Genomic DNA, 55,636 nt, shown 5'->3' with positions numbered 1-55,636 from the left:
ACTGGATCGCGGACTACCTCGCCGGCATCGAGACCCACCCCGTGCTGTCCCAGGTGAAGCCGGGCGAGATCCGGCAGGCCCTGCCTGCGTCGCCGCCCGAGCGCGGGGAGCCGTTCGAGAGCGTGCTGTCGGACCTGGGACGCATCCTGCTGCCCGGCATCACGCACTGGCAGCATCCGAGCTTCTTCGCCTACTTCCCCTCCAACGCCAGCGGCCCGGCCATCCTGGGCGACCTGCTGTCCAGCGGGCTGGGCGTGCAGGGCATGCTGTGGGTGACCAGCCCCGCGTGCACGGAGCTGGAGACGGTGGTGGTCGACTGGCTGGCCGAGCTGATCGGGCTGCCGGAGCGCTTCCGCACGGACGCGGCGGGCGGCGGCGTCATCCAGGACTCCGCGTCGAGCGCGTGCCTGGTCGCGCTGCTGGCGGCGCTGCACCGGGCGAGCGGCGGCCGGGTCGCGGCCGAGGGGATCGACCGGCGCTACACGGTGTACGTGACGTCGCAGACGCACTCGTCCCTGGAGAAGGCGGCCCGGATCGCCGGGCTGGGCGCGGCCGGCGTGCGGGTCGTGGACGTGGATCCGCGCACGCTGGCCATGGACCCGTCGCACCTGCGCCGGCTGCTGGCCGAGGACGTGGCCGCGGACGCCGTCCCCGCGATGGTGTGCGCCACCGTCGGCACCACCTCCACCACCGCCGTCGACCCGGTGCCCGCCATCGGGCAGGCGTGCCGGGAGCACGGCGTCTGGCTGCACGTGGACGCCGCCTACGCCGGGGTCGCGGCGATCTGCCCCGAGCTGCGGTGGCTGAACGACGGCGTGGCCGAGTACGCGGACTCGTACGCGACCAACCCGCACAAGTGGCTGCTGACCACCTTCGACTGCGGCGTGCTCTGGACCGCCGACCGGGCCCCGCTGGTGGGCGCGCTGTCGATCCTGCCCGAGTACCTGAGGAACGCCGCCACCTCCTCCGGCTCGGTCGTCGACTACCGGGACTGGCAGGTGCCGCTGGGCCGCCGGTTCAGGGCGCTGAAGCTGTGGTCGGTGATCCGCTGGTACGGCGCCGAGGGGCTGCGGGAGCACATCCGCAAGGGCGTGGCACTGGCGGCGGAGCTGGCGGAGCAGGTGGGCACGGACCCGGGGTTCGAGCTGCACGAGCAGCACCCGCTCGGTTTGGTGTGCTTCCGCCCGCTGTGGCCCGGCCTGGACGCGGCCGCGGCGGACCGGGCCACGCTGCGGCTGATGGAGCTGCTGAACGCGAGCGGGTCGATGTACCTGACGCACACGAAGATCGCCGACCGGGTGGTGCTGCGGCTGGCCGTCGGGGCGGCGGCGACCGAGCGGCGGCACGTGGAGCAGGCGTGGGCGCAGATCCGCTGGGAACGCCAGGCCCTGGCCGCCACCCTCCCCTGACGGCTAGTGCCCGTAGCGTTCGACCAGCTCGGCGCCGATCCTGGCCAGCTCGGCGCGTACCTCGTCGGGCTCCTCCACCTCCACGCGCGCGCCCCATCCGGCGAGTTGCTCGGCGATCGTCAGCGCCATCGGCGCGGCCACGCGCGCCCGCACCCGCCCGTCCGCCGCCTCCCCCAGGCTCTCGCAGTGGCGGCCGAAGTGGTCGCGCAGGATGGGCAGCAGCCGGGCGGGGATGAGCACGGTCGCGGAGACGGTGGAGCGGCGCCGCTCCATCTCCTCGACGACGCCCGCCCAGGCCCGCGACAGCTCGAACCCGTCCGGCCGCTCGAACTCCTCCTCGGTCACCTCGGCCGCGGCGATCCGGTCCACGCGGAACGTGCGCTGCCCGCGCTCGGTGCCCGCCAGCAGGTACCAGACGTCGTCCTTGTCCACGAGCCCCCAGGGGTCGACCAGGCGTTCGGTGCGTTCGCGGTCGCGGCGGCCCTCGTACACGAGCCTGACCCGGCGGCGGCGCACGGTGGCGCGCTGCAGGACGCGCACCAGCTCGGGCCGCTCCTTGTCCGGCTCGCCCCAGCGAGCGGGGTCCACGACCACCGCGCCCGCGGCGGCCTCGGCCTCGTCCCTGAACGTCTGGGGGAGCGCCCGCAGCAGCTTGCGCAGCGCGGACCTGAGCTCGGGCGCGTCCGGCGCGGACGGGCCGGCGAGCAGGAAGAGCGCCTGGGCCTCGTGCGCGGTGAGCCCCGTCAGGTCGGTACGGGCGCCGCCCAGCAGCGACCAGCCGCCGCCCCGGCCCGGCTGGGGGTAGACGGGGATGCCCGCGGCGGACAGCGCTTCGAGGTCGCGCCGCGCGGTGGCCACCGACACCTCCAGCCTCTCGGCCAGCTCGGCGGCGGTCACCCGGCCGCGCGCCTGCATGAGCAGCAGCGCGGCCACCAGTCGATCGGCTCGCATGACCGCCATTCTCCGCGCTGAAGTGCTCATCCGATGAGCACTTACGGCATGGAAAGGCAGGGTCAGTCGTTCTCGCCCTCCACGCGCCGCCCGAACGCCGACAACCCCTGCTCGTGGTGCTCGACCAGCCCCATCCGGCGGTAGAAGGCGTGGTTGGCGGGCCCGTCGGGGGTGGACTCGTGATCGGTCGTCAGCACGAAGTAGCGGCAGTGCGCGTAGCGCTCCATGAGCTGCTCCAGCAGCCGCCGCCCGATGCCCTGCCCCTGGAACTCCTTGTCGACCAGCAGCTCCTGAACGTAGCAGACGACCTCGTCGTCGGACACCGTGCGCGCCAGGCCGACCAGCCGCCCGTCGTCGGTCCTGGCCGCGAGCACGAGGTGCGAGTTCGCCAGCGCCCGGCACACCTTGGCGATGTCGCGGGTCCAGACGGTCCAGCCGACGGAGTCGTACAGGTGGAAGATTTCTGCCTCGTCGAACGAGGTCTCCGCTGCGATGATCACCACGCGGACGACTCTAAGGGGTGGAGCTATGGGGATTCGAACCCCAGACCTCCTCCATGCCATGGAGGCGCGCTACCAACTGCGCTATAGCCCCTTGCGATCAACAAGTGTAACGGAGTTCCGCACCGCTCGTGTCACGCCGCGGGTTTCGTGGTACGTCTTAGGTTTTATGCCGACATTTGAGGATCATCGAAGCCTGCTGGTCGCCGTCGCCTATCGGATCCTGGGCAGCGTGGCCGACGCCGAGGACGTGGTGCAGGAGGCGTGGCTGCGCTGGTCCGGGGTCGACGAGTCGGCCGTGGAGGATCCGAAGGCGTACCTGATCACGGTGACGACGCGGCTGGCGATCGACCGGCTGCGGTGGGCGAAGTCGCGGCGCGAGTCGTACGTGGGGCCGTGGCTGCCGGAGCCGATCAGTACCGCGCCGGACGTGGCCGAGCACGCCGAGCTGGCCGACTCCGTGGAGATGGCGATGCTGGTGGTGCTGGAGACGTTGTCGCCGCTGGAGCGGGCGGTGTTCGTGCTGCGGGAGGCGTTCGACCTGCCGTTCGCGGAGATCGCGGAGATCACCGGGCGCACCGAGGCGGCCACCCGGCAGCTCGCGCGGCGGGCCAGGGAGCACGTGCGGGACAAGCGGCCACGCTTCGACGTGGACCAGGGCGAGCGCCGGCGCATCACCGAGCGGTTCCTGGGCGCCTCCACCGGCGGCGACCTCGACGCGCTGATCGAGCTCTTCTCCGACCAGGTGACGATCGTCAGCGACGGCGGCGGCAAGGCCAGGGCGGCGCTGCGGGTCATCACCGGCGCCGAGAACGTCGGGCGTTACCTGCAGTCGATCCGCACACCGGCGAACATCGCGAAGTTCATGGTCTCGATCGGCATGGCGGAGGTCGAGGGCATGTCGTTCGCGCTGGCCACGCTGAACAACGCGCCCGCCATCGTGATCTCGGCGGGCGGCAGGGTGGTCAGCGTCCTGTCACTGCTGATCAGTGACGGGAAGATCGAGACCATCTACCTGATGGCCAACCCGGACAAGATCGGCCACCTCCAGCCCGCCTGAGCCTCAGCCGCCGCACTCCGTGTGCATGGTGAGCGTGGCGTCGTCGAGCGTCAGCGTCACCCGGACGCCGGCCAGGTCGCCCGTGCGGCTCACGTGCGTGCCGCCGCACGGGATGGTGGCCTCGCCCTCCGGCAGCGAGCAGTGCCACGTGCGGCGGGCCGTCAGCTCGGGGCCCGGCACCTCCACCCGGACGGGCGCGTCTGCGGCCACCCAGGCGGCCAGCCGGTCGTTGACCTCCAGCGCGACCTTCTCCGGGTCGAGGCCGTCGGCGGTGAAGCCCTTCTTGCGCAGCGACTTGCCGAGGCGGTAGACGTCCACGCTGCCGTGCGGGGTGATGCGCGAGGAGGTGATGGCGGCCTGGTCGAAGTCGGGGCGGCCGAGCGAGTCGGGCCGGGTCTCCTTGCGCCAGTGGCCGGCCAGGGCGGCGTTGAGCGCGAGCGCGGCCAGGTGGCAGGCGGTGTGACCGGCGGACAGCGCCGCGCGGTAGGCGGCGTCCACCTCCAGGTCCACCTCGGCCCCCACGGGCAGCGGGGTGTCGGTCACGTGGACGACCAGCCAGCCCCAGCCCTCGTCACCGCGGCGGACCGGGATGCCGGCGCCGAGCAGGATCTCGCCCTCCGGCGAGCGGGCGCCGGTCACGCAGTCGGCGACCGGCAGGCCGCCGATCGTGCCGCGGTCGGCCGGCTGGTCGGGCCAGGTGTGGTCGAGGGGGTGGAACGGGGTCTCGGAGACGACGAGGCCGTGCCGCTCCCCCACCGGCACGGCCTCGACGATCGTGGAGCGGCCGCGGGTGCGGCCGCCGGGGAAGGTGACGAGGGTGGAGTTCACCCCGCCATTCTCTCGTCCTCCAGGTAGCGCTCGCGGCCGGCGTACAGGCCGGTCAGGAGCTGGGCGACGAGCACCACGAAGATCAGCGTGTACGGCACCGCCCACCCGCCGGTGGCCTCGTGCAGCACGCCGACCAGCAGCGGGCCCGCGCCCGAGATGAGGTAGCCGGCGCTCTGCCCGAAGGCGGACAGCGCGGCCGTGGTCTCCGGCGTGCGGGTGCGCAGCGCCAGCATCATCAGCGCCAGCGGGAACGAGCCCATCCCGACCGCGATGAACACGACCCAGACCATCGCCGTCGAGGGGGGCGCGAACCACAGCCCGAGGAACCCGATCACGTAGAAGGCGACGAGCCCGACGACGGTGGGCCGCTGGTCGCGGAAGCGGGAGGCGATCATCGGCACCGCGATGGAGACGGGGATGTTCAGCGCGGTGAACACGCCGAGGATCAGCCCGGCTTCCGAGGTGCTGTAGCCGCTGTCGGTGAGGATGGTGGCGAGCCAGCCGAACATGATGTACGCGATCATCGACTGGGTGCCGAAGTAGATCGCGATCATCCAGGCCAGCTTGCTCTTCAGCAGGCCGCGCAGGCCCGCGTCCCGGCTGCCCGTGTCCCGCTCCGGCTCACTGCGCAGCAGCGCAAGCCACGGAATGGCGGCGACAGCGGCCAGGGCCGCCCACACGCCGAGCGCGATGTGCCAGTTCCCCGACGCGCGCTCGATCGGCACGGTCGCGGCGGCGGCCAGCATGGTGCCGGCGGCCAGGGCCGTGGTGTAGACGGTGGTCATGATCCCGGTGCGGGCCGGGAAGTGGCGCTTGATCAGCGTCGGGATCAGCACGTTGCCGACGGCGCCGCCGGACAGCGCGACCGCGCTGCTCAGCAGGAACACGGGGGCGGAGCCGACCAGCGACCTGACCAGCAAGCCGGCGCCCAGGGTGACCAAGGCGAGCAGCAGCAGCCGGTGCTCCCCGATCCGCCTGGCCAGCGTCGGGGTGATCGCGCCGACGCTGGCGAAGGCCAGCACGGGCAGGGTGGTCAGCAGCCCGGTGCCGACGCTCGACATGCCGAGGCCGGCGGCGAGCTGGTCGAGCAGGGGGCCGACGCTGGTGACGCCGGTGCGCAGGTTGAGTGCGGCGAGGACGATTCCCAGCACGAGGAGCCAGGCCAATGGGGTGGTTCTGCCTCGGGACTCTTGGGCGAGCACGCTCATGAAGGGAAGGTCCTCCATTCATCAAATCATGGGACGAATGCCACCTTAACAGGACCGAAATAGGTATTTATTCCTGGCGGTACAAGGTCAGAGCATGACAAAACCCCCGGAGCCGGGCTCCGGGGGTCTCGCAGACGGGTCCCGCCAGTCGGCGGACGGGGCTCGTCGGTGCAGGTCAGAGGACGGGGCGGGGCGGCTGCCCCGGACCCCCTGGCGTGCCGGGCGTCCCAGGAGTGCCCGGAGGAACCGGCCCGGGAGGCGGCAGCGTGCCGCCCGGCGTCGCGCCGCCGCCGCCGGCCGGCGGGTAGTCGCCCCCCACCGTGCCCGGAGGCACGTTCCCGGCACTGTCGCCGTAGGTGGAGCCGTGCTCGTGCTCGCGCTGGTGCGGCCCCGGCACGTCGCCCCGCCAGCCGCCGGTCTCGCCGCCGCGCGACTCGACGAACGTCTTGAAGCGCTTGACGTCACCGGTCACGCGCATGCGTACGAGCTGCAGCCAGTCGCCCGCCGTCTCGAGGAAGCCCTCGGGGTCGTACTCCATCTGGAGCGTCACCCGGGTCGTGTCGTCGTCGATCCGGTGGAAGGTCACCACGCCGGACTGGCGCGGCTTGTCCAGCGTGCGCCAGGCGATGCGCTCGTCGGGATGCTGCTCGGTGATCTCCGCCTCGAACTCGCGCCTGACGCCGGCGATCTCCGCCACCCAGGCCGTCCGCGTGTCACTGAGCTGCTTGACCGACTCCACGCCTTCCATGAACTCGGGGAAGCTCTCGAACTGCGTCCATTGGTTGTAGGCCACCCTGATGGGGACCCTGACGTCTTCGGAATGTTCGATCGTGCTCATGGGGTCTGCCACTGCCCCGGCAGGCCGGACGTTAACGCCTGCGGCGCAGCCAGAACAGGCCCACGAGCGGCAGCACGAGGGGGATGAACAGGTAACCCTTGCCGTAGACGGACCACACGGTCTCGTCGGGGAAGGCGGCCTGGTCGAGCAGGCTGAGGGTGCCGACGACCAGCACGCCGGCCAGCTCGATGCCGAGCGCCACCAGCGCGAGGCGGCGCGCGCCCCGCCAGAGCGCGACCGTGAGCAGGATGTAGACCGCCGCCGCGAACGCCGACAACGAGTACGCCAGCGGCGCCTCACCGAACCTGGTGGCGATCTGCACGGCCGCCCGCGACCCCGCGGCCAGCGAGAACAATCCGTAGACCGCGATCAGGGCCCGGCCGGGCCCGGTGCCGATGGAGGTGGTCACGCCACGCCCTGCCAGATCTGCAGGAGCCTGGCCGTCATCACCGCGATCGCGAACCCGGCCACGGTCAGGATCGCCGGGCCCCACCTGCTCCGCTCGGCCAGCGCCAGGAACACGCCCGCGGGCGGGATCAGCACCTCGCCGCCGACGTAGCCGAACAGCGTGACCTTGTCGTCAGGCCCTGCGCCCCCGGCCACCCCCGCGACCACGAACCCCGCCTGCACCAGCACGGCCACCTCCAGCAGGGCGAACCCCACCAGCAGCACCATGCCCATCGGCCGGTCGCGGATCGCGACGATCAGGCTCATCAGCATCAGCAGCAACGAGCCGGAGATGACGATCGTGGAGACGGTGGTGTTCATCGGGGGTAAGGCTATCGCCCGGGAGCGCCGCCCCCGAGAGAGCCCTCCATCCCGTCCAGCACCCAGTTGAGGCCGCGCTCGAAGGTGTCGCCGGCGCCCTGCACGCCCTGCTCGATCATCGGCGCCAGCCGGGGGAACGCGCCGCCCTCGATCAGCTCCTTGATGTACGGCTCCGCCAGCGCGGCCCGCTCGGTGTCGTCGAACCCCTGCTCCCTGGGCACCCGGCGCTCCAGGGCCTCCCTGACCACGAACCCGGTCATGTAGTCGTTGAACACCGCCAGGAACCGCCAGGCCGTCAGCCGGTCGATGCCGAGCCCGTCGAAGGCGGCCAGCTTCTGCTCGACGTGCCGCAGCGCGTTGGGCCCGACGGGCACCCGCTGGCCGACCAGGTCGACCCGCCACGGGTGCCGCCGCACCAGCTCGCGCTCGCGCCGGGCGAGCAGCAGCAGCGCCTCCCGCCAGTCGGCGGGCAGCGGCTCCTCGACGACCGCCTCGGCGGCGATCTCGTCGGCCATCAGCGCGAGCAGGTCCTCCTTGCGCTCGATGTAGGAGTACAGCGTCATCGCGCGGGCGCCCAGCTCGGTGGCCACGCGCCGGATCGAGACCGCGTCGAGCCCTTCGGCGTCGGCCACGGCGATGGCCGCGGCCACGATCGCCTCCCGGCTGAGCACGGGGCGGCGGGGCGGCTGGGGTCTCGACCAGATCGATGTCACGCCACCATTTTAGACAGTGTACGAAAGTGTTACGGTGTACGACATGCGATACGCCGTACGAAACTCCTCCTGGACCACCGGCCTGGTCGTCCTGCTCGGCGTCGTCATGACGATGCTCGACACCACGATCGTCAACGTCGCGCTCGGCACCCTCGCCCGCGACTTCCCCACCTCGCTCGCCGGCATCCAGTGGGCGGCCACCGGATACCTGCTGGCCATGTCCATGACGGTGCCGGTCACCGGCTGGGCCGTGGGCCGGTTCGGCGTCAGGAGCGTCTGGCTCGTCTCGCTCGTGCTGTTCGTCGCCGGCTCCGCGCTCTGCGCCGCCGCCTGGTCGCTGGGCAGCCTGGTCGTCTTCCGCGTCGTGCAGGGGCTGGGCGGGGGCCTGCTCCAGCCCGTCGGGCAGATGATGCTGGCCCAGGCGGCGGGCAAGGAGCGGATGGGCCGGGCGATGAGCCTGATCTCGGTGCCCGCCATGCTGGTGCCCGTGCTCGGGCCGCCCCTCGGCGGCCTGATCGTGCAGGGCCCCGGGTGGCGGTGGCTGTTCCTGGTCAACGTGCCCGTCTGCGCCGTGGCCCTGCTCGCCGCGCTCCTCCTGCTGCCCCACGAGGCCGGTGCGGGGCGGAGCGAGCGGCTGGACGTGCTCGGCCTGGCCCTGCTCTCCCCCGGCCTGGTCGCCGTGGTCCACGGGCTGTCCGAGGTCGGCGACGGGGCCTCGCCCCTGCACCCCGCGCTGTGGATCGGCGCGGCCCTGATCGCCGCCTTCGCCGTCCGGGCGCTGCGCGGCACGTCGCTGGTGGACCTGCGGCTGTTCGGCGACCGCACGTTCGCCGCCGCGGTGCTCGCCCTGGCCTGCTACTCGGCCGCGATGCTCGGCTTCACCGTGCTCGTCCCGCTCTACAGCCAGCTCGCCGCGGGCGGCTCCGCGCTGGACGCGGGGCTGCTGCTCGCGCCGATGGGCGTCGGCGCGGCCATCACGATGCCGCTGGCCGGCAAGCTCACCGACAGCAGGGGGCCGCGCGGCGTCGGAGCGGTGGGCGTGCTGCTGGTGGCGGCCAGTATCGCCGCGTTCACGCTGGCCGGCGGGGGGTTCGTGCCGATGTTCACGCTCGGGCTCGGCCACGGGCTCGTCGCCACCTCCGTGATGACGGCGGCGTACAAGACGCTGGCGCCCGCCGCCATCCCGGCGGCGACCACGCTGAGCACGATCACGCTGCGCGTCGCCGCGCCGTTCGGGGTCGCGCTCACGGCCGTGCTGCTGCAGGTGTTCACCAGGGCCGGCGCGGCGCACCCGTTCGCGAGCACGTTCTGGGTGGCGGTCGCGCTGGCCGCGGTCACGCTGCTGCCGATCGCGCTCATAGGATCGGGTACGTGGAGAAGATCCTCGTCAGCGCCTGCCTGATGGGCCGCAAGGTGCGCTACGACGGCGGCGCGAAGACCAGCTCCGACGCGTGGCTCGCCGGGTGGCGCGAGGAGGGGCGGCTGGTGCCGTTCTGCCCCGAGGTGTCGGGCGGGCTGCCCGTGCCGAGACCCGCCGCCGAGATCGAGGGCGGCGCGGGCGGGGCCGCGGTCCTGGCCGGCGCCGCCCGCGTGCTGGCGAGCGACGGGTCCGACGTGACCGCCGAGTTCCTGGCCGGCGCGCGGCAGGCGCTGGCCGTGGCGCGCACGCACGGCATCCGCCTGGCGGTGCTCAAGGAGGGCAGCCCCTCGTGCGGCGCGCTCGCCGTCTACGACGGCACCTTCCAGGGGCACAAGGTGCCCGGCCAGGGCGTCACCACGGCGCTGCTGGAGCGGAGCGGCATCCGGGTCTTCAGCGAGGAGCAGGTGCCCGAGGCCGCCGGCTACCTGCGCACCCTGGAGGCGTAGAAGGCGCCGCTCAGCCCGGCCGCCAGCATGATCGCCATGATGCTGTGATACCAGGTGAGCAGCGTGTTCCCGTCCTCCGGGCCGAGGGCCAGCGCGAAGATCCCGAGCAGCACGCCGCCCAGCGCCGCCGCGTGCGTGTAGAGCAGGCCGTCCCAGGCCCACGACCGCCGGGCCAGCGCGCCGTACCCGCCGCCGACCAGCACCAAGCAGCACAGCGTCTCCACGATCGCGGCCGGCACGATCACCGGCTGCCGCAGCGGCCCCAGCCCGACGCCGGCGTGCAGCAGCGCGAACGTGACGAAGACCAGCGCGTACAGCAGCGACAGCGCGCCCAGCGACCTTCGGAGTGCGTCCATGGCTCCACGCTGCCACGCGGCCGGGCGCGCGGAATCGGCTCTGAGTAGTCGCCTCGCCTACGCCTGGAGGCGTAGGCGGCCTCTAGTACTCCCAGGTGTCGGTACGCCGCTCGTGGCCGATGCAGAACACGCCCGTGCCGTGCCCGTCCCTGGCCAGGTCCACCCGGATCCAGCCGTCGGCGCGGGCGATCGTGGCGGTGTAGCCGCCCGCCGGGGTGGCCGAGACCAGGCGGCAGCCCTCGGGGCCGAGCGTGAACGCCACCTCGCCGCCCTTCACCTTCATCACCTTGAGGGAAGGAGCGGGGGCGGGCGTCTTGGATCTCACCGGCGGCTTCGTCGCGGGTGTCCTCGCCGGGGTCGGCTTCGGCGTGGCCGGCGGTCTTGTCCGCGCGCCGGCCGCGATCGTCTGCGCCAGGAACGGCTCCACGTCCACGTCGTCCACGAACTCCTCGCGCAGCACCCCGCGCACGCCGAACCACGAGACCGACACCGCGACCACGGTGGCGCCGCACCAGATCGCCGCGTATCTCAGGGCTCGCCGCATGAGAGGCATTATGTACGGTGGGGCCCCATGGCGACGGTCCTCGTAGTCGAAGACGACGAATTCGTCAGATCGGCGATCATCCACGAGCTGGGCCGGCGGCAGCACGCCGTCCGCAGCGCCGGCTGCGCCCTCGACGCGCTCAGGGAGATCGCGCAGTCCCCTCCCGACGCCGTCATCCTCGACCTCGGCCTGCCCGACCTCGACGGCTCGGAGGCGCTGCGCATGGTGCGCGGCATCTCCGACGTGCCGGTGATCGTGGCCACCGCCCGCGACGACGAGGCCGAGATCGTCCGGCTGCTGCGCGCCGGCGCCGACGACTACCTGGTCAAGCCGTTCTCGGGCGACCACCTGAGCGCCCGGCTGGACGCGGTGCTGCGCCGCGCCAGGTCCGCGCCCGCGCCCCGCACGATCGCGGTCGGCGGCCTGGTCGTGGACGTGGACCGGCGCGAGGCCGCGCTCGACGGCGGGCCGCTCGCGCTGACCAGGCGCGAGTTCGACCTGCTCGCCTACCTCGCCGCCCGCGCCGACCGGGTGGTGACCCGCAAGGAGCTGCTGGCCGAGGTGTGGCGGCTGGCCTACGGCGACGACCAGACGATCGACGTGCACCTGTCGTGGCTGCGCCGCAAGCTCGGCGAGAGCGCCGCCCGGCCCCGCTACCTGCACACCGTACGCGGCGTCGGGTTCATGTTGTCGGCGCCCCGGTGAGAGGCCGCCGATGAGGAGGACCCTCGCGGCGCTGATGGTCGCCGTCACCTCCATGGTCGCGCTGGCCTTCCTGGTGCCGCTGGCGCTGATCGTCAGGGAGACCGCGCAGAGCAGGGCCGTCGCGGGCGCCGAGCGGCAGGCGTCGGCGCTGGTGCCGGTGCTGGCCCTGACGACCAGGAGCGACGACCTCGGGCACGCGATGGCGCGGACCGAGGCGGGGCGGCGGGGCCTGCTGGCCGTGCACGTCCAGGGCGGCGCCACGGTCGGCACACCGCGCGCGCCCGCCGCGCAGGTGGCCGGGGCCGCCGCCCGCACCAGGGCGAGCACGGTCGAGCTGGACGGCGGGTACGTGCTGCTGCGCCCCGTCGCGCTGGACGGCGACCGGGGCGCGGTGATCGAGGTGTTCGTGCCCGCCGACGACCTCAACCGAGGCGTGCTCACCTCGTGGGCGGTGCTGACGGGCGTGGCCGTGGTGCTCGTGCTCGGCTCGGTGCTGGTCGGCGACCGGCTCGGGGCCCGCGTCGTACGAGCGGCGCGCCGCCTCGGCACGGCCGCCGGCGCGCTGGGCTCCGGCGACCTCAGCGAGCGCATCCACCCCGACGGGCCGCCCGAGCTGCAGGCTGCCGCCAACGCGTTCAACACCATGGCCAACCGGGTCACGCAGCTCCTCGCGGCCGAGCGGGAGCTGGCCGCCGACCTCTCGCACCGGCTGCGCACACCGCTGACCGCGCTCAAGCTCAGCCTCGACCAGCTCGGCCCGGAGGCGGAGCCGAGCCGGCAAGCGCTGGCCCGGCTCGAGACCGAGGTCACCACGGTCATCTCGGCGGCCCGGCGCCCCTCCAGGACGGCCCGGTCGTGCGACGCTGCGGAGGTGCTGCGTGAGCGGCTGGCGTTCTGGTCGGCGCTGGCCGAGGACCAGAGGCGGCCGTGGCGGCTCGTCGGGGCCACGCTGCCGGTGCGGGCGCCCGTACCGGCGGGGGAGCTGACGGCGGTGGTGGACGCGCTGCTCGGGAACGTGTTCCGGCACACGCCGGAGGGGACGGCGTTCAGCGTCACGCTGCACGAGGGCCGCGACGTGGTCGGCATCCTGGTGGCCGACGCGGGGCCCGGCATCCCCGACCCGGAGGCGGCGCTGGAGCGGGGTGCCAGCGGCAGCGGGTCCACCGGGCTGGGGCTGGACATCGCGCGGCGGCTGGCGGAGTCGACCGGCGGGTCGTTGCGGCTGGACCGTTCGTCGCTGGGCGGGGCCCAGGTGCAGGTGTGGCTGCGTTCCGAAAAGCCGTCCGCACCGCGCGGTGGCGACGTCCGCACCGCGCCCTGACGACGTCCGCGCCGCGCCCTGACGACGTTCGCGCCGCGCTCTGACGACGTCCGCGCCGCGCTTTGAAGAGCTGTCTAAGCCAGCCTTAAAGGACACTTAAGCCCCATATTTCGGCTTTTCCGGTGCTCCAAGGTGTTCTGCATGCAGATCAACCGCAAGGCGCTCGTCGCCACCACCCTGGCCGCCCCCACGCTGCTCCTGCTCGCCGTCGCCCCCGGCACCGCCTCCGCCCACGGCACCATGAGCAACCCGCCCAGCCGCACGATGGTCTGCTACAGCGAGGGCCCGGAGAGCCCCAAGTCGGCCGCGTGCAAGCAGGCCGTCGCGATCGGCGGCACCCAGCCCCTGTACGACTGGAACGAGGTCAACATCGCCGACGCCGCCGGCCGGCACCGCCAGATCATCCCCGACGGGAAGCTGTGCAGCGCCGGCCGCGACAAGTACCGGGGCTTCGACCAGGCCCGCGCCGACTGGCCGGCGACCACGATGACCGCGGGCGCCACCCACACCTTCAAGTACCGGGCGACCGCCCCGCACAAGGGCTCCTTCGAGCTCTACCTCACCAAGGACGGCTACGACCCGGCCAAGCCGCTGAAGTGGTCGGACCTGGAGTCCACGCCGTTCCACACCGTCACGAACCCGGCCGTGACCGACGGCTTCTACACGATGACCGCCAAGCTCCCGTCCCGGCAGGGCCGCCACCTCATCTACGCGATCTGGCAGCGCAGCGACAGCCCGGAGGCGTTCTACTCCTGCTCGGACGTGGTCTTCGGGCAGAGCAACCCGGCACCGGCCCCGACCCCCACCGGCACACCCACGGCCACCCCGAAGCCCACCCCGACCCCGACGGGCGGCGCCGCACCGACCGGCATCAACGCGGGCGTAGGAGTCTCCCCCGCCACGGGCTCGCGCGTGAAGGTGACGGCCGTGTGCGGCGCCTCCCGGGTGCGCGACATCACCTCCGCCGCCTTCAGCCCCGCCCGCAACCGCCCCGCCGCGCCCGCCGCCACCTGGTCGCCGACCCTGAAGCCGGCCAGGCCCGGCACGTACGCCGTGACCGTGCGCTGCGAGAACGGCGACGTCGCGAGGACCACCCTGACCGCCGGCTGATCGGGAAATCTCGCCTGTCCCTTTCCTGGAAACTTTCCCGGCCGCTCGCGAGTCGTACCGATGGGACGCGCTGGAAGACGGGGGATCGCTGGGGAGCGATGTCCCGTAGCGCGCCAAGGGGGCCCGATTTTCATCGGATACGGGGAAGGGACACGGCAATGCCTGTCGACCTGAACAACGAACGACCCCTGGCCTGGGACTCGGCCACGCTCGACGCGGACACCGTGGCGATGCTCGACAACCTCCAGCCGAACATCCTGCGGGCTCACGTGCGTGAGCACCTGTCCGTGCTGTTCGTCCGGTTCAACGACGTGGCCGCGGGCAGGGCGTTCCTGCGCTGGGTCGCGACGACGAAGATGAAGTCGGCACGCGAGCACCTGCGGGAGGTACGGGACTTCGCGGCCGGCCGCCGCCGCGGAACCCCGTACGTGGGGCTCGGCATCAGCAAGGCCGGCTACCGCGACCTCGGCCACTCGGTGCAGGACGTGCGCAAGTTCGGCGACCCGGTCTTCCGCGACGGCATGAAGCGGCGCATCGCCGAGGTGAACGACCCGCCCGTGGAGGCGTGGGAGCGCGTCTACCAGCGCGAGATCCACGCGGTGATCCTCATCGGCGACGCCGAGGCGGAGCCGGTGGCGCGGCTGCGCGAGGAGATCCTGGGTGAGCTGCCGGAAAGCGCCCGGCTGCTCGGCGAGGAGCGCGGGCAGGGCATGCGCAACCCGGCCGGCGAAGGCATCGAGCACTTCGGCTACGTGGACGGCCGCAGCCAGCCGCTGTTCCTGGCCGACGAGGTCGGCAGGGAGCCGAAGGAGCACTGGGACCCGGCGTTCCCGCTGAGCAACGTCCTGGTGCCGGACCCGTTCGCGCCGGATCCGTCCCGCCACCACGGCAGCTACCTGGTGTTCAGGAAGCTGGAGCAGAACGTGCGGGCGTTCAAGGAGATCGAGCGGGACCTCGCCGACGCGCTGGGGCTGAGCGGGGTGGACCGGGAGCGGGCGGGCGCCATGCTCGTCGGCCGGTTCAAGGACGGCACGCCCCTGACGCTCAAGCCCAAGCCGGGCGGCGGCACCGTGGTCAACGACTTCACCTTCGACGGCGACGACGGCTCGAAGTGCCCGTTCTCGGGGCACGTCAGGAAGACGAACCCGCGCTCGTTCGGACGCAACGTGATCATGGCGAGGCGCGGCCAGACCTACGGCGAGCGCACCGACGACCCGTGGGACGACTCACCGCCGGAAAACCGGCCGAGCGGCGAGGTCGGGCTGCTGTTCATGGCGTTCAACGGCAGCCTGCTCGACCAGTTCCAGTTCACCCAGCAGAGCTGGGCCGACAATCCGGACTTCGAGGTCGAGGGCACCGGTCACGACCCCGTCATCGGGCAGGGCAACCGCGACATCAAGGTGACCTTCCCCAAGGCGTGGGGCAAGCCGGACAAGTCCGCTCCTCAGGCCCAGGTGGCTCAGACGGTCACCATGAAGGGCGGCGAGTACTTCTTCGCCCCCTCCCTGGCCTACCTGCGTAACCTGTAGCACCGCCCGACGCCCGCGCGGCCGGGGCGGCGCTCCCCCGGCCGCGCGGGCATGGGCAGAAGGATGTACACCGGGTTCGGTCCGCCGGAGGAGGCGGCCACCTGGCCTTACTCGCGATGATGTCCGGCATGACCATCGCGCTGCTGCTCGCCCTGGCGGGCCTGGCGGTGCTCGACAGCACGAGCTTCGGCACCCTCGGCATCCCCGTCTACCTCATGCTCAGCCTCGACCGCTCCCGCAACGCGCGGCTGCTGGTCTACCTCGCCACCGTGACGGTCTTCTACTTCCTGGTGGGCGTGGCGCTGATGCTCGGGCTGTCCACCGCGATGAACGCCTTCGGCGACGTGCTCGACAGCACGGCCGCCTACGTCGTACAGCTCGTCCTCGGCGTCGGGCTGTTCGCGCTGAGCTGGCGCTTCGACCCCAAGTGGCGGGCCAAGCGGGGCCTGCCCGAGCGCACCTTCGAGCCCCGCGCCGGCGGGCCGCGCACGATGGTGCTGGTGGGGCTGACCGCCGGGGTGCTCGAAGTGGCCACGATGGTGCCGTACCTGGCCGCGATCGGCATGATGACGACCTCCGAGCTCGCGGCGGCCCAGTGGGTGCCGCTGCTCGGTGCGTACGTGCTGATCATGATCCTGCCGACGCTGGCGCTCATGGGCCTGCGCGCGGTCGCGGGCTCATGGCTGGAGCCGAAGCTGGAGCGGCTGCGGGCGTGGCTGGCCAAGCACTCGTCGTCGATGCTGAGCTGGGGCCTGGCCATCGTCGGGTTCCTGCTGGCCCGGGACGCGGCCGCCTACCTGTTCTTCTCGCCCTCCCCCTGACAGGGCGCGGTCACGGGACGCCTCTAGGATCAGATCTCCGGGGGGAGATCCGATATGTTGCGCGCGTTCCTGCGTACCGAGGCCGGCAGCACCAGCGTGCTGCTCGTCGCCACCGCGCTGGCCCTGATCTGGGCGAACTCGCCGTGGGGCGGCACCTACGAGGCGTTCTGGCACACCTCGATGGGCATCTCCTTCGGCGGCGCCGAGTTCTCCCTCGACCTGCGCCACTGGGTCAACGACGGCCTCATGACCGTCTTCTTCTTCCTCATCGGCCTGGAGGTCTCCTACGAGGTGCGGCTCGGGCAGCTGCGCGACCGGCGCCTCATCGCCGTGCCCGCCGTGGCCGCGTTCGGCGGCATGCTCGTGCCCGCCGGCGTCTACCTGCTGCTCAACTACGGCGGCCCCGGCGCCGGCGGCTGGGGCGTGCCGATCGCCACCGACACCGCCTTCGTGCTGGGCCTGCTCGCCGTGGTCGGAGCGCGCTGCCCCGACCCGCTGCGCGCGTTCCTGCTGACGCTGGCCATCGTCGACGACGTCCTCGCGATCATCATCATCGCGATCTTCTACACCGACGAGCTGTCCGTGACCGCGCTGATCACCGCCGCGGTGCTGCTGGCCGCCATCATGACGCTGCGGTGGCTGAAGATCTGGCGGGCGCCGGCGTACATCGTGCTGGGGTTCGCGCTGTGGGTGGCCACGCTGGAGAGCGGCATCCACCCCACGCTGATCGGCATCGCGCTCGGGGTCCTCGTCTTCGTGTACGCGCCCACCGACCACAAGCTGCTGCTCGCCGGGGAGGCCGTCCAGGAGTTCACCAGCGAGCCCAGCGCCCGCGCCGCCCGCGAGGCCGCGCTGCGCGTCCAGCGGGCCGTCTCGGTCAACGAGCGCCTGCAGCTGCGGCTGCACCCGTGGAGCAGCTACGTCATCGTGCCCGTCTTCGCCCTGGCCAACGCCGGCGTCCAGCTCGACGGCGAGACCCTGCGCGCCGCCGTCACCTCACCCGTCGCCATCGGCGTGGCGCTGGGGCTGCTGCTCGGCAAGTTCGCCGGGATCTCGCTCGGCACCTGGCTGCCGCTGCGCCTCGGCTGGGGCGTCCTGCCGGGCAACCTCGTGTGGGGGCAGCTCCTGGGCGGGGCCGCCGTGTCGGGCATCGGGTTCACCGTCGCGCTGTTCATCGTGGACCTCGCGTTCGCCGGCTCCGACCTGCACGCCCCGGCCAAGATCGGCATTCTCGCGGGCTCGCTGCTGTCCGCCGGCATGGGCTGGCTGATCTTCCGTCTCGCCTGGGACCGCGGCGGCGTCTGCGCCCCGCCCGAGGCCGAGCCCGCCGAGGACCTGCCCACCACGCTCGCCGTCCCCGTCGGCCCCGGCGACCACGTGCGCGGCCCCGCCGACGCGCGCGTCACCCTCGTCGAGTACGGCGACTTCGAATGCCCCTACTGCGGCCGCCTCCACCCCATCCTCGAAGAGGTCCTCAGGAAGAACCCCGACGTGCGGCTCGTCTTCCGCCACTTCCCGCTGCGCACCCTGCACCCGCGCGCCAACGCCGCCGCCATCGTCGCCGAGGCCGCCGCCGACCGCGGCAGGTTCTGGGAGATGCACGACATCCTGTACGACAACCAGCGCTTCCTCACCGACGCCGACCTCGAGCACTACGCCGCCGAGCTGGACGTCGACCCCTGGTCGGATGTCTCCCGCCACGCCGCCCGCATCGCCGTCGACGAGACCTCCGGCCGCGACAGCGGCGTGCGCGGCACCCCGACCCTGTTCGTGAACGGCGTGCGGTACGAAGGCGGCCACGATCTCGATTCGATCACGCGCGCGGTGGAAGAAAGCCGGGAGTCCGCGTAACGTCGTCAAGTCGCTCAACGACCCCCTTGGAGCTGATTGATGCTTTCCACCGTCTTCAACGCCTTCAACCTGATCCTGACGCTCGTCGTGCTGCTGGGCGGTGTCGCGCTCATGGCGATGCGCAGGAAGGAGCACGGGCGCGCGTCCGTGGTGGGCATGGCGGGCTGCATCGTGCTGCTGGTGGGCGGCGTGGTCAGCACCGTCTTCTCCTTCCTCACGCCCAGCCTGGTCGACTCGATGGGGTACGGCGGTTACCAGACGGTCGCCTTCATCCTCGGCGCGATCTCCATGCTCATGCAGGCGATCGGGACCGGGCTGCTGATCGCGGCGGTCGTCATGCCCAGGAAGCCGCAGCCCCAGCAGGGGGCGCCTGGGGCGTGGCAGCAGGGCTGGCAGCCCCAGGGCCAGCCCGAATGGCAGCCGGGACAGCACCAGCCCGGCCCCCAGCCCGGACAGCCCGAATGGCAGCCTGGGCCCCAGCCGGGCCAGCCGGGCTGGCAGCCTGGCCCGCAGCAGCAGCCGCCCGGCTGGCAGACGCCCCCGCAGCCGCCCTTCGGCCCCGGCCAGAGCTGAACCCGTCCCTTCATGAGCGGCGCAGGTAGTCCTCCCAGGTGATCTTCGCCGGCCGAGCCTCCGTGGTGAGCAGCCCGGCGCGGGCGGCGCGGCCCATCCCGCCGGGCAGCCGCAGGCGCAGCACCGGCCGCCGCAAGCCCCGGGCCCGCAGCCAGCTCGTCGCGGCCTCGGCCATCGTCAGCGACTCGGGCCCGCCGTACTCCTCCACCTCACCGCCGGGCCCCCGCCCGACCAGCGCGACGAGATGCCCGGCCAGGTCCCGCACGTCCACCGGCTGCACCATGACACCGGGATCGGCGACGACCACGCCCACCCTGGCCATCCCTTTGAGCGCCAGCTCCACGAACTCGTGGAACTGCGTGGCCCGGACGATCGTCCACGGCACACCGCCGCCCCGGACAAGCCCCTCCGCTTGCAGCTTGGTCCGGAAATATCCCCACGGCACCCGATCCACCCCGACGATCGACACGTAGATCAGGTGCCGCACCCCCGCCTCCCGAGCCGCCGCGAGCAGCGCCGACGTGCCGTCGAGCTCCACCCGCCGCGTGTACCGGCCCTTGTAGGGCGCCGAGGCGAGATGCACGATCACCTCAGCCCCCGCCACGGCCTGCGCCACGCCCGCGCCGCTGGTGAGGTCCGCGACCACCCACCGCACGCCGCCGCCGGCCGGCCGCGCCGTCCGGCTGCTGGCCCGCACCTCGTACCCCGCCTCGACCAGCTTCTCCAGGACGACACGGCCGAGGCGCCCGCTGCCACCCGTCACAAGTACTGCTGTCATGACACCTGGACGGGGTAGCACGGCCAAGTGTGACAATGTTGACGTACCCGACCCAGCGCAGCGCGCCCGAGGGGACCATGACGCCAGAGCAGCCCGGCCCGCAGCAGCCCGACCCCAACCAGACGATCCGGCACCGCTACCCCCACCCCGGGCAGCCGGACGACCAGGGGCCTCCCGACGCCCCCAGCACGCGCCGCCTCCCCTACACCCCCGACATGCTCCCCGACGTGCCCCTCTACGAGACCAAGCCGCCGAGATCGGGCTGGTGGTGGGTGATCGTGGTGGGCGGCCTGGTGCTGCTCCTCGCCGCCGTGGCCGTGGCCGCGATCCTGTGGGTACGCTCCGCCGCCGCCGACTCCGGCACGGGAGCGCTGCGGCCGGCGGCGGTCATCCTCGCCTGAGATCCGCCGACACGGGCGCCGGGGCGCTGCCGCCATCGACGGTCACGCCCGGCTGAGATCCATCGTCCAGTTCGTCTCCCAGGTGCGGCCGCCGTCGTCCGAGAACGCCTGCTCCCAGCGGGCGGCATCGGCGCCGGCGACCGTCCAGACGAACCGGCAGCGCACCCGCCGCCCCTCGTGGCGCTCCTCACCGTAGAAGACACCCCTGTCCCCCTCGAACGCGCCCACCATGGGCGAGGTGTCCAGCACACCCCTGGCACTGCTGGCCCAGTAGATGGACCACTGCCGGGTCCCCGGGTCGTACACCCGCAACGTCAGTCCGCTGAACCCCTTCGTCGGGAACTCGATCTCGTCGAAGCTGGCCGCCCCGCCGAAGTGCCGGGTGGCGACGGACCTGCCGGGGAACTCGTCCCAGTCGTCGCTGCCGGACAGGGGGCTGATGAGGCGCCGGTTGGCCACGTTCCAATGACCCGCGAGGAAGTCGAAGTCGTTCATGTCGGGAAACGTACGGCAGGGTCACTGACAGGTAGTGTCAGCGAATATGCGCGCCTCCCGCCTGGTCTCCATCCTGCTGCTCCTCCAGACGCGCGGCCGGATGACCGCGCAGGAGCTGGCCGAGCGGCTGGAGGTGTCCGTACGCACGATCTACCGCGACGTCGAGTCCCTGCACTCCGCCGGCATCCCCCTGTACGGCGACGCGGGCCCCAAAGGCGGCTACCGGCTCCTCGACGGCTACCGCACCCGCCTCACCGGCCTGACGGCGGACGAGGCGGAATCCCTCTTCCTGGCCGGCCTGCCCGGACCGGCGGCCGAGCTCGGGCTCGGCACGGTCGTGGCGGCGGCACAGCTCAAGCTGATGGCCGCCCTCCCCGTCGAGCTGCGCGACCGCGCCGGCCGCATCCAGGAACGCTTCCTGCTCGACGCCCCCACCTGGTACCGCGACCCCGACCCCACGACCTACCTGCCCGCCGTGGCCGACGCCGTCTGGAACGAGCGGCGCATCCAGATCAGGTACCGGCGATGGAAGGAGCCGCAGGAGGTGGTGCGGCGGCTGGAGCCGTACGGGCTGGTCGTCAAGGCCGGCCGCTGGTACCTCGTGGCCCGCCCGTCGAACGACCCGGACCCCGCGCCCCCCAGCACGGAGACCGCCCCAGCCGCCACCCACGCCGTCACGTCGGACGAGACCTCCACCTCCCTGGGCCGCCCACCCCACCACCAGGACATCCGCACCTACCGCGTCTCGCAGATCCTCGACCTGCAGCCCCTCCCAGAAGGCTTCACCCGCCCTGACGGTTTCGACCTGGCCGCGTACTGGGCGGACCACCTGGCCGCGTTCGAGGCGAGGCTGCGATGGGGCGAGGCCGTGGTGCGGCTGTCACCGCGCGGCGTGGAGCGGCTGCCCGACCTCATGACGCCCGGGGTGGTGGCGGCGGCCAGGGAGAGCGCCCTGCCGCCCGACGAGGAGGGCTGGACGCGCGTGACGGTCCCGATCGAGTCGATCGAGCACGCGGTCGGGGAGTTCCTGCGACTGGGAACGGACGCCGAGGTGCTGTCTCCTGCGGCACTGCGTACGCGGCTGGCGGAGACCGTGAACGCCCTCGCCCAGCGTTACCGCACGCCCTGAAGGGGATATTTCACAATAAGACACCCCTCTGCCCCGAGGATGCGCGCGCGATGGACCTCCACGAGCGCCTGCTGATCCAGGTCAGCGTCAGGGACGTCTACGACGCCACGACCCTGGCCGGACACCCCCGCTCCGGCCTGGTCTTCACCGGCCAGGCCGGCCACGACGCCATCCGCATGGTGCGCAGGGCAGGATACGACGGCCCGCTACTCGCCGACCGCCGCAGATACGCCGGCTCCGCCCGGGTGCGGGGCACGGCGCGACTCTCGGCGGACTGGATCGCCGACCAGGTGGAAGCGGGCGCCACGGCCCCTCTAACCGATTCCGGATATATCAGCAAAGGCGACCACAGAGCCCTGCACGCCATCCTCGACCAATCCCTCCACTGGGAGGGCGCCATCGCGGTGCTCCCCGTACACGCATGCTGGGTCACGAACGACCGCGCCACCCTGCTCCGCACGATCGCCGACTACGGATCACCGGTGGCACTGGTGATCGAGGACGGCCCCTCGCACCGCCCGCTCCCGTTCCCCCTGCTCTCGACCGGGATCGCCGCCCTGGGCGCGCTGGCGTACGGCGCGGACTGGGCCGCGATCGGCGTCCGCGAGGTCCTGCGCCACCTCTACCCAGAGCCGCACGAAGCTCAAGGCGGCTGGCGCCGAGGCGGCGCCCGCAGCGCCTTCGTCCCAGACCGGCTGGAATTCGTCCCGGTGGAACGCCTGGGAGACGGCACATGCCCCTGCTCCACCTGCCAAGGCCGCCCCCTCCGCCACCTCACCGAGTCCGATGAGCTCCACGTGAACACTCACAACGCCAAGGTGTTACACGCCCTCCACAACCGGTTGTTACGTTCCACCCACCGAGAACACTGGTGGCACTCCCTGACGGCCACCACCACCCAGCCCTTGACCGAGCCCTTGACCGAGCCCTTGACCGAGCACTGACGCTCCTACAACGCCCCACACCCACGAACCCAAGCCCATAACGCCACAGACGAGCAGCCCCACAAACCCCTCAGTACCGCCCACCACCCCCCGCCCGCACGCCAGCCACCGCCTCAGGTATCCCCTCCCACCTCGGACACCGCCACCCATCCCCTCGGACGCGCAACCCGTCCCCCTCGGACGCCACAACCCGCCCCTCGGACGCCGCAACCCGCCCCTCGGGCACCGGCTCCCGCTCGGGCACCGCTCACCGACGCCGCCCGCCATCCTCTCGGGCAGCCGCCCCCTCACGGCCTCGGGCACCGGCCTTGCACTTGGCCCTCTTCAGAAACCCCTGACGGCGGTGAGCCGCACCCGCATCGCGATGGGATAGTCCTGCTCGAAGTTCTCCAGCCCCCATCTCGCGATCCCATCCCGATATTTGCCTACATACCCAGGCACTCCGCCCGCCAGCAAATGCCCTTCGAGGATCTCCGCCTCCCCCTTGAAGACCACCACGTCCCCACCGGACTCATCGGTGTTGAAGTGCAGCGACACCTGCGGCCCGCGACGCAGATGGGCAAGACGGCGCGCGTTGGCCCGGTTGTAGATCAGCAGGCTGTCCCCGCCCTCCCAGAGGAACCACACCGGATTGGGCTGCGGCGTCCCATCGGGCCCGACCGTGGTCAACCAGATGACCCGCTCCTCCGCCAGCCGCTCACGCACGCGCTCACCGAACGCGCTGTCGGGAATCACTCCGGCCATCACCCCTCCGATCGCTCGCCGCCCCCCTTCCCTCCGCACCCACTCGAACACCCAGGAACCCCCGCGAACTCGCCCGCCCCCCACAGAACAGATCGGACGGCCACCCCACCGTCCACGGGACAACGCGCGCGGCCAACGAGACCACCCACACGACAGCGCCCGCAACCACCCCTTCGTCCACAGGACAACGTGCGCGGCCCACCACCATTCACAGGCCCACGTGCGCGGTCCGGCCGTCATCAACAGGACCACGCCCGCGACTACCCCGTCCTCCACAGAACCGCATTCGCCCTCGCGCGCATCAGCCGATCCAGAGCATCCTCATGTCCGCACCACACCGGACTGCCATCGCATCACGACCAAGGAGCCAGAGGATGCCCGGAGGCCCGCCCACACTCGGTTTCAGCCTGATCGTCTACGCCACGGTCGGCCTGGTGACCCTGATCACGCTCAAGCTGAGGAGGCGACGCAGGTGACCACCCAAGCCCGTCTCCCCACGGCACCCCCACCCGCCGTCCCGCCAAGCCCCCCGCACACTCACCCCAGCAGCTCACCCCGACCGCTACCGACCCCCACACGCACGAACGCCCCCACGCCCCCGCCCACAGCCCCACGCACGCCCACCCCGCCCCCAGCACCGACACCGGCACCGACACCGACACCGACACCGACACCGACACCGACACCGATGACAGAAACAACACCGCCGGGACCCACCACCGACGAACCCCTCACCATCACGGTCATCATCCCGGCCCACAACGAGGAACTCGGCCTCCCCGCCACCCTCCGCTCGATCAAGTCCCAATCCATCCCCCCAGACAAGATCATCGTCGTGGACGACGCCTCAACCGACCACACCAGCGACATAGCCGCCTCATACGGCGCGACAGTCCTCCGCCCACCCCGCAACCTCGGCAGCAAGGCCAAGGCGCAAAACCACGCCCTCCCCCACTGCGACACAGACCTGATCCTGGCCGTGGACGCCGACACAGTTCTGGCCCCCGACTACATCGAGCACCTCAGGCCCGCCTTCGACGACCCGTCCGTGCAGGTGGCGGCCGGCAACGTCCAGACCCGCTTCACCCGCACCCCCTGGGAACGCGGCAGATCCACCGAATACCTCTTCGGCTTCCACTGGCACCGCCCGATCCAGCAACTCGCGAACAGCCCCATGGTCTGCTCCGGCTGCTGCTCGATGTTCCGCCGTACGGCCCTGACGGAGTCCGGCGGCTTCCCGGAGCGCACGATCGTCGAGGACATGGACTTCACCTGGAGCCAGCAGGTGGCCGGCCGCCGCGCGGTCTACGTCTCCGACGCGGTGGCCTGGGCCGCCGACCCGGAAACCCTCACGTTCCTCCGCAAGCAGGTGTGGCGCTGGATGTCCGGCTTCATGCAGAACGTCCGCCTCCACCTGCCCCGCCTGCTCACCCGGAAGCCCATGCTCGCCACGTGGGTCATCATGGCCCTCCTGGAGATCCTGGTGGCCCCGCTGTGGTGGGTGACCCCGCTGCTCCTGACCACGACCTACGACGAGCCGATGCCCCGCACGGTGGCGTGGTGGGCAGGCGCGGAGCTGCTCCTGACCGTCCCCGCCCTCCTCTACGCGGCCAGGCGCCGCCGCCTCCCGGTGGGCCAGGTGCTGCTCAACCTCCCCTTCGTCTACCTGAACAAGGCGGTCAACCTCTACTACGCCTGGAAGGCCCTCCTGGTGGAGCTGATCCTCGTCCCCTTGCGCCTGTCAAAGGGCCTCGTCATCTACGAGAAGGGCCGTTAGCACCTCTGAGTAAGATCTCAATCACGGACAGTAGTCATAGGATGTGGTGCCGATCGAAGCGTTCATCCCATCCCGAAGGGACGTGCTCCGCCATGACCGCTCGCAGGACCACCGCCACCATCTCGTCGCTAGCCCTGGCCCTGACCGTCACCCTCGCCACCCCGGCCCTCGCGGCGCTGGGCACCTTCACCTACACCTATCCGACCCCGAACGGCACGAGCATCGCCGACCTGACCGATCCCCCCAGCAAAGCCTGCATCAACATTCCCGAAGTCGCCCGCATCGAGGACAGCGCCCACACCCCGATCAACCACACGAGCTCCACCGTCACGATGTTCACCGGCATCGACTGCACGGGCGACTACTACTCACTCCGCCCCGGCGGCCGGGCGAGCAGCCGCCTGCTGCTCAAGTCGGTCGTCTTCTCCTGACCCTCAACCCGCACGACCACCGAGGTGGGACACCGGCTCACCACACCCAACCCCCGAGCAGTGTCCCGCCCCGGCCCTTCCCCAGTGGAAGCCCCCCGACAGCGGACCCATAGCATGCCTCACACCATCGAAACACCACAGCACCGCCGGGCCCGAGCTCATCGCAACCAGCCCCGGCAAGACCAGCCGCCAGCCACCCGGCAAGACCGGCAGCTATCCACCCCGCAAGACCGGCAGCCAGCCACCCGGCAAACTGGCAGCCACCCATCCCGCAAGACCGGCAGCCACTCGCCGGAAATTGGCAGCCTCCCACCCTGGAAGATTGGCGAAAAGAGATGCCCGACCCCCGGTTGACCAGCGCTCGGCTCCTCTTCGTCCCGCTGTCGGTGACCGACGCCGAGGAGATGGTGCACGTCCTCAGCGCGAAGAGCCTCTATACCTTCATCGGCGGCGCCCCACCCACCCTGGACGAGTTACGCGACCGCTACACCCGCCAAGTCGTCGGGCGCTCCCCTGACGGAAGCCAGGAGTGGCGCAACTGGATCCTGCGCAAGAAGCCGGACTCCGAGGCGATCGGTTTCGTCCAGGCGACGATCACGGACGACGGCCGCCGTGCGGAGGTCGCCTGGGTGATCGGCAAGCAGTGGCAGGGCCAGGGCTACGCATCGGAAGCCGCCAAAACCCTGATCGCCTGGCTCCGCACCACCGGCGCCACGACGATCGAAGCCCACATCCACCCCGCCCACACCGCCTCCGCGAGGGTCGCCCGCAACGCCGGCCTCGAGCCCACCATCCAGTTCGACGACGGCGAGCAACTCTGGCAACTCGCCACCGAGGCACCCACCGACGCCCCCTGACGAACGCGCCCCGCCCGCCCGACTCGCTCCTGGCAGAGGCAGGCACCGCACCTGCCTTCCGGCCCCACCAACGCAAACGCCCCGATCCAGTCATCTGGATCGGGGCGGGATGTCCTGTGGAGCTATGGGGATTCGAACCCCAGACCTCCTCCATGCCATGGAGGCGCGCTACCAACTGCGCTATAGCCCCTGGTCACCGCTCCGAGTCCACCCGTTGCGGCGCTCCGAGAGCATATAGCCATCCGGCCTCATTCACCTAATCGCACTCCCCCGCCCCCGCCCCAGGCCGCCGAAGCCCCCAAGACGCAAGGCCCTCAGTAGCCAACGCCCCGCACCGTCGCAACGAGCCACGTCCCCACCTCAGGCTCACCAGCCACATGCCCGCACACGCAAGGAGCAGGGCCCGACCAGGCACATTCGACTCCCAGAACGCCCGGCCGGCACGACCGCCGTCCAACCCTCGGACCGCACCCCCGGCACCCACCACCCACAGGCAGGGCTCGCGAAACCTCGATCAGGCACCTGAAACGCGCTCGCCGAATGCCCACCCGGCACGGCCGTAGAGATCAGCCCTGAGGCCGCACGCCCGCCACCCACCACCTATGCGCAAGGCCCCCAAGCCCCGAACAGGCAACGTCCGCTCACCCAGCGCCCACCTGGCACGGCGGCAGCCCAGCCCTCGGACCGCACGTCCGTCATCCACCTCACGAGCGACGGCTCGAAGGCCAGGGGGCCGTCGATCCGTCGCAGTCGTACGCCCCCGACCCGTACGACCTCTTAAGCCTCAGCCTCGGGCTTGTCGTCGCTGTGGACCGGCTCCGGCAAGGTGCCGGCGTTGTGTTCGAGCAGCCGCCACCCCTTGCGCCCTTCCTGCAGCACCGACCAGGAGCAGTTGCCCAGCCCGCCCAGCGCCGGCCACAGCTGTTCGGGCAGCCCGAGCAGCTCGCAGATGCCGAGCCGCAGCGCCGCGCCGTGGGAGACGACGACCAGCAGCCCGTCGTCGTCGACCCGGGCCGCCCACCGGCGCATGGCGGTGGCGACCCTGGAGGCCACGTCGGTGACGGGCTCGCCGTCGGGTGCCTCCCATGCGGCGTACTCCTCGGGCCAGCGCGCGGCGATCTGGTCGCGGGTGAGCCCTTCCCATTGACCGCCGCCGCGTTCGCGGAAGTCCTTGTCGACGGCCACGTCGAGCCCGACCAGCCGGCCGAGGGCCAGGGCGGTGTCGTTGGCCCGCTGGAGGTCGGAGGAGACGATCATGGTGGGCCGCAGCGAGGCCAGCAGCGAGGCCGCCCTCGCGGCCTGGGCGACACCGGTCTCGTCGAGCGGGATGTCGGAGTGGCCTTGGAAGCGTTGTTCGACGTTCCACAGGGTCTGCCCGTGGCGCAGGCACACGATCCGCCGGCTCATGCGGCGGCCTCACGAGAATGCCTCAAGGCCGCGCGGACGCGCGTGAAGGTGGAGCTCACGCGCGGGCCCGCTGAAGGTTGGCCTGCATGACGCTCTCCGGCAGCGAGATGGCCGGGCAGTCCTTCCAGAGGCGTTCGAGCGCGTAGAACGTACGGTCTTCCTCGTGCTGGACGTGCACGACGATGTCGATGTAGTCGAGCAGCACCCAGCGGCCCTCGCGCTCGCCTTCTCGGCGTACGGGCTTGGCGTCGGCCTCGGTGCGCAGCCGCTCCTCGATCTCGTCGACGATGGCGCGTACCTGGCGGTCGTTGGTGGCGGAGCAGAGCAGGAAGGCGTCGGTGATGACGAGCTGTTCGCTCACGTCGTAGGCGAGGATGTCATCGGCCAGCTTGTCGGCCGCGGCTTCCGCGGCGATGCGCACGAGCTGGACGGATCTGTCAGATGCGGTCACGATGCGGGTCTGTCCTCCTGTGTCGGCAGCATGCCCTTATGTTGAGGGTACCCTTCCAGCCCGAAACCCCTCACCTGTGTATTCGCGGGCGCCTTCATCCGGCCGCGTGGTACAGCCCGCGCTTGTTGATGTACTGGACGATTCCGTCGGGCACGAGATACCAGATCGGCTCGCCCTTTGCCACGCGCTGACGGCACTCGGAGGAGGAAATGGCCAGGGCGGGGATTTCCAGCAGGGTCACGCGGCCTTCGGGCAGGCCGGGGTCGTGGAGGGTGTGCCCGGGTCGGGTGCAGCCGACGAAGTGGGCGAGCTCGAACAGCTCGTCGGCCTGCTGCCAGTCGAGGATGGCGCCGAGCGCGTCGGCGCCGGTGATGAAGAACAGCTGCGTCTCAGGCCCGTAAATATCCGAAATATCACGCAAAGTGTCGATCGTAAAGGTGGGCCCGGGACGGTCCACATCCACCCTGCTCACCGAGAACCTGGGATTCGACGCCGTCGCGATGACCGTCATCAGATAGCGGTCCTCGGCCGCGGACACCTCCCGCTCCGACTTCTGGTACGGCCGCCCCGTCGGGACGAAGACGACCTCGTCGAGCTGGAAGTGGTGGGCCACCTCGCTGGCGGCGACAAGGTGACCATGATGAATGGGGTCGAACGTCCCACCCATCACGCCCACTCGTCGCATCCCCTGCACACCAGGCGCATTCATCATGAAACGGACCTTACGCGGACGCTTCCCCCCAACATGATGGGACCCCCCTTCGTGATGACCGCGCATCACTTCCGTTGCGGACGTAGCATGCCGGGCATGACGACCACCCCGGACCGCAACCGCGTCCAACTGCCCGGCATCTCGTCCCGAGCCTACGAACACCCCGCAGACCGGTCCGCCCTGGTCGCTCTGCGTAAGCTCAGTGGGTTCGACACGGTTCTCAAGCAGATGTCCGGTCTCATCAGTGAGCGGCGGCTGCGCCTGATGTACCTGGCGTCGGCCGTACGCGTGAGCGAGACCCAGTTCCGCTCTCTCTACGACATGGGCCGCGACGCCGCCTACACCCTCGACCTGCACCGGATCCCCGAGATCTACGTCCAGCAGGACCCGCAGGTCCAGGCCAAGGCCATCGGCTTCGACGACCCGTTCATCGTCGTGACCACCGGCCTGCTCAACCTCATGAACGAGGAGGAGCAGCGCTTCGTCATCGGCCACGAGACCTCGCACATCCTGTCGGGGCACGCGGTCTACCGGACGATGCTCGACATCCTCACCCGCCTCGCCACCCGCGTCGCGTGGATCCCGCTCGGCTACATCGGCCTGCGGGCGATCGTCGCGGGCCTGGAGGAGTGGTACCGCAAGTCCGAGCTGTCCTCCGACCGCGGCGGCCTGCTCGTCGGGCAGAACCCCGAGGCGGCCAAGCGGGCGCTGATGAAGCTCGCCGGCGGCGACTACACCCACGAGATGAACATCGAGGCGTTCCTGGAGCAGTACCAGGAATACGACACCGCGGGCGACCTTCGCGACGGCTTCCTCAAGGTCCTCAACCTCCTCGGCACCACCCACCCGTTCGCGGTGGTGCGCGTGGCGGAGCTGGACAAGTGGCAGCGCAGCGGCGAGTACGAGCGGATCCTCGGCGGGGACTACCCCCGGAGGGAGGACGACCCCAACGCGAGAGTGACCGACGAGATCAAGGCGGCGGCCGAGTCCTACCGCACGTCCTGGCAGCAGTCCCAGGACCCGTTCATCGGCGTCCTGCGCGACGTGGCCGAGGGCGCGGTCAACGCGGGCGAGCGCATCTTCAACCGCTTCTCCCGCCGCGACGGCGGCCAGGGCTGAGCCCCGCGACCGATCGACGTGATCAGCCGCGCCGGCCCGCCGTGATCCGGCGGCGGGCCGCACACGCTCACCCACCGCAAAACGGCACGCGCTCCCCCCGAACCACCCAAACTCAGCACGAACCGCCCAAGCCCAGAACAAGGCCGCACAGGCCCAGAGCAAGGCCGCACAAGGTTCAAGCAGCAGAGCACCACACCCGCTCAGCTCAGGAGCGCGCCGCACCCGCTCACAGCAGAAGGGCAATCGCGCGCACCGCACCTGCTCACAGGAGAAGGGCGATCGCGCGCACCGCAGCCGCGCACAGGGCGACGAACCCGCCCAGCACGGCCAGCGCGCGCAGCCCTTCTCTCCGCAGATCGGGCAGCCGATGCCCGATCCGCTCGATCTCCCGCCCGGTGATACCACCGCACAACATCCCGAACACGACTCCGGCCACCGTCACAGGCGCGGCCTGCTGCCACCAGTCGGAGTCGATCTCACCGCCTCCGGTGGCCCAGAGCGCTCCACCCGACGCCACGGCGACGGGCACGCCCGGCCACACGACGGCGGTCAGCGCCGCCCCGGCCAGCGCCACGGGGAAGAGCAGCACCCGCAGCGTCACCCGTGAGCGCCGCGTGCTGCGGTTCCTGACCATCCAGTGGCTCATCCAGATCGTCCTGGTCAGCACCACGAACGCGGTCGTGATCCCGATCGAGGCGATGGGCAGGATGACGGAGGCCACCACGCACGGCACGGCCAGCACGGCGAGCATCAGCAGCGCGCCGTTGCCCGCGGGCAGGGTGGTGGCCGACGCGCCCTTCGCCCGGGCCGTCTCGCCCTTGGCCCGGGCCGCCGTCCGGCTCCTGACGGCCGCCGCCGTGCGCTGACGCGGCGTGGCCGGCTTGGGCCGCGGCCCGGTGGTCTTGCCGTCCACGCTCGTCCGCCCGGGCTTTCCGTCCGTGCTCGTCCGCCCGGGCTTTCCGTCCGTACCGGTCCGTCCGGGCTTGCCGTCGGTGCTGGTACGGCCGCGCGGCGCGGGCACCTTCCCCTCGGCCCGGCTGCGCGCCACCGCCGCCGCGCCCTTGCCGTCGGGCACGGGCCTGCTCCCGGTGCGCCCGCGCGGCGGCGGTACCTTGCCCTCGGCGGGCACCGCGTTGGGCCTGCTGCGTGCCTTGGCCTCGCCACGCGCCTTGGCGGCCTCGGCCCGCGCCGCGGCGTCGTCGGCGGGACGGCCGCGCGCGGCCGTGCCCTTGCCGCTCTCCTCGGCCACGTCGCCGGCCCGCCCGCCGGTGGGCGCGGGTTCGGTGTCGGTGGCTCCGTTGGTGGCCTTGGCCAGCCGGGAGAGCCGGTCGGCCAGCAGCGCCGCGGTGGGTCGCTTGCCGGGCTCCCTGTTGAGCGCGGCGCGCACCAGGGGCAGCAGCTCGACGGGCACGCCCTTGAGGTCGGCCTGGCCGTTCAGCACGGCGTACATCTGCGCCTCGGCCGTGCCCCGCCCGAACGTGGGCCGTCCTGTGGCCGCGAACGCCACCGTGGCGGCCCAGGCGTGCACGTCGGCTGGCGAGTCGACCTGCTCGTCGGCGAAGATTTCGGGCGCCGTGTAGCCGGGCGTGCCGAGGAACGTGCCGGTCATGGTCAGCCGGGTCGCGTCGAGCACCTGGGCGATGCCGAAGTCGATCAGCACGGGGCCACGGTCGGCCATGATGATGTTGCCGGGCTTGAGGTCGCGGTGCACCACCCCGGCCGCGTGGATGATCGCGAGCGCGGCGGCGATGCCCTGGGCCATGTCGACGAGCTGGGCCACATCGAGGGGCCCGCTCTGGCGCACGCGGTCGAGCAGCGTGGCGCCCTCGATGTGCTCCATGACGAGGTACGGCCGGGCGCAGCTCAGGTCGGCGTCGAGCACCCTGGCGACGTACGGGCTCTCGACCCTGCGCAGCGCGCGTACCTCGCGCTCCAGCCTGATGCGCGAGGTCTCGTCCTCGGCCAGGTCGTGCAGGACCTTGAGCGCGACGCGCTCGTTGCGGCGGGTGGTGGCGAGGTAGACCTCGCCCATGCCGCCCCGGCCGAGCCGCTCGACCAAGGTGTACGGCCCGACCTTGCCGAGCTTGCTCACCGTCCCTCCCCGCCCGGCGCGCCCATAAGGGACACAACCCTAGCGCCGGTACGCGAGTTGCCGCGTGAGGCACGCCGAAGGATTATCGGCGTGTGTGATCGGTGAGCATGCTGTCGAGCCGGACCGTGGGCTCGTCCGACAGCTGCCGGCGTCCTTTCCTGCGCCAGTTGACGTGGCCGCGGCTCTCCAGCCAGAGCAGCAGCCGGTCGGCGCCGAACAGCACCGCGGCCGAGAAGACCAGGGCGACGACAATTTCCATGCCCCCCAGTCAATCCAGGGCACCCCGCTCGGGTCAGGCCGACACGCCGGTCAACCGCACACCACCGTGCCTTCTGACGTGCGCAAATGCCCCTCACCGGTATAGACCCACTTGGTGGAGGTGAGCTCGGGCAGCCCCATCGGGCCGCGCGCGTGCAGCTTTTGAGTGGAGATGCCGATCTCCGCCCCGAACCCGAACTCCCCGCCGTCGGTGAACCGCGTCGAGGCGTTGACGGCCACGGCGGCGGAGTCGACGAGCGACACGAACCGGCGGGCGGCGCCCTGCGAGCGGGTGACGATGGCGTCGGTGTGGCCGGAGCCGTAGCGCCTGATGTGCGCCACCGCCTCCTCCAGCGAGCCGACGACGGCGGCGGCGATGTCGAGCGAGAGGTATTCGGCGTAGAAGTCCTCTTCGGTGACGGGGACGACGTCGGGGCCGTAGCCGGCGATCCGCTCGTCGCCGTGGACGGTCACCCCGGCCTCGCGCAGCGCCGCCAGCGCCTTGGGCACGAACGCGTCGGCGACGTCGGCGTGCACCAGGAACGTCTCGGCGGCGTTGCACACCGACGGCCGCTGCGCCTTGGCGTTGACCAGGATCTGCACGGCCAGCTCGACGTCGGCCGCGGCGTCGACGTAGACGTGGCAGTTTCCCACGCCGGTCTCGATGACCGGCACCGTGGACTCCTCGACCACGGAGTTGATCAGGGACGCGCCGCCACGCGGGATCAGCACGTCGACCAGCCCGCGGGCGCGCATGAGCTCCTTGACGGAGTCGCGGCTCTGGCCGGGCACGAGCTGGACGGCCCCGGAGGGCACCTCTGTGGCCGCCAGCGCGTCCTGCATGATCTTCACCAGCGCGGTGTTGGAGGAGTAGGCGCTGGACGAGCCGCGCAGCAGCACCGCGTTGCCGCTCTTGAGGCAGAGCGCGGCGGCGTCGACGGTGACGTTGGGGCGGCCCTCGTAGATGATGCCGATCACGCCCAGGGGCACCCTGAGCTGGCGCAGCTCCAGCCCGTTGGGCAGCGTGGAGCCCCGGACGACCTCGCCGACCGGGTCGGGCAGGTCGGCGACCTGGCGGACGGCCTCGGCGATGGCGCCGATCCTGGCCTCGTCGAGCCGCAGCCGGTCGATCATCGCCTCTGAGGTGCCCTGGGCCCTGGCCCGCTCGACGTCGTCGGCGTTGGCGGCGACGATCTCGGCGGCGTGCGCCACCAGGGCGTCGGCGATGGTGCGCAGCGCCCGGTCCTTGGGCGCCCGCGGCAGCGGGGCCAGCTCGGCGGCGGCCTCTCGTGCCGCACAGGCGACCTTCAGGAACTCTTCGGACATCACGCGCTCCTCTGGGGGGCCGGTCTAGTTGTGGGATTCCAGTATGACGATGTCGTCGCGGTGGATCAGCTCGCGTTCATATTCCGGACCGAGCGTGCTGGCCAGCTCTTTGGTGGAGCGCCCGAGCAGCCCGGGGATCTCCGTGGCGTCGAAGTTGACCAGGCCGCGCGCCACCACGACGCCCTGGGGCCCGCACAGGTCCACCGGGTCGCCGGCCGCGAAGTCGCCCTCCACCGCCGTCACCCCGGCCGGCAGCAGCGACTTGCGGCGCCCCACGATGGCCTCCACGGCCCCCTGGTCGAGGTGGAGCAGGCCGCGCCCGGTGGTGGCGTGCGCGAGCCACAGCAGGCGCGTGCCGGGATGGCGGCCCCCCGGGTGGAAGTAGGTGCCGACGTCGGCTCCGGCGAGCGCCTGGGCGGCGTGAGCGGCCGCGGTGAGCACCACGGGCACGCCCGCCCCGGTGGCGATCCTGGCCGCCTGCACCTTGGTGATCATGCCGCCGGTGCCGACGGCCGCGCCGTTCTTGCCCAGCTCGACCCCGACCAGGTCTTCGGGGCCGCGAATCTCGGCCAGCCGCTTGGAGCCGGCGCGGCTGGGCGGCCCGTCGTAGAGCGCGTCGACGTCGGACAGCAGCACCAGCGCGTCGGCGTGGATGAGGTGGGTGACCAGCGCCGCCAGGCGGTCGTTGTCGCCGAAGCGGATCTCGTCGGTGGCCACCGTGTCGTTCTCGTTGACGATGGGCACGATGCCCAGCTCCAGCAGCCTAGCCAGGGTGCGCTGGGCGTTGGCGTGGTGGGCGCGCCGCATCATGTCGTCGGCGGTCAGCAGCACCTGCCCCACGCGCAGCGAGTAGCGGGCGAAGGAGGAGGTGTAGCGGGCCACGAGCACGCCCTGCCCGACGGAGGCGGCGGCCTGCTGGGTGGCCAGGTCGCGCGGCCGCGCGCTCAGCCCGAGCGGGCCGAGGCCCGCCGCGATCGCCCCCGAGGACACCAGCACGATCTGCGTGCCGGTGCGGCGGCGCGCCGCCAGCACGTCGACCAGCGCGTCGACCCGGTCGACGTCGATCATGCCCTGGGGGGTGGTCAGCGAGGAGGAGCCGACCTTGACGACGACCTTCGACGCTGAGCTGATCCGTTGCCGCACGTAACGCAGCCTATCGGCTCGCCGAAGGGCCGACGCTACCGAATTACCCCGATAGCTGCATTGACCGCATTACTTCATCGAATGTAATTTTTCACTCATGGAAGATCGAATCTGTGTCGTCACCGGCGCCGCCTCCGGCATCGGCGCCGCCACCGCCGGCCACCTCGAACGGTCGGGCGCGAAAGTGATCCGCTGCGACGTGCGCGACGCCGACGTCCTGGCCGACCTGACCACCCAGGAGGGCCGCGCCGCCCTCGTGGCGGGGGTGACGGCGGCCTCGGGCGGCCGGATCGACGGCCTGGTCGCCGTCGCCGGGATCGCCCTGCCGTCCGAGCTGACCGTGCGGCTCAACTTCTTCGGCACCATCGCCACCCTGGAGGGCCTGCGGCCGCTCCTGTCCGCGTCCCCGCAGCCCAGGGCGGTCGCCGTCTCGTCGCTGAGCGCCATCGTGGCCGCCGACGAGGGCCTGGCGCGATCCTGCCTCACCATGGACGAGGACGCCGCCGCCGCGGCCGCCCGTGCACTTGTCGAGTCGGGGCAGGGCCGGGCCATCTATCCGTCCAGCAAGCTCGCGCTTAACCGCTGGCTCCGCCGCACCGCCCTGTCCTGGGCGCAGGACGGCATCCCGCTCAACGCGGTCGCGCCCGGCGTGGTGGACACGGAGACGGCCCGCACGACGTTCCTCGACGACCCGCGCACCCGCGCGCTCGTGGCCGCCGCCATGCCACAGCCCCTGGGCTTCCCCGGCCCGGTCGAGGCGATCGCGTCGCTGCTCGCCTGGACGGTCAGCGCCGGCAACGCGTTCATGACCGGCCAGATCCTGTACGCGGACGGCGGCGCGGAGGCCACCCTCCGCGCCGGAAGCACCCGCTAGCCGAGGCGCGCGTCGGTGCCGCGCGGCCCCTGCCGGGCCGACTCCGCGCTCAGCGTCGGCTGCCAGTCGAAGACGTAGCCGCCCTCCATGGGCCCGATGACCACCTCGGCGCCGGCCTTGGCACCCGCCTTGGCCAGCTCCTCCTCGACCCCCAGCCGCTCCAGCCGGTCGGCCAGGTAGCCGACGGCCTCGTCGTTGCTGAAGTCGGTCTGCCTGATCCACCGCTCCGGCTTCTCGCCGGTGATCTGGAACAGGTTGTCGTTGACCCGCCGCACCTTGAACCCGGCGTCGCCGAGCTGCTTGGGCCGGATCACCAGCCGCGTCGGCTCCTCGACGGGCTTGTTGGCCCTGGCCGCCGCGACCCACTCGCCCATCGCGTACGTCAGCTCCCGCAGCCCGTCGTGCGTGGCGGCGGAGATCGTGAACACCTGCAGCCCCTTGGCCTCGAACTCGGGCCTGACCAGCTCGGCCAGCTCCCGCGCGTCGGGCACGTCGGCCTTGTTCAGCACGACCATGCGCGGCCGGTCCTCGAGCTTCCCGTACGCCCGCAGCTCCGCCTCGATCACCTCGTAGTCGGTGACCGGGTCGCGCCCCGGCTCCATGGTGGCGCAGTCGATGACGTGCACCAGCATGTCGCACCGCTCGACGTGCCGCAGGAACTCGTGCCCGAGCCCCTTGCCCTGCGACGCCCCAGGGATCAGCCCCGGCACGTCGGCGACGGTGAACACGTTCTCGCCGGCGGTGACCACGCCCAGGTTGGGGATCAGGGTGGTGAACGGGTAGTCGGCGATCTTCGGCTTGGCCGCGCTCAGCGCCGCGATCAGCGAGCTCTTGCCGGCGCTCGGGAACCCGACCAGCGCCACGTCCGCGACGCTCTTCAGCTCCAGCATCACGTCGAGGGCGTCGCCCGGCTCGCCGAGCAGCGCGAAGCCGGGCGCCTTGCGCTTGGTCGTGGCCAGCGCCGCGTTGCCGAGCCCGCCGTGCCCGCCCTGGGCGATCACGTAGCGCGTGCCGGCGCCGACGAGGTCGACCAGCACCTCGCCGGTGGCCGCGTCCTTGACGACGGTGCCGTTGGGCACGGGCAGGATCACGTCCTCGCCGTTGGCGCCGTCGCGGTTGGAGCCCTGGCCCTGCTTGCCGTTCTCCGCCTTGCGGTGCGGGCGTCGGTGGTAGTCGAGCAGGGTGGCCGTGTTGGGGTCGACCTCCAGGATCACGTCGCCGCCGCGCCCGCCGTTGCCGCCGTCGGGGCCGCCGAGCGGCTTGAACTTCTCCCGGTGGATGGAGGCGCAGCCGTTCCCCCCGTCACCGGCCCTGATGTGCAGGACCACCTGGTCCACGAAGTCCGGCATCGCCGCATTCCTCCATACAAAATCTTAAGAAAACGCCAAGGGGTGGATCGACATCCGATCGAGTCGATCCACCCCTGAAAAGCAACAAACCCGAAGGCCGGGAAGCGGGAAACCCTACTCCGCGACGGGAACGATGCTCACGGCCCTACGGCCGCGCTTGACACCGAACTGCACGTGACCGGCGGCCAGCGCGAACAGCGTGTCATCGCCACCACGGCCGACGTTGTCGCCGGGGTGGAAGTGGGTGCCGCGCTGGCGGACGATGATCTCGCCCGCGTTGACCAGCTGGCCACCGAAGCGCTTGACGCCCAGACGCTGAGCGTTGGAGTCACGACCGTTCCGGGTGGACGACGCGCCCTTCTTGTGTGCCATCTCTCAAACTCCCGTTCAGGCCTGCTCGATACCGGTGATCTTCACCTGGGTGTACCGCTGGCGGTGACCCTGGCGCTTCTTGTAACCGGTCTTGTTCTTGTACTTGAGGATGCGGATCTTCGGGCCCTTGGTCTCACCGAGGATCTCGGCGTTGACCGTGAACTTGCCCGCCTCCGTGGTCACATCGCCGTCGTTGACGACGAGCACCGTCGGCAGCGAAACCGAAGAGCCGACCTCGCCGGCGACCTTGTCCACCTCGAGGACGTCACCGACGGAGACCTTCTGCTGCCTGCCGCCGCAACGAACGATCGCGTACACCGCGGAACCCTTCTACTGACTCACTGTTGGTTTCGTTTCGACCCTCGGCCGCCTCACGGAGAGGCGGCCGCCGAATGCCGCGCCATGTCATTCGGTCTGTCTCTCAAACCGACGAACCGAGTAAGCGCGCCAACAGGGCGCGTCACCTGACGCACCGATCCCCCAGAGTACCGGATTAACGGTGCCCTAGGCGAACCGGACGGATCGTCGGAAGCCAGCCGAGGGCTACTCGGCCGACTTGGCTCGGCGGGAGCGTCTCCGCCCCCTGCCGGAAGTCTGGTTTGCCTGGTCGTCCTCGGCCGGGACGTCTTCCAGCGCACCGGTCACGGTATCACGGCTGGAGGAGTCCTTGGCCGCGGAAACCTTGTCCGAGACCGTCTTCTCGATCGCCATCTTCCCCTGCGTGCCGCGCGGCTCCGGCTTGGACTCCACCGGCTCCGTGGAGACCAGCAGACCCCGCCCGTTGCAGCACTCGCACGGCGTCGAGAACGCCTCCAGCAGCCCCTGACCGACCCGCTTACGCGTCATCTGGACCAGCCCCAGCGAGGTGACCTCGGCCACCTGGTGCTTGGTCCTGTCGCGCGCCAGGCACTCCAGCAGCCGCCGCAGCACCAGGTCGCGGTTCGACTCCAGCACCATGTCGATGAAGTCGATCACGATGATGCCGCCGATGTCCCGCAGCCTGAGCTGACGGACGATCTCCTCGGCCGCCTCCAGGTTGTTCCTGGTGACGGTCTCCTCCAGGTTGCCGCCCTGGCCGGTGAACTTGCCGGTGTTGACGTCGACGACGGTCATCGCCTCGGTACGGTCGATCACCAGCGAGCCGCCGCTCGGCAGCCACACCTTGCGCTCCAGCGCCTTGCCGAGCTGCTCGTCGATCCGGTACGACTCGAACACGTCGCCGTGCTCGCCGTCGTCCCACTTCGACAGCCGCTCGGCCAGGTGCGGGGCGACGTACTTCACGTACTCGTCCACCGTGTTCCAGGCGTCGTCGCCCTGGACGACCAGGTTCGTGAAGTCCTCGTTGAAGACGTCACGCACGACCCTGATCGTCAGGTCGGGCTCGGCGGACAGCAGCTCCGGCGGGCTGGCCGACTTGGCCTTCTTCTGGATGTTCTCCCACTGCGCCGACAGGCGGGCCACGTCGCGGGCCAGCTCCTCCTCGGAGGCGCCCTCGGCCGCGGTACGGACGATCACGCCCGCGTTCTCCGGCATGACCTTCTTCAGGATGCTCTTGAGCCGCGTGCGCTCCTTGTCGGGCAGCTTGCGGCTGATGCCGGTCATCGACCCGTCCGGCACGTACACGAGGTAACGGCCGGGAAGGCTGATCTGCGAGGTGAGCCGGGCGCCCTTGTGGCCGATCGGGTCCTTCGTGACCTGCACGAGCACCGACTGGCCCGACTTCAGCGCCGACTCGATCCGCTTCGGCTGGCCCTCCATCCCGGCGGTGTCGAAGTTCACCTCACCGGCGTACAGGACCGCGTTCCTGCCCTTGCCGATGTCGACGAACGCCGCCTCCATCGAGGGCAGCACGTTCTGGACCTTGCCGAGGTAGACGTTGCCGACGTACGACTGACTGGCCTCGCGGTTGACGTAGTGCTCGACGAGCACGCCGTCCTCCAGCACCGCGATCTGCGTACGGTCGCCGTGCCGGCGCACCACCATCATGCGGTCCACCGACTCGCGGCGGGCCAGGAACTCCGACTCGGTGATCACCGGCGGACGCCGGCGGCCCAGCTCGCGCCCCTCGCGGCGGCGCTGCTTCTTGGCCTCCAGCCGGGTGGAGCCGCGCACGCTCTGCACGCCGTCGGTGGCGGTGTCGAGCGTCGCCGTACGGCCGGAGCGCGGCGCGCGGATGCGCACCACCGTGTTCGGCGGGTCGTCGCTGGCCGGCTCGGTGCCCTCCTCGGTGCCCCTGCGGCGGCGACGGCGACGGCGACGCGACGTGGAGGCCTCCTCTTCCTGGCCTTCCTCCGCCTGCTCCTCGTCACCCTCCTCCTCGGACTCCTCGCCGTCCTCGGCCTCGTCACGCTCGCGCGCCTTGCCACGGCCCCGGCCGCCCCTGCGGCGGCGACGGCGGCGGCTGCCGCCCTCCTCCTCTTCCTCCTCCTGCTCGTCGGAGGTGTCGAGGTCGGTTTCGTCCTCGGCCACGATCTCGTCGACCGGCTCCTCGGCCTCCTCGGGCTCGGGAGCGGCCTGCGGCTCGGGCTTGCGCTGCACGGCCGGCTTGGCCTGGCTCGGGTCGGGCGCCTGGAACAGCGGCGCGAAGATGGCCGCCGGCCGCTGGAACGCGGTGCTGCCCGGCTCGACCGTGCGCCGCGCGGTCAACCCGAACGGGTCGGCGAGCAGGCTCGGCCGCACGCTCTCCTCGTCGAGGTCCTCGCCGGCGGGCTCGTCGTCGAGCGGCTCGTCCTCGGGCAGGATCTCCAGGATGTCGTCCTCGTCGGCCTCGTCACCCAGAACATCCGCGCCTTCAGCGCCTTCGGCACCTTCAGCAGTCCGGTCGGCAGCGACACCGGCAGCAGCATCGGCGGCGGCACCGCCACCAGCGACCCCAGCCCCTGCGACACCGGCTTCTGCGACACCGGCCCCTGCGACACCGGCCTCCGCGGCCTCGACGCCCGCGGCAGTCCCCGCCGCGGCGCCCTCGCTGCCGCTGACGGCCTCGCCGGTCGTCCCGGCACCGGTCGCCGCGGCCCGCCTCCTGCGGGTGCTGACCGGCGCCTCAGCCTCACCGGCAGCCGTCTCAGCCCCCTCGGCCTCCCCGGCAGCGGCCTCCGCCTTGCCGGCCTTGGCCGTCGTGGTCCTGCGCGTGCGGCGCCGCGTCGTCGCGGACACCGCTTCGGCCGCCTCCGCGGCCACCGTCTCTTCACCGGCTCCGGCACCCGCCGCGGACTCCTCCACAGCACCGGACACCTCGGCGGCAGGGGCCGCCGCGGCCTCTTCCGTCTCGGCCTTCTTCCGCGTGCGGCGCCGCTTGGCGGGCGCCTCCTCCGCGACCTCGGCCGGCACGTCCGCACCGGCCTCAGCGGCCTCGGCGGGCGTCTCCGCCGCAGCCTCTTCCGTCTCGGCCTTCTTCGTCGTACGCCGCCGCGTCGTCGTGGCGGTGGACCGGGTGCGGGTGGCCCTCTTGGGCTTCTCGGTCACCGCCTCGGCCACGGCGTCGGCCACGGCGGCCTCCACCGGGCTGTCAGCGGGCTGGGCCGCCGTAGCGGCGTCGGCCGGGCTCACGGCGGCTTCGAGCAGCTCGGGCGCCGGCTCCCCGGCGGCCCGCTGCACGGCCTTGCGCTGCACGGCCGTCACCTCGGCCACGGACGGCGCGGCCTGCGCGGCGACGACCGTGACCGGCGCGGAGGCCGGCTCCTCGGGCAGCTCCGGCGGCGGACCCGCGGGGCGGCTGGCGGAGCGGCGACGCTTTGTCACCTCGGGCTGTTCAATTGTCTCCCCGTCAGGGCCAGTGGCCCCGGCGTTGGGCTCGTTGTCGAGCATGCGGGCGCTCTCCCGTCAGCTCCCGGGCGCGTCGCCGCGCCGCGCAGGAGCCCTCGTGTCTCGTTGTCCGCCGGCGCTCCCGTATGGAGCGCGCCGGCGCCAAGTCCTGTCAGCGGTCGTGCTCGGCTCATGCCGGGCACGTCCTTAACCGGCGACGTGCTCACCCGCCGGCCCCGCCTCGCCGCCGCGCGTGGTGTCGCGGTCAAGGTCGAGCGGATCGGCAAGTGCACCGGTGCTCGCGTCGAGCGGCCCCTGCGCCAGCCTGGTCACCTCGGGGGGAACCGGCGGCGCGAAGTCGGCCACAAGGCGCAGCCCTGTGAGCACATCGTCGGGTCGAACGGCAGGCGTCATGTGCCGAACAACCATGCGCAGTATGACACACGGCCCTCCATGCACCTGAGCTGCGGTTCTTTCTGCTCCCTCGGAAACCGTGAGCCCCAGGACCGCCTGCCGCGCGTCGAAGCGGCGGGGACCCTTCTTGGTCAGGCGCTCGACTTCCACCGTGCCTGCCGCGAGGAACTTCTCCACCGCCACCTCGGCGAGCTCGCGATCGGCACCCGGCAGCCGCACCTCCCAGTCGGAGACCTCCAAGCGGTCGGCCAGCCCACCCGGACCCGCCTCCACAACGTCGAGCACATCGAGCCCAGACGGCAACGACTCGTCCAGGTCTTGCCTGACCTGGGCGGGGTCGCACGGCGTGGTAACACCGATCTCGAGGTATTCGGCTTCGCTGGCGACGCCGGTCGGCGCCGCGCCCGCGTAGGAGATCTTCGGGTGGGGCGAGAAGCCCGCGCTGTAGGCCACCGGAATGCCGGCACGGCGGACCGCTCTCTCAACGGCCCGCGAGATGTCGCGGTGGCTGGTGAAGCGCAGGCGGCCGCGCTTGGCGTAACGCACACGCAGGCGTTGCACCGTGGGCGCGGGCGGAGGCCCTTCGGGAACAGGTTTCAGAGCTTGTCGTCCTTCCCTTGTAAGAGTTCCTACGTCTCAGGATAAGCCGCTGCGGCGCGTGAACGTGTACGCCGTGACACGGCTCGCCCACTGAGCGCGCTAGACCACCGTCAGAGGAAGGAGTTTGCGCCCCGTGGGGCCGATCTGGATCTCGGTGCCCATGGTCGGGCAGACCCCGCAGTCGTAGCACGGGGTCCAGCGGCAGTCTTCGACCTCGCCGCCGGAGATGGCCTCCTGCCAGTCCTGCCACAGCCATTCGCGGTCGAGGCCGGCGTCGAGATGGTCCCACGGAAGGACCTCGTTCTCCTCCCGCTCGCGCGTGGTGTACCAGTCGACGTCGATGCCCGCCTTCTCCGCGGCGGCCATCCAGCGCTCGTAGGAGAAGTGCTCGCTCCACCCGTCGAAGCGGCCGCCGTCTTCCCAGACGTTCCTGATGACGGCGCCGACCCTGCGGTCGCCCCGCGACAGCAGGCCCTCCACGATGGACGGCTTGCCGTCGTGGTAGCGGAAGCCGATGGCGCGGCCGTAGTTCTTGTCGCCGCGCAGCGCGTCGCGCAGTGCCTTGAGCCGCCGGTCGACGGTCTCGTGGTCGGCCTGCCCGGCCCACTGGAACGGCGTGTGCGGCTTGGGCACGAAGCCGCCGATGGAGACCGTGCAGCGGATGTCGCGGCTGCCGGTCGCCTCGCGGCCCGCCTGGATGACCTTCTTGGCCAGGTCGGCGATGCCGAGCACGTCTTCGTCCTGCTCGGTGGGCAGGCCGCACATGAAGTAGAGCTTGACCTGGCGCCAGCCCTGCGAGTAGGCGGTGGTGACGGTGCGGATCAGGTCTTCCTCGGTGACCATCTTGTTGATCACCTTGCGCATGCGCTCGGAGCCGCCCTCCGGCGCGAACGTCAGGCCCGAGCGCCTGCCGTTCCTGGAGAACTCGTTGGCCAGGTCGATGTTGAACGCGTCGACCCGGGTGGACGGCAGCGACAGCGAGGTGTTGGTGCCCTCGTAACGGTCGGCCAGGCCCTTGGCGACCTCGCCGATCTCGGAGTGGTCGGCGGACGACAGCGACAGCAGGCCGACCTCGTTGAAGCCGGACTCCTTGATGCCGTTGTCGACCATCGCCCCGATCGTGGAGATGGAGCGCTCGCGCACGGGGCGCGTGATCATGCCGGCCTGGCAGAAGCGGCAGCCGCGCGTGCAGCCGCGGAAGATCTCCACGCTGAACCGCTCGTGCACCGTCTCGGCCAGCGGCACCAGCGGTTTCTTCGGGTAGGGCCACTCGTCGAGATCCATGACGGTGTGCTTGTGAACCCGCCACGGCACGTCGGCCCGGTTGGGTGCGACCCGCTTGATGCGCCCGTCGGCGTGGTATTCGACGTCGTAGAACTTCGGCACGTAGACGCCGCCGGACTCGGCGAGCCGCATCAGCAGCTCGTCACGCCCGCCGGGCCTGCCCTCGGCCTTCCACTCGCGGATGACCTCGGAGATGGCGATGGAGATCTGCTCCCCGTCGCCGAGCACGGCCGCGTCGAGGAAGTCGGCGATGGGCTCGGGGTTGAAGGCCGCGTGGCCGCCCGCGAGCACGATCGGGTCGTCGTCGCCGCGGTCGACGGCCAGCATCGGGATGCCGGCCAGGTCGAGTGCGGTCAGCAGGTTGGTGTAGCCGAGCTCGGTCGAGAACGACACGCCGAGCACGTCGAAGGCGCGCACCGGCCGGTGCGCGTCGACGGTGAACTGCGGGACGCCTTCGGCCCGCATGAGCTCCTCGAGGTCGGGCCAGACCGCGTACGTGCGCTCGGCCAGCGTGCCCGGGAGCTCGTTGAGAATCTCGTAGAGGATGGCCACGCCCTGGTTGGGCAGCCCGACCTCGTAGGCGTCCGGGTACATCAGCGCCCATCGCACGTCCGCCGAGTCCCAGTCCTTGACGGTCGAGTTGAGCTCACCCCCGACATACTGGATGGGCTTCTGCACCTTGGGCAGCAGCGCTTCCAGGCGGTGGAAAATCGACTCGACAGGCATACCGTCAAGGGTAGCGGCGCTCAGACGGTGGCAGGTCCGGGGATGTCTATGTCGTTTCCACTGAGCACCAGGATGTGGTGCCCCTCGTAGCAGGTCAGCTCGACGGCGATGACCCCGCTTTCCAGGTTGTGCACCGCGACGACATGGCTCGCGGGCAGCAGGAAGCGTTCGCCGCACTCATCGCAATAGGCCAAGAACATACTGCTAATTAAACGACTGTCTTCGGATCCTGATGGCCTGCAGCAACCCGATTGCAATGAGATTGGCGAATGTGGCGGTGCCGCCGTACGACACGAACGGCAGCGGCAGGCCCGTGATCGGCATGATCCCGATCGTCATGCCCACGTTGATGAACGTCTGGAACGCGAACCAGCACACGATCATGCCCGCGACGAGCGTCCCGAACCGGTCTTCGCACTGCCGGGCGATCTTCAGCCCGCGCAGCAGCACGACCCCGAGCAGCAACACCACCGTGACCGATCCGAGGAAGCCGAACTCCTCCCCCGCCACCGTGAAGATGAAGTCGGTGTGCTGCTCGGGCACGAACCGCCCGGTCGTCTGCCCGCCGCCGAGCAGCCCCTTGCCGAGCAGCTGCCCCGAGCCGATCGCGATCAGCGACTGCGTGCTGTTGTAGCCCACCCCGCGCGGGTCGACACTCGGGTCGACGAACGCCGTGAACCGCGCCACCTGGTACGGCTCCAGCATCTGAAAGTAGAACACCGCGAACACGCCGGCGCCCGCGACCAGCGTCAGCACCCCGATGAGCCGCTTGCGCACCCCCGCGATGATCAGCCCGGCGGCCGTGATCACCGCCAGCACCAGCGCCGTGCCCAGGTCCGGCTGGAGCATCACCAGCCCCAGCGTGATCGCCGCGGCGAAGAGCACCAGCGTCACGTCGAACGCGCGCGGCCGATCGGTGCCCTCGGCCGGCTGGGCGAGCAGCATCGCGATGATGAGCAGCAGCCCGACCTTGGCGAACTCCGACGGCTGCACGGCGAACCCGCCGCCGAGCAGGATCCACGAGTGCGACCCGTTGATCGTCGCCCCGAGCGGGGTGATCACCAGCGCCAGCCCGACCAGCGACAGCAGGAACACCAGCGGCGCGTACGCCCGCATCGCCCGATGGTCGACCGCGGCCACGATCACGCACAGCACCACGCCGATGGTCTCGTTGAGCAGGTGCTTCTTCACCAGCCCCGTGGAGCCGGGCGCCCACGTGCGGGTGGACGACCACACCAGCAGCGTGCCGATCACGCACAACCCGGCCACCGCGACCAGCATCAGCCCGTCGAGCCGCCGCACGGTGGAGCTCTCGGCGGTGATCCGCCGCAGCAGTGAGGGCCGCCGGACGGCCGCCGTCCGGGCCGTCATCGCCGGCCTCCCGATCGCGTGCTCATCCCCGGATCACCGTTCCGTCAGGGGCGAAGCGCGGCAGACGCGTGGTCAGCCGCCCGCCGGGCACGGCGGGCTTGCGCTTGATGCCGTAGATCCCCTCGTAGATCTCCCGCACGGCGGGCGCGGCCGTCTGCGCGCCCATCCCGCCCTGCGAGACCATCGCGACGACCACGTACTGCGGGTTCTTCGTGGGCGCGAACGAGGCGAACCACGACGTGTCCTGCTTCCCCCACACCTCGGCGGTGCCGGTCTTGCCGCCCACCCGCACCTTGTTCATCGGGAACCCGGCGAAGGCCCCCGCCGCCGTGCCGTCGGCGGCCACCTGGCTCAGCGCGTGCTTGATGTAGAGGCGTTCCTTCTCGCTGAGCGGCAGCTTGCCCACGACGGGCACGGGGATGGTGCGCACCACCTTGCCGTCGGGCCGCACCTGCGCCCACCCGATGCGCGGGCTGCGCACCTTGCCATCGCTGACCAGCGCCATGTACGCCCTGGCGAGCTGCATCGGCGTGACGAGCACGTCGCCCTGCCCGATGGAGAAGTTGGCCGAGTCACCGGGCCGCAGCAGGAACCCCTCGGTGCAGTTCTCCAGTGCCAGCCGCTTGAGGAACTCGGCCCGCGCCCGGTCCTTCTCCTCCGGGTACCCCTTGCGCGACCGCTCGCAGTTGATCGCGCTGGTCTTCTGCCACAGGTCCTTCTTCCAGGCCCGGTCGGGGATGCGCCCCGCGGACTCGCCCGGCAGGTCGACGCCGGTCGGCTTGCCGAACCCGAAGGCCCGCGCCATGTTCGCGAAGATCTCCTTGGGCTTGCGCTTCGGGAAGCGCCCGCCATCCTTCAGGTACTGCTCGTACGCCGCCCGGTAGAAGATCGTGTCGCACGACTTGACCAGCGCCGTGTGCAGCGTGAGCGTGCCCAGCGAGATGCCGCGGAAGTTGTTGAACGCCCGCCCGCCCACGGTGTAGGAGCCTGGGCAGGAGTAGTGGCCGTTGAGCGGGTATCCGGCCCGCAGCATCGCCGACACCGACGAGATCTTGAACGTCGAGCCGGGCGCGAACTGCCCGTTGATCGCCCGCGACACGAGCGGCTTGCCCGACTTCTCCGACAGCAGCCACTGGTAGCCCCGTGCCGAGATGCCGCCCGCCCAGATCTCGGGGTCGTACCCGGGCGCGCTGGCCAGCGCCACCACCCGCCCCGTACGCGCGTCGAGCACCACGGCGGCCCCGCCGTCGGCCGAGGGGGCGGACTTCATCGCCCGGTCGAGCGCCTTCTCGGTCACGGCCTGCACCCGCGAGTCGATGCTGGTCACGAGGTGGTCGCCGGGGATGGGCGTGATCTGCTCCTCGACGCCGAGCGCCTTGCCCATCCGGTCGACCTGCACCCTGCGCAGCCCGGACTTGCCGCGCAGCGCGTCGTCGTAGACGTATTCGAGCCCGTCGCGCCCCGCCAGGTCCACGCCGGAGAAGCTGGCCTTGAGCCCTTCGCGCTGCTCCAGCTCGGCCTCGGTGACCGGCTGCAGGTAGCCGAGCATCTGCGCCCCCGCCCGGCCGCCGGGATACTGCCGGACGGAGTGGATCTCCGCCGTCACCCCGGGAAACTCCTCCTGCCGCTCCAGGATCTGCAGCGCCTCGCGCGTGTCGACCTTCTCGTCCAGCGGCACCGGCTGGTACGGCGAGCCCGTCCAGCACGGCTTGCCCACGCCGGGCCCGCACGGCGTGATGCGCTGCTGCAGGTCGGAGACGGGCCGCCCGAGCACCGCCGACAGCTTACGCAGCACCTTGATGCCGCCGTCCTTCATCCGCGACAGCCTGGTCCTGTCGACGGAGACGACCAGCGCGGTCTTGTTGCGCACCAGCGGCCGGCCCGACGAGTCGAGGATCTGCCCGCGCACGGCCGGCACGATCACGGCGCGGGTCCTGGTCTCGGTGGCCCGCGTGACGAACTCCTGCCCCCGCACGACCTGCACCTGCCACAGCCGCACGGCCAGCACGACGAGCAGCGCCAGCACGAGCACGTGCAACACCAGCAGCCGGGCCCGCATCCTGGTCATATTGCGAATCTCTTCCTGGTGGTCAGCCAGATCACGATCGGCGAGACGAGCAGCGTGTAGACGATCGTGACGGGCACCTGCTCGGTCAGCGTGGCCACCGTCACGCGGGCGTCGCCGATCAGCCCGCCGACGGCCGCCGCCAGCAGCGGCCCGATCAGCACGCACAGCACGACCGTGGTCACCGGCCCGCCCGCGCCCCGCCCGGCGACGTAGCCGACCAGCGCCAGCACGAACGCGTACTGGCCCATCAGATGGGCGGACGGCGGCATGACGTCGACCAGCAGCCCCGCGAAGAACCCGAGCACCGCCCCCGGCGCGGGCCCCCTGACCAGCGCGGCCCCGACCACGGCCAGCAGCACCAGGTCGGGCGCCCCGCCGGCGGGCAGCGGCACCCGGTTGACCAGCATCACCTGCGCCAGCAACGCCAGCACCACGGAAGCGCCCCCGATCACCGCGAGCCCTCCTTGGCCGGCAGCACCGAGTCGCGCGGGTCGCGTTCGGGCGCCTTCACCACCACGCCGACGACGTCGAGCGCCGTCAGATCCGCGTACGGCCTGGCGTAGGCGATGCGGGTCAGCTCGCCGGGCGTGGACTCCACCCGCTCGATCACCCCGATCGGCACCCCCGGCACGTACGGCACCGCGTTCTGGGAGCCGAAGCTGACGATCCGTCCGCCCCTGCTCATCGTGGCCGTGGAGTCGAGCAGCCGGAACTGCACGAGCCGCCCGTGCTCCCCCACCCCGTGCACGACGCCGATCTCCTTGCCGCCTTCGAGCCGCGCCCCCGCGGCGGAGGCGGGATCGCTGATCAGCACCACCGTCGACGTGCGCGCCGAGGCGTGCAGCACCCGGCCGACCAGCCCGTCGCCGTTGAGCACCGTCATCTCCGAGCGCACCCCGTCGCTGGTGCCGATGTCGATCTGCACCGCGTCCTCGAACCCGGGCTGCCCGCGCCTGGCGATCACGTTGCCGGGGACCACCTTGTATCCCCCGGCGCCCGCCAGCCCGACCAGCCGCTCCAGCTCCTTGGCCCGGTCGGCGTCGAGCTTGCCGGCCAGCAACCCGGCGCGCAGCTTGGCGTTCTCCGCCTTCAGAGCCTCGATGCGCTCCCTGGCCGCGGGCGCGGTCAGTATCGCGTGCACGAACGTGCTGACGGGACGCATCACCCCGCCGCCGAACTGCTCCGCCGTGCCGAACAGGTAGGACCCGGCCGCGCGCAGCGGGCGCAGCGGCGAGCTGTCGCCGGTGCGGTGGTCGACGGTCAGGATGACCAGCGCCGCCGTCAGCAGCACTCCCAGGATCAGCCGGGCACGGCGTGAGTCTCTCATCAGTGTCGCGACTCCGGCACCAGGACCTGCTGGAGGGCCTCGAACTCCTCGGCGCACTTGCCGGAGCCGATGGCCACCGAGTCGAGGGCGTTGTCGACCAGGTGGACGGGCATGCCCGTCTCGGCCTTGACCCGCTCGTCGAGCCCCTTGAGCAGGGCTCCGCCGCCGGTGAGCGCGATGCCGCGATCCATGATGTCGCCCGACAGCTCGGGCGGGCACTTGTCGAGCGTGGTCTTGACCGCGTCGACGATCGCGTTGACCGGCTCTTCGGTGGCCCTCCTGATCTCCTCGCTGGACACGATGATCGTCTTGGGCAGCCCGCTGACCAGGTCGCGCCCGCGGACCTCCGCGTGCGCCTCCTCACCGAACGGGCAGGCCGAGCCGATGGCGATCTTGATCTCCTCGGCGGTGCGCTCGCCCAGCATCAGCGAGAACTCCTTCTTGGCGAACGCGATCACCGCCTGGTCGAGCTCGTCGCCGCCGATCCTGATCGACTGGCTCGTGACCACGCCGCCCATCGAGATGATCGCCACCTCGGTGGTGCCGCCGCCGATGTCGACGACCATGTTGCCCGTCGGCTCGTGCACCGGCAGCCCGGCCCCGATGGCGGCGGCCATGGGCTCCTCGACGATGTAGACCTTCCTGGCCCCCGCCTGATAGCCGGCCTCTTTCACCGCCCGCTGCTCAACGCTGGTGATGCCGCTCGGCACGGCGATGATGATGCGCGGCTTGGCGAAATGTCGCCGCCGATGCACCCGTTGAATGAAATAGCGCAACATCCGCTCAGTGACGTCGAAATCCGCGATCACACCGTCCTTGAGCGGACGGACCGCGATGATGTTGCCAGGCGTGCGGCCGATCATCCGCTTGGCTTCGATGCCGACCGCCACGATCTTGCCCGTCGCCGTGTTGATCGCGACGACTGATGGCTCGTTGAGCACGATGCCACGGCCACGCACATAGACCAGCGTGTTGGCGGTGCCCAGGTCGACCGCCATGTCACGGCCGAGGAACGCGAGCTTGCTGCCCATGGGGAACGGAGCCCTCCGTAACGTCGTTCGCGAATGACTACGGATCGAATTCGAATCGTAACGTGACGTACCCACCGATGCGCGCAATGAGCCATCGCGCCCGTCAAAAATCTCCAGCCCGTACCTCAACCGCAATTTTGCCCGGATTGCACCACAACATCCGCTGGACGGCTGGAACGGTCCATCAACCAACTGCGGGAAACACTACGGTAAGCGCCCGACAAAAAATCCCCGCCACCCGTTAGCCCGCGTCCCCGCACCGCATGAGCTCGCCCAGAGCGGGGGCGGCGCGCGCCGGCTCAAGAGCTCCCGGCGCGGCTCCGCAGCCGCCCCACTCCGCCCGCGAGGCGTTCCGCACCGCCACACCACCGCCCGGCCTCGCCCAGAGTGCCATCGGCGCACGCCCCGGCACGAAAATCCACGAGTTCTGGCGCCGGTGGCCGCTGGCCCGCTCCGTCCGCCCCAGCACTACCGGCTCCCCCAAACACAAAACGCGCCTCCGCAGCCGAAGCCCGCGGAGGCGCGTAAAACGCGAAATGCCCCTAGAACCTAAAACCGGTCCGGGAAGAAGATCTTGATCTCGCGGGCCGCCGACTCGGGCGAGTCGGAGCCGTGCACGACGTTCTCGCCGATCTCAAGGGCGTGGTCGCCACGGATCGTGCCGGGAGCCGACTTGACCGGGTCGGTGAGGCCGGCCAGCGCGCGGAACGCCTCGACGGCGCGCGGCCCCTCGAGCACCATGGCGACGAGCGGCCCCGAGGTGATGAACTCGACGAGCTCACCGAAGAACGGCCGCTCGGAGTGCTCGGCGTAGTGCGCCTTGGCGGTGTCGGCGTCGAGGGTGCGCAGGTCCATCGCCACGACCTTGAGGCCCTTGCGCTCCACACGGGCGATCACGTCACCGATGAGGCCGCGCTTAACCCCGTCGGGCTTGATCAGGACAAGAGTGCGCTCGGACACTTGAAGTTCTCCTTCGAACAGAGTGGGGTCGCGACTGCAGGCATCCGGCCTGGCCGCGAGGACGCGTCGCGGGGCACGCGCCCGCGCGTCGCCGTAGCAGGTCCCTCAGCTTACCGTCCCGGCCCCTGCCCTCGTTTCCCCAGCGGAACCCGGCGCCCTACGGGGCCGCGCCGTCTTCGGGCGACTGCCCCTGAGGCGGCACGGCGGGCCCGTCGCCGGGAGCCACCGCGACCTGGTCGAAGGCGCCCCTGGTCGACACGGGCACCACCACGCGCGGGATGGCCCCGGTGGGCCCCTCCTCCTCCTCTTCGTCGTCGTCGTCCCGGCCGGGCGCCGGCACGAGCAGCACGTCGGCGGGCGGCATGGTGGGAATGCCCGCGCAGGGAGGCTCCGACGACGGCACGGGCTCCACCGGCACGGCCCCCGACCCGGAGCGCCGGGCCATCACAGCGGCCAGCACGATGATCGCCACCACGAGGAACCCGCCGATCAGCGCCCACCAGTGCAACGCCCCCACGAAGCTGTCGACCAGCTCCTGAGCCGAGCGCACCCCGTCGAGCATGGCCATCTGCACCCCGGTGCCGAGCAGGAACCCGACGAGCACGCCCGTACAGCCCAGGGAGAGCCCGAACATCGCGGTGCCGACGCCCGCCTCCTGCGTGGCCGCCGTCAGCGCCACCGCCGCCCCCGCCGCGAGCAGGCTGAACGGCACCGCCAGCACCAGCCCGTCGGCCGACGGCACCACGAGCCGCACCGAGCAGAGCCCGACCACCATGGCCAGCAGCCCCATCGGCGCCAACCAGCGCCCGGTCGTCCTCGTGAGCAGCCGCACCGCCACCGACGCCACGACCGCGAGGAGCCCGGCCAGGACGTACGGCACCCACAGGCCGCGCAGCCCTGGACCGCCGAGACCGCCCATCTCCACCAGCGTGACCTGCGCGGCGCTGGGCAGCAGCACGACGCCGACCGCCACCATCGTGTACGCCGGCAGGCGCCCGCCCGCATCCCCCGTCGAGGCCAGCACCAGCAGCCCCACTACCGCCAGCGACGCCAGCAGGATCACCGGCAGCGCCCGCCACCCCTCGGACGCCGTGCTGATCGCCACGGCCGCGACGACCGCCGCGGGCACGGCCGCGAGCAGCAGCCGGCCGCGCTCCAGCAGGTCGGGAACGGGCGTCTCGGGCCGCCCCAGCAGCATCCAGGCGACCAGGTGGAGCGCGGCCAGCCCGAGCGCGACCCCCGTCAGCAACGGGTACGGCTGCAGCGTGACCCGCCAGCTGCTGACCTCGTCGAGCGGCCACAGCGCGAGCGCCTGGGCCGTGAGCAGGCTGAGCCCGAACACGCCCACCCACAGCGCCCGCAGGACCGGCACGCGCTGCCACACGGCCGCCAGCGTGGTGGTGAGGACGAGCCCGGAGCCGGCGCCGCGCAGCACGCGCACCACGCCGACGACGAGCTCGGAGCCCGCGAAGCCGCCCGCCGCGTCGGTCAGCGCCACCAGCGCCAGCCCGGCGACCAGCAGGTGCGCGGCGGGCACGCGGCGCAGCGCCACCGCCGCCAGCGGGACGGCCAGCATGAGCGCCGGCAGCGCGAGCCCGTGCGTGCGCATGAGCCCGGCCTGGTCGAGGCCCGGCGGCAGCAGCCTGGCGACGACGGACAGCGTGTTGGGGATCGCGACGACCGCCAGAGGCAGCGACACCACGACGAGGAGCCCGAGCAACGTGTCGAGCAACCAGGAGAATCCGTGGCGCGCCTGATGCGGCGGCCGCGTGATTGGGGGGACGGCCATGTAGGCCGACTTTAGCGGGAAGTAGCGCCCTCGACACGGCGAGCTACGATAATCGCCGTGATCCACAGCGCGGCGAAGATCGCGCCGAGGAAGAACATGGTGGTCACGAGGAAACCCGTACAGATCGCCAGCACCTGGACGACGCTGCCGAGCACGTACCCGAAAGGCCGCTTGAGCAGGCCGGCGGCGATCACGCAGAGCACGGCGAGCCCGATGCCGACCGTCACGGCCAGCGCGGGCGCCACCTCCCCCACAGTGATCGCCACGGGCGTGACCAGCCCGGCCACGATGGCCTCCATGCCCAGCACGCTGGCGCCGAGCCGGCGCATGCCGGGAGTGACCTCGAAGCTCATCATGTGCCGTCCGCCTTGAGCAGCAGCCGCGCGTCGCCCGCCGTGACGACGGACCCCGTGATCAGCACGCCCGTGCCGCTGAACTCGCCCTCGGCATCGGCGATGCCGATCGCCCGGTCGATGGCGTCGTCGAGCCGCTCCACGACGTGCACGCGCTCCTCGCCGAACAGCGGCAGCGCCAGCGCCGCCAGCTCCTCCGCCGACAGGGACCTGGGCGAGGAGTTGCGGGTCACGACGATCTCTTCGAGGATCGGCTCCAGCAGCTCCAGCAGCGCCTCGACGTCCTTGTCGCGCATCACCGCGACCACGCCGATCACCTTGGCGAAGTCGAACGCCTCGTGCAGCCCCTCCAGGCTCGCCTGCATGCCGCCGGGATTGTGCGCCGCGTCGATCACCACCGTCGGGGTGCGCCGCACGACCTCCATGCGCCCCGGCGAGGACGCCTGGGCGAACGCGGCCCGCACGAGCTCCACGTCGAGCGGATCGTCACCGCCGGTCAGCGCCTCGACGGCGGCCAGCGCGCACACGGCGTTGCTCGCCTGGTGCGCGCCGTAGAGCGGCAGGTAGACCTCGTCGTAGACGCCCTTGAGGCCGCGCAACGTGAGCAGCTGCCCGCCGATCGCCACCTCCCGGCTCAGCACGCCGAACTCCAGCCCCTCGCGGGCGACGACCGCGCCCACGTCGGCCACCCGCCGCATCAGCACCTCGGCGGCGGCGAGCTCCTGCTGGGCGAGGATGGTGGTCGCGCCGGCCTTGATGATGCCCGCCTTCTCGCCGGCGATGCTCGGGATGTCGGGGCCGAGCCGGTCGGTGTGGTCGAGCGAGATGGGCGTGATCACCGAGACGGTGCCGTCGGCGACGTTCGTCGCGTCCCACGACCCGCCCATGCCGGTCTCGATGACCGCCACGTCGACCGGCGTGTCGGCGAACGCCGCGAACGCCATCGCCGTCAGCAGCTCGAAGAACTGGATGCGCCGACCCTGCGTGTCGGCCAGCTCGACATACGGGATCACCTCCTCGTAGACCTGGGCGAACCGCTCCTCGCTCAGCGGCTCGCCGTCCACGGTGATGCGCTCGCGCATCGACACGAGGTGCGGGCTGGTGTAGCGCCCCACCCGCAGGTTGCGCTCCTTGAGCAGCGCCTCGGTCAGCCGCGCCGTGCTCGTCTTGCCGTTGGTGCCGGCGATGTGTACGACCGGGTACGCCCGCTGCGGCGAGCCCAGCAGGTCAAGAAGGGCCGCGATCCGATCGAGCGTCGGCTCGAAATCCCACTCGACGCCACGATCCAGGATCGCGCGTTCTACCGCACGATAATCCACCCTTCAACCCTACTGACCACCGGAAGCGGTCCGTACACCCGGCGCACATATTGCCGGACATATAGAAAAGTAGAGGGTACTCACCCCCGCGGCCACGGTGCCACCTTGGGAAACAGCCCGCCCCGCCCCCCGGCGGGCCGCTCTTGAGGAGGCAATCGTGGAAGGCGAGCACACTCGCGCGGAAAAGCAAGGCGGCATCAGCAGGAAGACGCTGTTCAAAGCGGCTCTCATAGCGACACCGGTCCCCTTACTCGCAGGACAGGTGCCGGCCCTCGCCCGGCAGACGGCCGAGAGCGGCAAGCCGCTCACCCCCACCCCGTACTGCGACGACGGCGACGACCCCACGATCCCGCAGACGGAGGGCCCCTACTTCAAGCCGAACTCCCCACAGCGCACGGTCCTGCCCGGCGCCGGCACCCCGCTGACCGTCAGCGGGTACGTCTTCGGTCTCGCCTGCCAGCCCCTGGCCAACGTGCTCCTGGACTTCTGGCAGGCCGACAACAACGGCGCCTACGACAACGTCACGTACAACTTCCGCGGCCACCAGTACACCAACGCCCAGGGCGCCTTCAAGCTCACGACGATCGTCCCCGGCCTCTACCCCGGCCGCACCCGCCACATCCACGTCAAGGCCCAGGCCCCCGGCCGGCCGATCCTGACGACGCAGCTCTACTTCCCCGGCGAGCCGCGCAACAACACCGACACCATCTTCGACCCCCGCCTCCTCATGACGGTGCGGACGGTGGGGACGGGTAAGGAGGCCACGTTCGACTTCGTGCTCAACGTCCCGGGCGTACCGCCCACGGACCCGCCGACGAGTCCGCCTCCGGGCGGCGGCACCTGGCAGGTTGGGGTGACCTACCAGGCGGGTGACCGGGTCACCTATGGCGGCGCGACCTACCGGTGCCTGCAAGGGCACCAGGCCCAGGCGGGCTGGGAGCCACCCAACGTGCCCGCGCTGTGGCAACGCGCCTGACCCACACGGTCCCCGAACGCAAGAGAGGGCCACCCCGGCTGCTGGGGGTGGCCCTCGTTGCACA

56 protein-coding genes and 2 tRNA genes (1 of these 58 cut by a window edge) are annotated in these 55,636 nt (G+C 71.4%); 20 read left to right on the top strand and 38 right to left on the bottom strand.

All coding sequences use genetic code 11. The annotated features are described in order from the left end of the window. Positions 1 to 1,409, top strand: the 3' portion of a protein-coding gene (locus HCN51_RS48450) for a pyridoxal-dependent decarboxylase (RefSeq protein WP_168018991.1). Its footprint begins 43 nt before the window's first position; 1,409 of the gene's 1,452 nt are visible here — the last part of the coding sequence; its start codon lies off the left edge, out of view; the stop codon is at positions 1,407 to 1,409. A 3-nt stretch (positions 1,410 to 1,412) separates the two neighbouring features. Here the strand turns inward: HCN51_RS48450 and HCN51_RS48445 are convergent, their stop codons facing one another. The 3 genes from HCN51_RS48445 to HCN51_RS48435 all read right to left on the bottom strand — a co-directional run bounded on the left by HCN51_RS48445 (position 1,413) and on the right by HCN51_RS48435 (position 2,954). Next, positions 1,413 to 2,360, bottom strand: coding sequence for a helix-turn-helix transcriptional regulator (locus HCN51_RS48445; protein WP_168018989.1), 948 nt, complete (start codon positions 2,358 to 2,360; stop codon positions 1,413 to 1,415). Between the two features lie 62 nt (positions 2,361 to 2,422). Then, on the bottom strand, positions 2,423 to 2,863 hold the full coding sequence (locus HCN51_RS48440) for a GNAT family N-acetyltransferase (RefSeq protein ID WP_206068758.1): 441 nt from the start codon (positions 2,861 to 2,863) through the stop codon (positions 2,423 to 2,425). 18 nt (positions 2,864 to 2,881) lie between these two features. Continuing rightward, positions 2,882 to 2,954: transfer RNA gene (locus tag HCN51_RS48435), tRNA-Ala, on the bottom strand. 75 nt (positions 2,955 to 3,029) lie between these two features. Here HCN51_RS48435 and HCN51_RS48430 point away from each other — a divergent pair. After that, positions 3,030 to 3,920, top strand: a complete 891-nt coding sequence (locus HCN51_RS48430) for an RNA polymerase sigma-70 factor (RefSeq protein ID WP_168018980.1) — start codon at positions 3,030 to 3,032, stop codon at positions 3,918 to 3,920. Between the two features lie 3 nt (positions 3,921 to 3,923). Here HCN51_RS48430 and HCN51_RS48425 read toward each other — a convergent pair whose 3' ends face one another. From HCN51_RS48425 to HCN51_RS48400, 6 genes are all read right to left on the bottom strand, one after another. Continuing rightward, entirely contained in the window at positions 3,924 to 4,748 is an 825-nt protein-coding gene (locus HCN51_RS48425; RefSeq protein ID WP_168018978.1) for an alanyl-tRNA editing protein, read from the bottom strand. Then, the gene (locus tag HCN51_RS48420; protein ID WP_346434065.1) at positions 4,745 to 5,974 is read right to left on the bottom strand and encodes a CynX/NimT family MFS transporter; all 1,230 of its coding nucleotides are present in this window, start codon (positions 5,972 to 5,974) and stop codon (positions 4,745 to 4,747) included. The genes HCN51_RS48425 and HCN51_RS48420 overlap by 4 nt, the downstream gene beginning before the upstream one ends. 157 nt (positions 5,975 to 6,131) lie before the next feature. After that, positions 6,132 to 6,794, bottom strand: coding sequence for an SRPBCC family protein (locus HCN51_RS48415; protein ID WP_168018976.1), 663 nt, complete (start codon positions 6,792 to 6,794; stop codon positions 6,132 to 6,134). A 31-nt stretch (positions 6,795 to 6,825) separates the two neighbouring features. Next, positions 6,826 to 7,203, bottom strand: coding sequence for a hypothetical protein (locus HCN51_RS48410; RefSeq protein ID WP_346434064.1), 378 nt, complete (start codon positions 7,201 to 7,203; stop codon positions 6,826 to 6,828). Further along, on the bottom strand, positions 7,200 to 7,562 hold the full coding sequence (locus HCN51_RS48405; protein ID WP_168018974.1) for a hypothetical protein: 363 nt from the start codon (positions 7,560 to 7,562) through the stop codon (positions 7,200 to 7,202). The genes HCN51_RS48410 and HCN51_RS48405 overlap by 4 nt, the downstream gene beginning before the upstream one ends. Before the next feature lie 11 nt (positions 7,563 to 7,573). After that, the gene (locus HCN51_RS48400; RefSeq protein WP_168018972.1) at positions 7,574 to 8,275 is read right to left on the bottom strand and encodes a TetR/AcrR family transcriptional regulator C-terminal domain-containing protein; all 702 of its coding nucleotides are present in this window, start codon (positions 8,273 to 8,275) and stop codon (positions 7,574 to 7,576) included. Positions 8,276 to 8,318: 43 nt separating this feature from the next. Between HCN51_RS48400 and HCN51_RS48395 the strand changes: the two genes are divergently transcribed. Continuing rightward, positions 8,319 to 9,677, top strand: a complete 1,359-nt coding sequence (locus HCN51_RS48395; RefSeq protein WP_168018970.1) for a DHA2 family efflux MFS transporter permease subunit — start codon at positions 8,319 to 8,321, stop codon at positions 9,675 to 9,677. Continuing rightward, entirely contained in the window at positions 9,647 to 10,141 is a 495-nt protein-coding gene (locus tag HCN51_RS48390; RefSeq protein WP_168018967.1) for a 2-thiouracil desulfurase family protein, read from the top strand. Before HCN51_RS48395 ends, HCN51_RS48390 begins: the two co-directional genes overlap by 31 nt. Here the strand turns inward: HCN51_RS48390 and HCN51_RS48385 are convergent. Beyond that, entirely contained in the window at positions 10,117 to 10,497 is a 381-nt protein-coding gene (locus HCN51_RS48385; RefSeq protein ID WP_168018966.1) for a hypothetical protein, read from the bottom strand. The two genes, HCN51_RS48390 and HCN51_RS48385, sit on opposite strands and share 25 nt — an antisense overlap. Before the next feature lie 82 nt (positions 10,498 to 10,579). Beyond that, positions 10,580 to 11,041, bottom strand: a complete 462-nt coding sequence (locus HCN51_RS48380; RefSeq protein ID WP_168018965.1) for a hypothetical protein — start codon at positions 11,039 to 11,041, stop codon at positions 10,580 to 10,582. A 27-nt stretch (positions 11,042 to 11,068) separates the two neighbouring features. Between HCN51_RS48380 and HCN51_RS48375 the strand changes: the two genes are divergently transcribed. From HCN51_RS48375 to HCN51_RS58585, 7 genes are all read left to right on the top strand, one after another. Further along, on the top strand, positions 11,069 to 11,746 hold the full coding sequence (locus HCN51_RS48375; protein ID WP_168018964.1) for a response regulator transcription factor: 678 nt from the start codon (positions 11,069 to 11,071) through the stop codon (positions 11,744 to 11,746). Positions 11,747 to 11,756: 10 nt separating this feature from the next. Continuing rightward, a complete protein-coding gene (locus HCN51_RS48370) occupies positions 11,757 to 13,067 on the top strand; it encodes a HAMP domain-containing sensor histidine kinase (RefSeq protein ID WP_168018962.1) in 1,311 nt (436 codons plus the stop codon). Positions 13,068 to 13,208: 141 nt separating this feature from the next. Beyond that, positions 13,209 to 14,177, top strand: a complete 969-nt coding sequence (locus HCN51_RS48365) for a lytic polysaccharide monooxygenase auxiliary activity family 9 protein (RefSeq protein ID WP_168018960.1) — start codon at positions 13,209 to 13,211, stop codon at positions 14,175 to 14,177. A gap of 158 nt (positions 14,178 to 14,335) precedes the next feature. Further along, the gene (locus HCN51_RS48360) at positions 14,336 to 15,706 is read left to right on the top strand and encodes a Dyp-type peroxidase (RefSeq protein ID WP_168018958.1); all 1,371 of its coding nucleotides are present in this window, start codon (positions 14,336 to 14,338) and stop codon (positions 15,704 to 15,706) included. A gap of 128 nt (positions 15,707 to 15,834) precedes the next feature. Continuing rightward, the gene (locus tag HCN51_RS48355; protein ID WP_168018956.1) at positions 15,835 to 16,527 is read left to right on the top strand and encodes a GAP family protein; all 693 of its coding nucleotides are present in this window, start codon (positions 15,835 to 15,837) and stop codon (positions 16,525 to 16,527) included. Positions 16,528 to 16,581: 54 nt separating this feature from the next. Further along, positions 16,582 to 18,378 (top strand): Na+/H+ antiporter NhaA, encoded by a 1,797-nt coding sequence (gene nhaA, locus HCN51_RS48350; RefSeq protein WP_168018954.1) that lies wholly within the window; start codon positions 16,582 to 16,584, stop codon positions 18,376 to 18,378. Positions 18,379 to 18,417: 39 nt separating this feature from the next. Then, positions 18,418 to 18,951 carry a hypothetical protein gene (locus tag HCN51_RS58585; protein WP_206068757.1) on the top strand — a complete coding sequence of 178 codons (534 nt, stop codon included), beginning with the start codon at positions 18,418 to 18,420 and terminating at the stop codon, positions 18,949 to 18,951. 10 nt (positions 18,952 to 18,961) lie between these two features. On the opposite strand, the gene HCN51_RS48340 is transcribed toward HCN51_RS58585, so the two are convergent. After that, positions 18,962 to 19,729 carry an SDR family oxidoreductase gene (locus HCN51_RS48340; RefSeq protein WP_168018952.1) on the bottom strand — a complete coding sequence of 256 codons (768 nt, stop codon included), beginning with the start codon at positions 19,727 to 19,729 and terminating at the stop codon, positions 18,962 to 18,964. Between the two features lie 35 nt (positions 19,730 to 19,764). On the opposite strand from HCN51_RS48340, the gene HCN51_RS48335 reads away from it, so the two are divergent. Beyond that, positions 19,765 to 20,130, top strand: coding sequence for a hypothetical protein (locus tag HCN51_RS48335; RefSeq protein WP_168018942.1), 366 nt, complete (start codon positions 19,765 to 19,767; stop codon positions 20,128 to 20,130). A gap of 42 nt (positions 20,131 to 20,172) precedes the next feature. On the opposite strand, the gene HCN51_RS48330 is transcribed toward HCN51_RS48335, so the two are convergent. Beyond that, a complete protein-coding gene (locus HCN51_RS48330; protein ID WP_168018902.1) occupies positions 20,173 to 20,625 on the bottom strand; it encodes a hypothetical protein in 453 nt (150 codons plus the stop codon). 46 nt (positions 20,626 to 20,671) lie between these two features. On the opposite strand from HCN51_RS48330, the gene HCN51_RS48325 reads away from it, so the two are divergent. After that, a complete protein-coding gene (locus tag HCN51_RS48325) occupies positions 20,672 to 21,754 on the top strand; it encodes a helix-turn-helix transcriptional regulator (protein WP_168018890.1) in 1,083 nt (360 codons plus the stop codon). A gap of 50 nt (positions 21,755 to 21,804) precedes the next feature. Next, positions 21,805 to 22,698 carry a hypothetical protein gene (locus tag HCN51_RS48320; protein WP_168018888.1) on the top strand — a complete coding sequence of 298 codons (894 nt, stop codon included), beginning with the start codon at positions 21,805 to 21,807 and terminating at the stop codon, positions 22,696 to 22,698. Positions 22,699 to 23,022: 324 nt separating this feature from the next. Here HCN51_RS48320 and HCN51_RS48315 read toward each other — a convergent pair whose 3' ends face one another. Next, positions 23,023 to 23,442 (bottom strand): TIGR03667 family PPOX class F420-dependent oxidoreductase, encoded by a 420-nt coding sequence (locus HCN51_RS48315; protein WP_168018886.1) that lies wholly within the window; start codon positions 23,440 to 23,442, stop codon positions 23,023 to 23,025. A gap of 688 nt (positions 23,443 to 24,130) precedes the next feature. On the opposite strand from HCN51_RS48315, the gene HCN51_RS48310 reads away from it, so the two are divergent. From HCN51_RS48310 to HCN51_RS48300, 3 genes are all read left to right on the top strand, one after another. Continuing rightward, positions 24,131 to 25,219 carry a glycosyltransferase family 2 protein gene (locus HCN51_RS48310; RefSeq protein WP_168018853.1) on the top strand — a complete coding sequence of 363 codons (1,089 nt, stop codon included), beginning with the start codon at positions 24,131 to 24,133 and terminating at the stop codon, positions 25,217 to 25,219. 92 nt (positions 25,220 to 25,311) lie between these two features. Further along, positions 25,312 to 25,650: a hypothetical protein gene (locus HCN51_RS48305; RefSeq protein ID WP_168018851.1), complete on the top strand. Its 339-nt coding sequence runs from the start codon at positions 25,312 to 25,314 to the stop codon at positions 25,648 to 25,650. A gap of 335 nt (positions 25,651 to 25,985) precedes the next feature. Further along, on the top strand, positions 25,986 to 26,507 hold the full coding sequence (locus HCN51_RS48300; protein ID WP_168018849.1) for a GNAT family N-acetyltransferase: 522 nt from the start codon (positions 25,986 to 25,988) through the stop codon (positions 26,505 to 26,507). A gap of 117 nt (positions 26,508 to 26,624) precedes the next feature. Here the strand turns inward: HCN51_RS48300 and HCN51_RS48295 are convergent. From HCN51_RS48295 to nadD, 4 genes are all read right to left on the bottom strand, one after another. Next, positions 26,625 to 26,697 (bottom strand) — tRNA-Ala (locus HCN51_RS48295). A gap of 587 nt (positions 26,698 to 27,284) precedes the next feature. Then, a complete protein-coding gene (locus HCN51_RS48290; protein WP_080046169.1) occupies positions 27,285 to 27,914 on the bottom strand; it encodes a histidine phosphatase family protein in 630 nt (209 codons plus the stop codon). Positions 27,915 to 27,969: 55 nt separating this feature from the next. Next, a complete protein-coding gene (gene rsfS, locus HCN51_RS48285; protein ID WP_080046168.1) occupies positions 27,970 to 28,365 on the bottom strand; it encodes a ribosome silencing factor in 396 nt (131 codons plus the stop codon). A gap of 94 nt (positions 28,366 to 28,459) precedes the next feature. After that, entirely contained in the window at positions 28,460 to 29,077 is a 618-nt protein-coding gene (gene nadD, locus HCN51_RS48280) for a nicotinate-nucleotide adenylyltransferase (protein WP_080046167.1), read from the bottom strand. Between the two features lie 87 nt (positions 29,078 to 29,164). Here nadD and HCN51_RS48275 point away from each other — a divergent pair, with 87 nt between their 5' ends. Then, the gene (locus HCN51_RS48275; RefSeq protein ID WP_418113869.1) at positions 29,165 to 30,196 is read left to right on the top strand and encodes a M48 family metallopeptidase; all 1,032 of its coding nucleotides are present in this window, start codon (positions 29,165 to 29,167) and stop codon (positions 30,194 to 30,196) included. A gap of 262 nt (positions 30,197 to 30,458) precedes the next feature. Here HCN51_RS48275 and HCN51_RS48270 read toward each other — a convergent pair whose 3' ends face one another. From HCN51_RS48270 to proB, 4 genes are all read right to left on the bottom strand, one after another. Continuing rightward, the gene (locus tag HCN51_RS48270) at positions 30,459 to 32,288 is read right to left on the bottom strand and encodes a protein kinase domain-containing protein (RefSeq protein ID WP_168018847.1); all 1,830 of its coding nucleotides are present in this window, start codon (positions 32,286 to 32,288) and stop codon (positions 30,459 to 30,461) included. A gap of 82 nt (positions 32,289 to 32,370) precedes the next feature. Further along, on the bottom strand, positions 32,371 to 32,547 hold the full coding sequence (locus HCN51_RS48265) for a hypothetical protein (protein WP_168018839.1): 177 nt from the start codon (positions 32,545 to 32,547) through the stop codon (positions 32,371 to 32,373). A 50-nt stretch (positions 32,548 to 32,597) separates the two neighbouring features. Further along, positions 32,598 to 33,872, bottom strand: a complete 1,275-nt coding sequence (locus tag HCN51_RS48260) for a glutamate-5-semialdehyde dehydrogenase (protein WP_168018837.1) — start codon at positions 33,870 to 33,872, stop codon at positions 32,598 to 32,600. Between the two features lie 24 nt (positions 33,873 to 33,896). Further along, positions 33,897 to 35,015, bottom strand: coding sequence for a glutamate 5-kinase (proB, locus tag HCN51_RS48255; RefSeq protein ID WP_346434063.1), 1,119 nt, complete (start codon positions 35,013 to 35,015; stop codon positions 33,897 to 33,899). A gap of 97 nt (positions 35,016 to 35,112) precedes the next feature. On the opposite strand from proB, the gene HCN51_RS48250 reads away from it, so the two are divergent. Further along, entirely contained in the window at positions 35,113 to 35,889 is a 777-nt protein-coding gene (locus HCN51_RS48250; RefSeq protein ID WP_168018835.1) for an SDR family oxidoreductase, read from the top strand. Here the strand turns inward: HCN51_RS48250 and obgE are convergent. The 16 genes from obgE to HCN51_RS48170 all read right to left on the bottom strand — a co-directional run bounded on the left by obgE (position 35,886) and on the right by HCN51_RS48170 (position 54,596). Continuing rightward, the gene (obgE, locus tag HCN51_RS48245; RefSeq protein ID WP_168018833.1) at positions 35,886 to 37,238 is read right to left on the bottom strand and encodes a GTPase ObgE; all 1,353 of its coding nucleotides are present in this window, start codon (positions 37,236 to 37,238) and stop codon (positions 35,886 to 35,888) included. The two genes, HCN51_RS48250 and obgE, sit on opposite strands and share 4 nt — an antisense overlap. 114 nt (positions 37,239 to 37,352) lie before the next feature. Continuing rightward, positions 37,353 to 37,610 (bottom strand): 50S ribosomal protein L27, encoded by a 258-nt coding sequence (rpmA, locus tag HCN51_RS48240; protein WP_012893687.1) that lies wholly within the window; start codon positions 37,608 to 37,610, stop codon positions 37,353 to 37,355. A gap of 15 nt (positions 37,611 to 37,625) precedes the next feature. After that, positions 37,626 to 37,928, bottom strand: coding sequence for a 50S ribosomal protein L21 (gene rplU / locus HCN51_RS48235; RefSeq protein ID WP_080046162.1), 303 nt, complete (start codon positions 37,926 to 37,928; stop codon positions 37,626 to 37,628). A 225-nt stretch (positions 37,929 to 38,153) separates the two neighbouring features. Further along, positions 38,154 to 41,351 carry an Rne/Rng family ribonuclease gene (locus HCN51_RS48230; protein WP_346434062.1) on the bottom strand — a complete coding sequence of 1,066 codons (3,198 nt, stop codon included), beginning with the start codon at positions 41,349 to 41,351 and terminating at the stop codon, positions 38,154 to 38,156. Between the two features lie 210 nt (positions 41,352 to 41,561). Continuing rightward, the gene (locus tag HCN51_RS48225; RefSeq protein WP_230465887.1) at positions 41,562 to 42,314 is read right to left on the bottom strand and encodes a TIGR03936 family radical SAM-associated protein; all 753 of its coding nucleotides are present in this window, start codon (positions 42,312 to 42,314) and stop codon (positions 41,562 to 41,564) included. Positions 42,315 to 42,467: 153 nt separating this feature from the next. Then, complete coding sequence (locus HCN51_RS48220; protein WP_168018831.1) at positions 42,468 to 44,378, bottom strand: TIGR03960 family B12-binding radical SAM protein; 1,911 nt, start codon at positions 44,376 to 44,378, stop codon at positions 42,468 to 42,470. 20 nt (positions 44,379 to 44,398) lie between these two features. Continuing rightward, positions 44,399 to 44,578 (bottom strand): hypothetical protein, encoded by a 180-nt coding sequence (locus HCN51_RS48215; protein ID WP_168018829.1) that lies wholly within the window; start codon positions 44,576 to 44,578, stop codon positions 44,399 to 44,401. Between the two features lie 4 nt (positions 44,579 to 44,582). Beyond that, entirely contained in the window at positions 44,583 to 45,749 is a 1,167-nt protein-coding gene (gene rodA, locus HCN51_RS48210; protein ID WP_168018827.1) for a rod shape-determining protein RodA, read from the bottom strand. Positions 45,750 to 45,771: 22 nt separating this feature from the next. Continuing rightward, on the bottom strand, positions 45,772 to 47,817 hold the full coding sequence (gene mrdA, locus HCN51_RS48205) for a penicillin-binding protein 2 (RefSeq protein WP_168018825.1): 2,046 nt from the start codon (positions 47,815 to 47,817) through the stop codon (positions 45,772 to 45,774). Further along, positions 47,814 to 48,269 (bottom strand): rod shape-determining protein MreD, encoded by a 456-nt coding sequence (gene mreD / locus HCN51_RS48200; protein ID WP_080046156.1) that lies wholly within the window; start codon positions 48,267 to 48,269, stop codon positions 47,814 to 47,816. The genes mrdA and mreD overlap by 4 nt, the downstream gene beginning before the upstream one ends. Continuing rightward, positions 48,266 to 49,144: a rod shape-determining protein MreC gene (mreC, locus tag HCN51_RS48195; RefSeq protein ID WP_168018823.1), complete on the bottom strand. Its 879-nt coding sequence runs from the start codon at positions 49,142 to 49,144 to the stop codon at positions 48,266 to 48,268. Before mreC ends, mreD begins: the two co-directional genes overlap by 4 nt. Continuing rightward, positions 49,144 to 50,175 (bottom strand): rod shape-determining protein, encoded by a 1,032-nt coding sequence (mreB, locus tag HCN51_RS48190; RefSeq protein WP_080046154.1) that lies wholly within the window; start codon positions 50,173 to 50,175, stop codon positions 49,144 to 49,146. The genes mreC and mreB overlap by 1 nt, the downstream gene beginning before the upstream one ends. A 549-nt stretch (positions 50,176 to 50,724) precedes the next feature. Then, on the bottom strand, positions 50,725 to 51,135 hold the full coding sequence (ndk, locus tag HCN51_RS48185; protein ID WP_080046153.1) for a nucleoside-diphosphate kinase: 411 nt from the start codon (positions 51,133 to 51,135) through the stop codon (positions 50,725 to 50,727). A gap of 157 nt (positions 51,136 to 51,292) precedes the next feature. Further along, positions 51,293 to 52,924, bottom strand: coding sequence for a hypothetical protein (locus HCN51_RS48180; protein ID WP_168018821.1), 1,632 nt, complete (start codon positions 52,922 to 52,924; stop codon positions 51,293 to 51,295). A gap of 11 nt (positions 52,925 to 52,935) precedes the next feature. Further along, a complete protein-coding gene (locus HCN51_RS48175; protein ID WP_080046151.1) occupies positions 52,936 to 53,280 on the bottom strand; it encodes a DUF4233 domain-containing protein in 345 nt (114 codons plus the stop codon). Next, on the bottom strand, positions 53,277 to 54,596 hold the full coding sequence (locus HCN51_RS48170) for a glutamate ligase domain-containing protein (RefSeq protein WP_168018818.1): 1,320 nt from the start codon (positions 54,594 to 54,596) through the stop codon (positions 53,277 to 53,279). The genes HCN51_RS48175 and HCN51_RS48170 overlap by 4 nt, the downstream gene beginning before the upstream one ends. Before the next feature lie 262 nt (positions 54,597 to 54,858). Here HCN51_RS48170 and HCN51_RS48165 point away from each other — a divergent pair, with 262 nt between their 5' ends. After that, positions 54,859 to 55,572, top strand: coding sequence for a dioxygenase family protein (locus tag HCN51_RS48165; RefSeq protein ID WP_346434061.1), 714 nt, complete (start codon positions 54,859 to 54,861; stop codon positions 55,570 to 55,572). The last annotated feature ends 64 nt before the right edge of the window (positions 55,573 to 55,636 follow it).

This window comes from Nonomuraea composti (assembly GCF_012034275.1).
GTDB classification, from domain to species: Bacteria; Actinomycetota; Actinomycetes; order Streptosporangiales; family Streptosporangiaceae; genus Nonomuraea; species Nonomuraea composti.
This window is presented reverse-complemented; position numbering and strand designations above follow the sequence as displayed.

Coding starts and splice junctions, on each gene's coding strand:
- HCN51_RS48445 (WP_168018989.1), bottom strand. CDS start 2,360: ATGCGAGCCGATCGACTGGTGGCCGCGCTGCTGCTCATGCAGGCGCGC.
- HCN51_RS48430 (WP_168018980.1), top strand. CDS start 3,030: ATGCCGACATTTGAGGATCATCGAAGCCTGCTGGTCGCCGTCGCCTAT.
- HCN51_RS48420 (WP_346434065.1), bottom strand. CDS start 5,974: ATGGAGGACCTTCCCTTCATGAGCGTGCTCGCCCAAGAGTCCCGAGGC.
- HCN51_RS48415 (WP_168018976.1), bottom strand. CDS start 6,794: ATGAGCACGATCGAACATTCCGAAGACGTCAGGGTCCCCATCAGGGTG.
- HCN51_RS48405 (WP_168018974.1), bottom strand. CDS start 7,562: ATGAACACCACCGTCTCCACGATCGTCATCTCCGGCTCGTTGCTGCTG.
- HCN51_RS48395 (WP_168018970.1), top strand. CDS start 8,319: ATGCGATACGCCGTACGAAACTCCTCCTGGACCACCGGCCTGGTCGTC.
- HCN51_RS48385 (WP_168018966.1), bottom strand. CDS start 10,497: ATGGACGCACTCCGAAGGTCGCTGGGCGCGCTGTCGCTGCTGTACGCG.
- HCN51_RS48380 (WP_168018965.1), bottom strand. CDS start 11,041: ATGCGGCGAGCCCTGAGATACGCGGCGATCTGGTGCGGCGCCACCGTG.
- HCN51_RS48375 (WP_168018964.1), top strand. CDS start 11,069: ATGGCGACGGTCCTCGTAGTCGAAGACGACGAATTCGTCAGATCGGCG.
- HCN51_RS48370 (WP_168018962.1), top strand. CDS start 11,757: ATGAGGAGGACCCTCGCGGCGCTGATGGTCGCCGTCACCTCCATGGTC.
- HCN51_RS48365 (WP_168018960.1), top strand. CDS start 13,209: ATGCAGATCAACCGCAAGGCGCTCGTCGCCACCACCCTGGCCGCCCCC.
- HCN51_RS48360 (WP_168018958.1), top strand. CDS start 14,336: ATGCCTGTCGACCTGAACAACGAACGACCCCTGGCCTGGGACTCGGCC.
- HCN51_RS48355 (WP_168018956.1), top strand. CDS start 15,835: ATGACCATCGCGCTGCTGCTCGCCCTGGCGGGCCTGGCGGTGCTCGAC.
- nhaA (WP_168018954.1), top strand. CDS start 16,582: ATGTTGCGCGCGTTCCTGCGTACCGAGGCCGGCAGCACCAGCGTGCTG.
- HCN51_RS58585 (WP_206068757.1), top strand. CDS start 18,418: ATGCTTTCCACCGTCTTCAACGCCTTCAACCTGATCCTGACGCTCGTC.
- HCN51_RS48340 (WP_168018952.1), bottom strand. CDS start 19,729: ATGACAGCAGTACTTGTGACGGGTGGCAGCGGGCGCCTCGGCCGTGTC.
- HCN51_RS48335 (WP_168018942.1), top strand. CDS start 19,765: ATGTTGACGTACCCGACCCAGCGCAGCGCGCCCGAGGGGACCATGACG.
- HCN51_RS48330 (WP_168018902.1), bottom strand. CDS start 20,625: ATGAACGACTTCGACTTCCTCGCGGGTCATTGGAACGTGGCCAACCGG.
- HCN51_RS48325 (WP_168018890.1), top strand. CDS start 20,672: ATGCGCGCCTCCCGCCTGGTCTCCATCCTGCTGCTCCTCCAGACGCGC.
- HCN51_RS48320 (WP_168018888.1), top strand. CDS start 21,805: ATGGACCTCCACGAGCGCCTGCTGATCCAGGTCAGCGTCAGGGACGTC.
- HCN51_RS48315 (WP_168018886.1), bottom strand. CDS start 23,442: ATGGCCGGAGTGATTCCCGACAGCGCGTTCGGTGAGCGCGTGCGTGAG.
- HCN51_RS48310 (WP_168018853.1), top strand. CDS start 24,131: ATGACAGAAACAACACCGCCGGGACCCACCACCGACGAACCCCTCACC.
- HCN51_RS48305 (WP_168018851.1), top strand. CDS start 25,312: ATGACCGCTCGCAGGACCACCGCCACCATCTCGTCGCTAGCCCTGGCC.
- HCN51_RS48300 (WP_168018849.1), top strand. CDS start 25,986: ATGCCCGACCCCCGGTTGACCAGCGCTCGGCTCCTCTTCGTCCCGCTG.
- HCN51_RS48290 (WP_080046169.1), bottom strand. CDS start 27,914: ATGAGCCGGCGGATCGTGTGCCTGCGCCACGGGCAGACCCTGTGGAAC.
- nadD (WP_080046167.1), bottom strand. CDS start 29,077: ATGATGAATGCGCCTGGTGTGCAGGGGATGCGACGAGTGGGCGTGATG.
- HCN51_RS48275 (WP_418113869.1), top strand. CDS start 29,165: ATGCCGGGCATGACGACCACCCCGGACCGCAACCGCGTCCAACTGCCC.
- HCN51_RS48265 (WP_168018839.1), bottom strand. CDS start 32,547: ATGGAAATTGTCGTCGCCCTGGTCTTCTCGGCCGCGGTGCTGTTCGGC.
- HCN51_RS48260 (WP_168018837.1), bottom strand. CDS start 33,872: ATGTCCGAAGAGTTCCTGAAGGTCGCCTGTGCGGCACGAGAGGCCGCC.
- HCN51_RS48250 (WP_168018835.1), top strand. CDS start 35,113: ATGGAAGATCGAATCTGTGTCGTCACCGGCGCCGCCTCCGGCATCGGC.
- obgE (WP_168018833.1), bottom strand. CDS start 37,238: ATGCCGGACTTCGTGGACCAGGTGGTCCTGCACATCAGGGCCGGTGAC.
- rpmA (WP_012893687.1), bottom strand. CDS start 37,610: ATGGCACACAAGAAGGGCGCGTCGTCCACCCGGAACGGTCGTGACTCC.
- HCN51_RS48220 (WP_168018831.1), bottom strand. CDS start 44,378: ATGCCTGTCGAGTCGATTTTCCACCGCCTGGAAGCGCTGCTGCCCAAG.
- HCN51_RS48215 (WP_168018829.1), bottom strand. CDS start 44,578: ATGTTCTTGGCCTATTGCGATGAGTGCGGCGAACGCTTCCTGCTGCCC.
- rodA (WP_168018827.1), bottom strand. CDS start 45,749: ATGACGGCCCGGACGGCGGCCGTCCGGCGGCCCTCACTGCTGCGGCGG.
- mrdA (WP_168018825.1), bottom strand. CDS start 47,817: ATGACCAGGATGCGGGCCCGGCTGCTGGTGTTGCACGTGCTCGTGCTG.
- mreC (WP_168018823.1), bottom strand. CDS start 49,144: ATGAGAGACTCACGCCGTGCCCGGCTGATCCTGGGAGTGCTGCTGACG.
- mreB (WP_080046154.1), bottom strand. CDS start 50,175: ATGGGCAGCAAGCTCGCGTTCCTCGGCCGTGACATGGCGGTCGACCTG.
- HCN51_RS48180 (WP_168018821.1), bottom strand. CDS start 52,924: ATGGCCGTCCCCCCAATCACGCGGCCGCCGCATCAGGCGCGCCACGGA.
- HCN51_RS48175 (WP_080046151.1), bottom strand. CDS start 53,280: ATGATGAGCTTCGAGGTCACTCCCGGCATGCGCCGGCTCGGCGCCAGC.